Source organism: Ruegeria sp. C9 (assembly GCF_056537585.1).
Genome location: NZ_JBQFRU010000001.1, coordinates 1 through 57022, shown reverse-complemented (window position 1 = coordinate 57022; position 57022 = coordinate 1). Strand labels below are relative to the sequence as shown.

The 57022-nt window shown below is 57.5% G+C and carries 51 protein-coding genes, 1 other RNA gene and 1 riboswitch (1 of these 53 cut by a window edge); of the genes, 37 read left to right on the top strand and 15 right to left on the bottom strand.

Annotation, left to right across the window (positions count from 1 at the left end):
- The 3 genes from recR to ACR0NE_RS00250 all read right to left on the bottom strand — a co-directional run.
- Positions 1 to 589: the 5' portion of a recombination mediator RecR gene (gene recR / locus ACR0NE_RS00260; protein WP_170398696.1), read on the bottom strand. 5 nt of this gene lie to the left of the window's left edge; the window shows 589 of its 594 coding nt (coding positions 1-589); it begins with the start codon at positions 587 to 589; the stop codon falls past the left edge of the window.
- Positions 590 to 653: 64 nt separating this feature from the next.
- Positions 654 to 998 carry a YbaB/EbfC family nucleoid-associated protein gene (locus ACR0NE_RS00255; protein WP_170398693.1) on the bottom strand — a complete coding sequence of 115 codons (345 nt, stop codon included), beginning with the start codon at positions 996 to 998 and terminating at the stop codon, positions 654 to 656.
- Between the two features lie 231 nt (positions 999 to 1229).
- Positions 1230 to 2990 (bottom strand): DNA polymerase III subunit gamma/tau, encoded by a 1761-nt coding sequence (locus ACR0NE_RS00250; protein WP_170596833.1) that lies wholly within the window; start codon positions 2988 to 2990, stop codon positions 1230 to 1232.
- Positions 2991 to 3162: 172 nt separating this feature from the next.
- On the opposite strand from ACR0NE_RS00250, the gene ACR0NE_RS00245 reads away from it, so the two are divergent.
- Entirely contained in the window at positions 3163 to 3663 is a 501-nt protein-coding gene (locus tag ACR0NE_RS00245; RefSeq protein WP_170398687.1) for a phosphatase domain-containing protein, read from the top strand.
- Positions 3664 to 3667: 4 nt separating this feature from the next.
- Here ACR0NE_RS00245 and ACR0NE_RS00240 read toward each other — a convergent pair whose 3' ends face one another.
- The gene (locus ACR0NE_RS00240) at positions 3668 to 4075 is read right to left on the bottom strand and encodes a hypothetical protein (protein ID WP_170596834.1); all 408 of its coding nucleotides are present in this window, start codon (positions 4073 to 4075) and stop codon (positions 3668 to 3670) included.
- Positions 4076 to 4166: 91 nt separating this feature from the next.
- Positions 4167 to 4386: riboswitch (cobalamin riboswitch) on the bottom strand.
- A 122-nt stretch (positions 4387 to 4508) separates the two neighbouring features.
- On the opposite strand from ACR0NE_RS00240, the gene ACR0NE_RS00235 reads away from it, so the two are divergent.
- The gene (locus ACR0NE_RS00235; protein WP_170596835.1) at positions 4509 to 5366 is read left to right on the top strand and encodes an alpha/beta fold hydrolase; all 858 of its coding nucleotides are present in this window, start codon (positions 4509 to 4511) and stop codon (positions 5364 to 5366) included.
- A gap of 36 nt (positions 5367 to 5402) precedes the next feature.
- Here ACR0NE_RS00235 and rsgA read toward each other — a convergent pair whose 3' ends face one another.
- The 3 genes from rsgA to ACR0NE_RS00220 all read right to left on the bottom strand — a co-directional run bounded on the left by rsgA (position 5403) and on the right by ACR0NE_RS00220 (position 8590).
- Positions 5403 to 6431: a ribosome small subunit-dependent GTPase A gene (gene rsgA / locus ACR0NE_RS00230; protein WP_170596836.1), complete on the bottom strand. Its 1029-nt coding sequence runs from the start codon at positions 6429 to 6431 to the stop codon at positions 5403 to 5405.
- Positions 6432 to 6590: 159 nt separating this feature from the next.
- An RNA gene (ffs, locus tag ACR0NE_RS00225) (signal recognition particle sRNA small type) lies at positions 6591 to 6689 on the bottom strand.
- A gap of 38 nt (positions 6690 to 6727) precedes the next feature.
- Positions 6728 to 8590: a bifunctional 2',3'-cyclic-nucleotide 2'-phosphodiesterase/3'-nucleotidase gene (locus tag ACR0NE_RS00220; protein WP_170596837.1), complete on the bottom strand. Its 1863-nt coding sequence runs from the start codon at positions 8588 to 8590 to the stop codon at positions 6728 to 6730.
- A gap of 196 nt (positions 8591 to 8786) precedes the next feature.
- Here ACR0NE_RS00220 and nudC point away from each other — a divergent pair, with 196 nt between their 5' ends.
- The 3 genes from nudC to ACR0NE_RS00205 are packed head-to-tail and all read left to right on the top strand — an operon-like array spanning position 8787 to position 10789.
- A complete protein-coding gene (gene nudC / locus ACR0NE_RS00215; protein ID WP_170596838.1) occupies positions 8787 to 9770 on the top strand; it encodes an NAD(+) diphosphatase in 984 nt (327 codons plus the stop codon).
- A gap of 39 nt (positions 9771 to 9809) precedes the next feature.
- The gene (locus ACR0NE_RS00210; protein WP_170508814.1) at positions 9810 to 10277 is read left to right on the top strand and encodes an SRPBCC family protein; all 468 of its coding nucleotides are present in this window, start codon (positions 9810 to 9812) and stop codon (positions 10275 to 10277) included.
- A 14-nt stretch (positions 10278 to 10291) separates the two neighbouring features.
- Positions 10292 to 10789 (top strand): GNAT family N-acetyltransferase, encoded by a 498-nt coding sequence (locus ACR0NE_RS00205; RefSeq protein ID WP_170596839.1) that lies wholly within the window; start codon positions 10292 to 10294, stop codon positions 10787 to 10789.
- A 116-nt stretch (positions 10790 to 10905) separates the two neighbouring features.
- On the opposite strand, the gene ACR0NE_RS00200 is transcribed toward ACR0NE_RS00205, so the two are convergent.
- Positions 10906 to 11739 (bottom strand): prephenate dehydratase, encoded by an 834-nt coding sequence (locus tag ACR0NE_RS00200; protein ID WP_170596840.1) that lies wholly within the window; start codon positions 11737 to 11739, stop codon positions 10906 to 10908.
- Between the two features lie 121 nt (positions 11740 to 11860).
- On the opposite strand from ACR0NE_RS00200, the gene ACR0NE_RS00195 reads away from it, so the two are divergent.
- The 5 genes from ACR0NE_RS00195 to ACR0NE_RS00175 all read left to right on the top strand — a co-directional run bounded on the left by ACR0NE_RS00195 (position 11861) and on the right by ACR0NE_RS00175 (position 18232).
- Positions 11861 to 12370, top strand: a complete 510-nt coding sequence (locus ACR0NE_RS00195) for a c-type cytochrome (protein WP_170398660.1) — start codon at positions 11861 to 11863, stop codon at positions 12368 to 12370.
- A 174-nt stretch (positions 12371 to 12544) separates the two neighbouring features.
- Positions 12545 to 14455: an extracellular solute-binding protein gene (locus ACR0NE_RS00190; RefSeq protein ID WP_170514718.1), complete on the top strand. Its 1911-nt coding sequence runs from the start codon at positions 12545 to 12547 to the stop codon at positions 14453 to 14455.
- Between the two features lies 1 nt (position 14456).
- Positions 14457 to 15551, top strand: a complete 1095-nt coding sequence (locus tag ACR0NE_RS00185; RefSeq protein ID WP_170398655.1) for a microcin C ABC transporter permease YejB — start codon at positions 14457 to 14459, stop codon at positions 15549 to 15551.
- Positions 15552 to 16658 carry an ABC transporter permease gene (locus tag ACR0NE_RS00180; RefSeq protein WP_170398652.1) on the top strand — a complete coding sequence of 369 codons (1107 nt, stop codon included), beginning with the start codon at positions 15552 to 15554 and terminating at the stop codon, positions 16656 to 16658. It begins immediately after the preceding gene.
- Complete coding sequence (locus ACR0NE_RS00175; RefSeq protein ID WP_170398649.1) at positions 16655 to 18232, top strand: ABC transporter ATP-binding protein; 1578 nt, start codon at positions 16655 to 16657, stop codon at positions 18230 to 18232. The genes ACR0NE_RS00180 and ACR0NE_RS00175 overlap by 4 nt, the downstream gene beginning before the upstream one ends.
- A gap of 22 nt (positions 18233 to 18254) precedes the next feature.
- On the opposite strand, the gene ACR0NE_RS00170 is transcribed toward ACR0NE_RS00175, so the two are convergent.
- The gene (locus ACR0NE_RS00170) at positions 18255 to 20180 is read right to left on the bottom strand and encodes an elongation factor G (protein WP_170562441.1); all 1926 of its coding nucleotides are present in this window, start codon (positions 20178 to 20180) and stop codon (positions 18255 to 18257) included.
- Positions 20181 to 20393: 213 nt separating this feature from the next.
- Positions 20394 to 21749 (bottom strand): oxygen-independent coproporphyrinogen III oxidase, encoded by a 1356-nt coding sequence (gene hemN, locus ACR0NE_RS00165; RefSeq protein WP_170596841.1) that lies wholly within the window; start codon positions 21747 to 21749, stop codon positions 20394 to 20396.
- 61 nt (positions 21750 to 21810) lie between these two features.
- On the opposite strand from hemN, the gene fnrL reads away from it, so the two are divergent.
- Together fnrL and ACR0NE_RS00155 are read left to right on the top strand one after the other, a co-directional pair.
- Positions 21811 to 22554, top strand: coding sequence for a transcriptional regulator FnrL (gene fnrL, locus ACR0NE_RS00160; RefSeq protein WP_170406526.1), 744 nt, complete (start codon positions 21811 to 21813; stop codon positions 22552 to 22554).
- Between the two features lie 39 nt (positions 22555 to 22593).
- Positions 22594 to 22848 (top strand): GlsB/YeaQ/YmgE family stress response membrane protein, encoded by a 255-nt coding sequence (locus ACR0NE_RS00155; protein WP_170398637.1) that lies wholly within the window; start codon positions 22594 to 22596, stop codon positions 22846 to 22848.
- A gap of 42 nt (positions 22849 to 22890) precedes the next feature.
- Here ACR0NE_RS00155 and ACR0NE_RS00150 read toward each other — a convergent pair whose 3' ends face one another.
- Entirely contained in the window at positions 22891 to 23730 is an 840-nt protein-coding gene (locus tag ACR0NE_RS00150) for a universal stress protein (RefSeq protein ID WP_170398633.1), read from the bottom strand.
- Between the two features lie 192 nt (positions 23731 to 23922).
- On the opposite strand from ACR0NE_RS00150, the gene ccoN reads away from it, so the two are divergent.
- From ccoN to ccoP, 4 genes are read left to right on the top strand one after another with little or no spacing between them, the layout of a single operon-like run.
- Complete coding sequence (ccoN, locus tag ACR0NE_RS00145) at positions 23923 to 25530, top strand: cytochrome-c oxidase, cbb3-type subunit I (protein WP_170596842.1); 1608 nt, start codon at positions 23923 to 23925, stop codon at positions 25528 to 25530.
- Between the two features lie 14 nt (positions 25531 to 25544).
- Complete coding sequence (gene ccoO, locus ACR0NE_RS00140) at positions 25545 to 26273, top strand: cytochrome-c oxidase, cbb3-type subunit II (RefSeq protein WP_170398627.1); 729 nt, start codon at positions 25545 to 25547, stop codon at positions 26271 to 26273.
- Positions 26274 to 26284: 11 nt separating this feature from the next.
- Complete coding sequence (locus ACR0NE_RS00135; protein ID WP_170398624.1) at positions 26285 to 26497, top strand: cbb3-type cytochrome c oxidase subunit 3; 213 nt, start codon at positions 26285 to 26287, stop codon at positions 26495 to 26497.
- On the top strand, positions 26494 to 27357 hold the full coding sequence (gene ccoP / locus ACR0NE_RS00130; protein ID WP_170398621.1) for a cytochrome-c oxidase, cbb3-type subunit III: 864 nt from the start codon (positions 26494 to 26496) through the stop codon (positions 27355 to 27357). The genes ACR0NE_RS00135 and ccoP overlap by 4 nt, the downstream gene beginning before the upstream one ends.
- Positions 27358 to 27508: 151 nt before the next feature.
- Here ccoP and ACR0NE_RS00125 read toward each other — a convergent pair whose 3' ends face one another.
- Entirely contained in the window at positions 27509 to 27667 is a 159-nt protein-coding gene (locus ACR0NE_RS00125) for a hypothetical protein (protein ID WP_170398617.1), read from the bottom strand.
- 101 nt (positions 27668 to 27768) lie between these two features.
- On the opposite strand from ACR0NE_RS00125, the gene ACR0NE_RS00120 reads away from it, so the two are divergent.
- The 7 genes from ACR0NE_RS00120 to nusG all read left to right on the top strand — a co-directional run bounded on the left by ACR0NE_RS00120 (position 27769) and on the right by nusG (position 33995).
- Positions 27769 to 28647 (top strand): LysR family transcriptional regulator, encoded by an 879-nt coding sequence (locus ACR0NE_RS00120; protein ID WP_170562453.1) that lies wholly within the window; start codon positions 27769 to 27771, stop codon positions 28645 to 28647.
- Between the two features lie 111 nt (positions 28648 to 28758).
- A complete protein-coding gene (gene ccoG, locus ACR0NE_RS00115) occupies positions 28759 to 30186 on the top strand; it encodes a cytochrome c oxidase accessory protein CcoG (RefSeq protein ID WP_170398610.1) in 1428 nt (475 codons plus the stop codon).
- Between the two features lie 2 nt (positions 30187 to 30188).
- Positions 30189 to 30647 carry a FixH family protein gene (locus ACR0NE_RS00110; RefSeq protein WP_170398607.1) on the top strand — a complete coding sequence of 153 codons (459 nt, stop codon included), beginning with the start codon at positions 30189 to 30191 and terminating at the stop codon, positions 30645 to 30647.
- Positions 30648 to 30649: 2 nt separating this feature from the next.
- Entirely contained in the window at positions 30650 to 32827 is a 2178-nt protein-coding gene (locus ACR0NE_RS00105) for a heavy metal translocating P-type ATPase (RefSeq protein WP_170596843.1), read from the top strand.
- Positions 32828 to 32832: 5 nt separating this feature from the next.
- The gene (gene ccoS, locus ACR0NE_RS00100) at positions 32833 to 32991 is read left to right on the top strand and encodes a cbb3-type cytochrome oxidase assembly protein CcoS (protein WP_170596844.1); all 159 of its coding nucleotides are present in this window, start codon (positions 32833 to 32835) and stop codon (positions 32989 to 32991) included.
- A gap of 80 nt (positions 32992 to 33071) precedes the next feature.
- Positions 33072 to 33269 carry a preprotein translocase subunit SecE gene (secE, locus tag ACR0NE_RS00095; protein ID WP_170596845.1) on the top strand — a complete coding sequence of 66 codons (198 nt, stop codon included), beginning with the start codon at positions 33072 to 33074 and terminating at the stop codon, positions 33267 to 33269.
- A gap of 192 nt (positions 33270 to 33461) precedes the next feature.
- On the top strand, positions 33462 to 33995 hold the full coding sequence (gene nusG, locus ACR0NE_RS00090) for a transcription termination/antitermination protein NusG (RefSeq protein WP_152459924.1): 534 nt from the start codon (positions 33462 to 33464) through the stop codon (positions 33993 to 33995).
- A gap of 47 nt (positions 33996 to 34042) precedes the next feature.
- Here the strand turns inward: nusG and ACR0NE_RS00085 are convergent, their stop codons facing one another.
- Both ACR0NE_RS00085 and ACR0NE_RS00080 read right to left on the bottom strand, forming a co-directional pair.
- Entirely contained in the window at positions 34043 to 35230 is a 1188-nt protein-coding gene (locus ACR0NE_RS00085) for an adenylate/guanylate cyclase domain-containing protein (RefSeq protein WP_170596846.1), read from the bottom strand.
- Between the two features lie 95 nt (positions 35231 to 35325).
- The gene (locus ACR0NE_RS00080) at positions 35326 to 36567 is read right to left on the bottom strand and encodes a peptidoglycan-binding domain-containing protein (protein ID WP_170596847.1); all 1242 of its coding nucleotides are present in this window, start codon (positions 36565 to 36567) and stop codon (positions 35326 to 35328) included.
- 381 nt (positions 36568 to 36948) lie between these two features.
- On the opposite strand from ACR0NE_RS00080, the gene rplK reads away from it, so the two are divergent.
- The 10 genes from rplK (at position 36949) to ACR0NE_RS00030 (ending at position 52372) form a co-directional block, all read left to right on the top strand.
- Positions 36949 to 37398, top strand: coding sequence for a 50S ribosomal protein L11 (gene rplK / locus ACR0NE_RS00075; protein WP_010440985.1), 450 nt, complete (start codon positions 36949 to 36951; stop codon positions 37396 to 37398).
- Position 37399: 1 nt separating this feature from the next.
- Positions 37400 to 38098 (top strand): 50S ribosomal protein L1, encoded by a 699-nt coding sequence (gene rplA / locus ACR0NE_RS00070; RefSeq protein ID WP_010440987.1) that lies wholly within the window; start codon positions 37400 to 37402, stop codon positions 38096 to 38098.
- A gap of 304 nt (positions 38099 to 38402) precedes the next feature.
- The gene (locus ACR0NE_RS00065; protein ID WP_170625822.1) at positions 38403 to 39071 is read left to right on the top strand and encodes a class I SAM-dependent methyltransferase; all 669 of its coding nucleotides are present in this window, start codon (positions 38403 to 38405) and stop codon (positions 39069 to 39071) included.
- Positions 39068 to 39988, top strand: a complete 921-nt coding sequence (locus ACR0NE_RS00060) for a hypothetical protein (protein ID WP_170596849.1) — start codon at positions 39068 to 39070, stop codon at positions 39986 to 39988. The genes ACR0NE_RS00065 and ACR0NE_RS00060 overlap by 4 nt, the downstream gene beginning before the upstream one ends.
- A gap of 515 nt (positions 39989 to 40503) precedes the next feature.
- The gene (gene rplJ / locus ACR0NE_RS00055; RefSeq protein ID WP_010441181.1) at positions 40504 to 41022 is read left to right on the top strand and encodes a 50S ribosomal protein L10; all 519 of its coding nucleotides are present in this window, start codon (positions 40504 to 40506) and stop codon (positions 41020 to 41022) included.
- Between the two features lie 80 nt (positions 41023 to 41102).
- Positions 41103 to 41477, top strand: coding sequence for a 50S ribosomal protein L7/L12 (gene rplL, locus ACR0NE_RS00050; protein WP_010441182.1), 375 nt, complete (start codon positions 41103 to 41105; stop codon positions 41475 to 41477).
- A 250-nt stretch (positions 41478 to 41727) separates the two neighbouring features.
- On the top strand, positions 41728 to 45864 hold the full coding sequence (rpoB, locus tag ACR0NE_RS00045; RefSeq protein WP_170398571.1) for a DNA-directed RNA polymerase subunit beta: 4137 nt from the start codon (positions 41728 to 41730) through the stop codon (positions 45862 to 45864).
- Positions 45865 to 45916: 52 nt separating this feature from the next.
- Positions 45917 to 50158 (top strand): DNA-directed RNA polymerase subunit beta', encoded by a 4242-nt coding sequence (rpoC, locus tag ACR0NE_RS00040; protein WP_170596850.1) that lies wholly within the window; start codon positions 45917 to 45919, stop codon positions 50156 to 50158.
- Positions 50159 to 50299: 141 nt separating this feature from the next.
- Positions 50300 to 51373 carry a pyridoxal-phosphate dependent enzyme gene (locus ACR0NE_RS00035; protein WP_170596851.1) on the top strand — a complete coding sequence of 358 codons (1074 nt, stop codon included), beginning with the start codon at positions 50300 to 50302 and terminating at the stop codon, positions 51371 to 51373.
- A gap of 129 nt (positions 51374 to 51502) precedes the next feature.
- Positions 51503 to 52372: a DMT family transporter gene (locus ACR0NE_RS00030; RefSeq protein WP_170398562.1), complete on the top strand. Its 870-nt coding sequence runs from the start codon at positions 51503 to 51505 to the stop codon at positions 52370 to 52372.
- Here ACR0NE_RS00030 and ACR0NE_RS00025 read toward each other — a convergent pair.
- Entirely contained in the window at positions 52357 to 53172 is an 816-nt protein-coding gene (locus ACR0NE_RS00025; protein WP_170596852.1) for a glycosyltransferase, read from the bottom strand. The two genes, ACR0NE_RS00030 and ACR0NE_RS00025, sit on opposite strands and share 16 nt — an antisense overlap.
- Positions 53173 to 53570: 398 nt before the next feature.
- Here ACR0NE_RS00025 and rpsL point away from each other — a divergent pair, with 398 nt between their 5' ends.
- From rpsL to ACR0NE_RS00005, 4 genes are all read left to right on the top strand, one after another.
- Entirely contained in the window at positions 53571 to 53942 is a 372-nt protein-coding gene (gene rpsL, locus ACR0NE_RS00020) for a 30S ribosomal protein S12 (RefSeq protein ID WP_005621086.1), read from the top strand.
- Between the two features lie 15 nt (positions 53943 to 53957).
- Positions 53958 to 54428 (top strand): 30S ribosomal protein S7, encoded by a 471-nt coding sequence (gene rpsG / locus ACR0NE_RS00015; protein WP_010441203.1) that lies wholly within the window; start codon positions 53958 to 53960, stop codon positions 54426 to 54428.
- 18 nt (positions 54429 to 54446) lie between these two features.
- Positions 54447 to 56564: an elongation factor G gene (gene fusA / locus ACR0NE_RS00010; protein ID WP_170328783.1), complete on the top strand. Its 2118-nt coding sequence runs from the start codon at positions 54447 to 54449 to the stop codon at positions 56562 to 56564.
- Between the two features lie 60 nt (positions 56565 to 56624).
- Positions 56625 to 57022, top strand: a 398-nt coding sequence (locus ACR0NE_RS00005; RefSeq protein ID WP_480780083.1) for a GTP-binding protein, incomplete at its 3' end; no start/stop codon positions are given.

Genomic DNA, 57022 nt, shown 5'->3' with positions numbered 1-57022 from the left:
TTTCCTTCCTCGCCCGCAAAGCCGCCGTAATCGTCCCGTCATCCAGATAGTCCAACTCTCCCCCAATCGGTACACCTTGTGCCAGGGATGTCAGACGAACCTGCCCCTCCAACTGATCAGCGATGTAGTGGGCAGTGGTCTGGCCATCGACGGTGGCGTTCAGGGCGAGGATGATCTCGGTGATACTCTCGGCCACAACCCGGTCCTTCAACCGGGGGATACGCAATTCATCCGGGCCGACCCCGTCCAAAGCCGACAACGTGCCGCCCAAAACGTGATAGCGGCCCTTGAAGACCCCGGCGCGCTCCATCGCCCAAAGGTCGGCGACGTCTTCGACTACGCACAGTTCTCCGGTTGCGCGGGCCTCATCATTGCAGATGTCGCAGATATCGGTGGTGCCCACATTGCCGCAGTTCAGACATTCACGGGCGGTGACGGCCACCTGCTGCATCGCGTCTGAAAGCGGCGTCAGCAGCAGGGCGCGTTTGCGGATCAGGTGCAGGACTGCGCGGCGGGCCGAGCGAGGGCCGAGGCCGGGCAGCTTGGCCATAAGGTCAATCAGATTGTCGATGTCGCTATTCGAACTCACCGTGAGACCCTCGCAATTGGGCCAGGGAAACACGCCCCGGCCATAGATCCGTCAGGAGGGTGTATCAGAACGGCAGCTTGATGTCTGCGGGCAGGCCCATGCTTTCGGTCAGCTTGGCCATTTCTGCCTGCGAACGTTCCTGCGCCTTGGTTTGGGCGTCCTTGATCGCGGCGAGGATGAGGTCTTCGACTACTTCCTTATCGTCACCGTTAAAGATCGACGGGTCGATATCCAGACCTTTCAACTCGCCCTTGGCGGTCGCGGTGGCCTTGACCAGCCCGGCACCGGATTCGCCGACAACCATGATGGTGTTCAGCTCTTCCTGCATGTCAGTCATCTTGGTCTGCAGATCCTGCGCGGATTTCATCATCTTGGCCATGTCACCCAGGCCGCCTAAACCTTTTAGCATCGGTAATCTCCTGTCACTCGATTTGTGGCCTAGATACGAAGCGTAACCGCGCGGCACAAGAGGTCAGGATACTCCCGCCCGTCGTCAAGGTCTTTGGCAAGACCTTTCCTCCCGTTAGGCCCGGCAGTGCGTAAGGCGCGCTGCAGGGCCCATAGCCGCTCAGGTCGGCGCCAGCCGATGGCCCGTGGCGGGTGCGGGAGCATTTGGTTGAGGTGCGCTTATGCTCGAAGCTTAGTCTTCTTCGAACGGGTCCCATTCGTCTTCGACCTCGGGCAGGGCTTCGGTTTCGACTTGAGCGGCGCGTTGTTCTGCGGTTTCGATGCTCTTGATCCGCGCTTTCGGGAAATGAGTCAGCACTGCTTGCACCAGAGGATGCTGTTCAGCCTCGGCCTTCAGTGCCAAGTCTGCAGCGTCCCGTACCTCGGCAATGGTCGGTGCGTTGCCCTCAGCGACAATAGAAACGGCCCACCGGTTGCCCGTCCAACGCTGCAGCGACGCGCCCAATCGTTGTGACAGGTCGGTCGGGGCGTTGTCGGTTGGGGCGAACTCGATCCTGCCTGGTTGGTAGGATACCAGACGCACGCCGTTTTCAACCTCGACCAACAACTTCACGTCCCGGTTGGCTCGGATCAGTTCGACCACATGTTCAAATGTTGGATAGCGTGCCAGAGCTGCCTGCACATCTTGGGCTAGCGCGGCTGTTGGCCCGCCTGCGTTGCCGCCGATTCCCGATGCGGCATAGGCCGGTCGGGCCACAGCCTGTGGCGCGGCAGGAGCATGTCCCGGCGCACCGATTCCCTTGCCGGGGCCACCATTGGGCGGCGGAGGCGTATCTTGCAGACGCTTGATCAGCTCCTCCGGGCTAGGCAAGTCGGCCACATGGGTCAGGCGGATCACGGCCATTTCCGCAGCCATCATTGCGTTGGGTGCGGCGGAAACTTCCTCGAGCGCTTTCAGCAGCATTTGCCACATGCGTGTAAGGACTCGCATGGGCAGAGCCTCGGCCATTTGTTGACCTCGGGCGCGTTCGTCGGGGGAAACGGTGGGATCTTCGGCGGCATCCGGGGTGATCTTGACCACCGATACCCAATGCGTGATTTCAGCCAGATCGCGTAAGACGGCGAGTGGATCAGCCCCTTCGGCATATTGCCCGCTCAGCTCGGTCAACGCGCCTGCAGCATCGCCGCGCAGGATCATATCCATCAGATCCAGCACCCGGCCCCGATCAGCCAGCCCGAGCATGGCGCGCACCTGATCCGCGCTGGTTTCACCGGCCCCGTGCGAGATCGCCTGATCCAGCAGTGAGGTCGCATCCCGCGCTGATCCCTCGGCGGCCCGGGTGATCAACGATAACGCATCCTCGGCAATCTGCGCCCCTTCGGCATCTGCAATCTTGCGCAGCAGACCGATCATATCCTCCGGCTCGATCCGGCGCAGATCAAAGCGCTGGCAACGGGACAGGACGGTCACCGGGACCTTGCGAATCTCGGTGGTGGCAAAGATGAACTTCACGTGTTCGGGGGGTTCTTCCAGCGTCTTGAGCAGCGCGTTGAAAGCGCTGGTCGACAGCATGTGAACCTCGTCGATGATATAGATCTTGTAGCGCGCGGACGCAGCGCGATAGCGTACGCTGTCGATGATCTCGCGGATGTCATTGACACCGGTGCGGCTGGCGGCGTCCATCTCCATCACATCGACATGGCGGCCCTCCATGATGGCTACGCAGTGTTCACATTGACCGCAGGGTTCGGTGGTAGGGCCGCCGCTGCCATCGGGACCGATGCAGTTCATACCCTTGGCTATGATCCGAGCGGTCGTCGTCTTGCCGGTACCGCGGATACCGGTCATGATGAAGGCCTGCGCGATCCGGTCCGCCTCGAAGGCGTTTTTCAGAGTGCGCACCATGGCGTCCTGACCGACCAGATCGGCAAAGGTTTCGGGGCGGTATTTACGGGCAAGAACCTGGTAGGCGGGGCTGGGCGTCTCGGTCATGTCTGCTCTGTCGGATTCGCGTTACGCCGCAGCGTAGAGGCCCTCGCCGCCCGCGTCCACAGCCAGCCGGGACGATTTTCATTTTGGAATGCGTGGGTATGCGGCTAAAATCCACTCTATTCTATTTACTGGACCAGTATGTTGTTGGGTGAAGTTTGTTTGGGGGGAGATTATGTCGCAACTGGTGGTTTATGCGTTGCAGGTTGGCGGAGGCACCTTGGCCTTGTCCTCGATGCCTGGGCGTGGAGGAACGTATACAGAAGACCTTGATCTTATCGCAGACTGGAAGCCGGGACTTGTGATCTCGATGACCACTGAGGTCGAGATGATTCAGGATGGTGCGCGGAATTTTGGCGCTGATATTCAGGGGCGTGCCAGCAGATGGGTGCATTTGCCGATCGAAGATTTTGGCACGCCACCCAAAGAGATTTTGGACCGCTGGCCCCGCGTTGGCGCGACTGCCCGTCAGGCGTTGTCAGGTGGTGGCCGTGTGCTAGTGCATTGCCGTGGTGGCTGTGGCCGATCCGGGATGGTGGTTCTGCGTCTGATGGTTGAATGCGGTGAACGGCCTGAGGCGGCATTGAAGCGATTGCGTACGGTGCGTCCTTGCGCAGTCGAGACAAATGCCCAGATGCTTTGGGCCGTTGAACCGGCCCGTGTTCAAGCCGTTTGACGGCTCAGACACCAACATGTGGCGAGATTTCGCCACCGTTGTGCTGCACCAGAAGCGAAGCCTCAAGCATGGCGCAAGGAGGATTCCTTAGCAGGTCTGCGGGTAGGCTGCGGTACTCGGTTCCGAACATCATGTCTGCGTAGTCATCCAGCCGGCCGGTATCGATTTCAGGATCGGTTCCGCAGAATACACGTATCTGGTCGCATTGGGCGCGAAAGCGGGCGGTGCATCCTTCCGGGCAGTGCGACAGATCTATGGTGCCTTCAATCTCAAACTCAGTTTTCGTGACCGGTTTTGTGGCGGACATGGCCTGCGTCAGAGCCCGCGCCATCTGTGCCAATGCGGGGCAGGGTGCGCCAGTACGTTGGCACACGGTCGCCGCGAATTCGTGTGTTTTGGTCTTCCAGATCATCAATGCGCCCTCCGCGCGCAAGGCGAGGGCGTGGCACAGGTTGGTCGTTGCGGAGCACGATCAAACCCGTCCCGGACACCCCGCCCGAGTTTCGGTTCTACATCTGATGGCAGGTCTCCTGACTTGCGGGTCATCGCTTTGCCGACCTTCCCAGCCTTCAAGGCCAGTGGTATCTCGGCATTGCTCTCCGCTTACAGTTGCGGGGGCAGTCTCGGACTAGGTTCTTTCCGGATTTATCCGGGCAGAACCGCACCGTGTTCCCTTTTCATCCCGGCCCGATTGGGCGCGAGAACCATCGCGACATGGCTAGCGGCTGCGCCGTGCCCGAGTCAAGAAGATTGCGTCAGGCAAGTGACGTACGGTCCAGCCACGTCAACCTTGACTTGAGGCGCTTCGGGTGAACTGATCAGTTCAGTCGGTATTGGAGGGCACCATGTTGGACACGCAGCTGGCGGTTGTGACCGAGGATTTTCAAATCCCGTCCGGCCCGGCAATGCTGTCGGCGCGTCTTTACCGTCCGGTAGCCGACCCCGAAAAGGTGGTCGTCATAAACGGTGCGACTGGGGTGCCAAGGGATTACTATCAGCACTTCGCCCGGTGGCTCGCCGAAGAACAGGGCATGGCCTGCCTGACTTACGATTACCGGGATTTTGGTCACTCTTTGGTGGGTTCGCAAAAGCGGTCAAATGTCACCATGGCCGATTGGGCGTTGATCGACATTCCAGCCGCCCGGGCCGAGATGCGCCGACGATTTCCGCAGGCCAAGCTATGGAGCATCGGTCATTCCTTGGGCGGAATGTTTGGCCCGATCCAACCCGATATCGATCAGATCGACAGGATGATCTGTGTCTGTTCGGGTCTGGTAACGCTGGCGGATCACCCTTGGCCTTATCGCGCTTTGGCGGCGTTGTTCTGGTATGGTCACGCGCCGCTGGTGGTCAAGGCGCTTGGCTACCTGCCCGGGCGGTTGGTCGGGTTTGGATCGGACCTGCCTGCCCAAGTCTATTGGCAATGGCGCAAATGGTGCACCGCCCCCAAAAGCTATGTGCCAGAGATCGGCACGACACTGCCCGCCGCCCGCTGGAAAGACTTGGGCAAACGTGTCGATCTGTTTACCTTCGCAGATGATGAAATGGTGCCGCCGGATGCTGTCTGGCGTCTTGCCGATCTCTATGGACCCAAAGCCGGGCGCCATCTGCTTGCACCAAGCGAATTAGGAGTGTCCAAGATCGGCCATATCGGTGCATTCGCAAGACGGAATGCGGCAGTCTGGCCTAGACTGATCGCCTGATAGCGCTGGGCACCGGTAGGTCGGTGCCCGGCTTCGTTATAGCCCTTTACGGGATTTTTTCTCGTGCATCACGCTGCGCACCATCTTGCCGAACGCCTTGTCGCGGGCGCGGGCCTGCGCCACCGAAGCGGAATTGTGTTGGTCTTCGCGCCGCAGCTTGCGCCAGCGGTCCAGCCGCGCGGGATCAAGCGTACCAGCGTCGATTGCCGCCTGCACCGCACATCCGGGCTCGGTCTCGTGCTGACAATCCGAGAAGCGGCAATTCAGGCTGAGGTCTGAGATGTCCGAGAACACCTCATCCAACCCCTCTTGCGCATCTAGCAGACGTAACGCGCGCAGGCCGGGCGTATCGATCAGCCAGCCGCCATTGTGCATGCGATGCAAGGCGCGTGAGGTTGTTGTGTGCCTGCCGCGCGCATCGTCTTCGCGAATACCTGCGGTGGCCTGATCCTGCCCCGTCATCCCGTTGGCGAGCGTCGTTTTCCCAACGCCGGATGATCCAAGCAAGGCGCTGGTTTGTCCTTTCGGACACCACGACAGAACTTGTTCGAGATCGCCGTGATCCAGCGCGTTGACCGCAAGTACCGTCAGAAACGGGGCGAGCGATTGGGCTTGATCTACATAAAGGCTCGGATCATCGCACATGTCCGATTTGGTCAGAACGACCACCGGATAGCAGCCTGCCTGATGTGCCAGCGCAAGATACCGCTCCAATCGTGGCATATTGAAATCGGCGTTGCAGGAACTAACGATGAACAGCACATCAACATTTGCAGCAATCAGCTGCGCCGCTGCCCCTGTACCTGCGGCCCGGCGCTGCAGCAGGCTGCGCCGGTCCAGCACTCGGCGTATGCGTTTGTTTTCATCCGCCAGAACCCAATCCCCAACGGCATATGCGCCGGTTGATTGATCCAGAGATAACAAAGGCGATTCACCTTCAGGGCTCAGCCCGATCAGTCGATCCCGGTGTACGGCCGAGATGCGATACGGTAGAAGTGACGGATCAGCCGCATGCTGAGCCGCGAAATGAGAGGACCATCCGAGGTCCGATAAGGAAAGTAACATTGGTCTGCCTGTGATCAGAAACAGCAATCCCGCCGGATGGCAATCGCGCATCCGCTGGTGATGTGTTCAGGCAGTCAGTTGATCGGAAAGGATCAGAACCGGTCTGCCCGAAGGGAATTTGCTACAATCATAAACGCCCTCCTGCGGCTGATGGGTTCTAAGTGAGAGGTTGGACATCGACCCAAGCGGGGCTCGTTGTGGCTGCTTCCTTCCGGACCTGACCAGGTTGGCGAGGCGCTCGCCCGCGCCAACCTCTCAAAGCCGATATAGGTGCATCCCCTGAAAATGGCAACCCGTCAGAAGGTCAGATGAATACGCATGAAACCATCCGCATCGTCGGGCAGAATGCGTGGATGATACTCAGCAAGCTCTGTAACATGGTGTAGCGCGCGCGGCCCCGTTGTCAGGATCGCGCCCTGCCTTTGGTTTGGTACAAAAGAAAAGGGGCGCGGTGCATGCGCAAGTGGGTCGGCGGGCAATGTGCCCGCGACGTATTTGCATAGAATATCCTGTATGCTGATCTGAGGCAGGTCAATCATACGGGCTTGTCGCGCAATTGGAAAATGACCACCGCCATTGGCGCGGTAGTTATTGGTGGCGACAAGGAAACTCTGGTCAGGCGCAATCGGCTGCCCATCGAATTCCAGGTTGCGTATGCGGGAAAATGCCGGATCAATCACTCGACCGAGCGTATCGAACCGCGCCGGTTGCGAAAGATCGATCTGGTAGGTGACGCCATGCAGGACATCGAAGTTGAAGCCCGTGCGCTGAGGATCGGCAAGATCGATCGGGGCGTCTGAGCCAAGTTGATGGAACAGCCCGGCTGACATCTCAAGCCAGTCCCGAATCTGAGAACCTGAGGCCAGCACCGCGCGCAATTCATTAGGAAAGACACTGAGATCGGCGATATGTCGAACTGAAATCTCGCCTGAGGGGATATCCGTGTAGTACTTGCTTCCTGCGCGCCCGCCGAACTTTGCCGGGGCGGCTGACGATATGATAGGCAAATCTGCCCAGTCGGTATCGACCAAATGCGGGCGTAGGGCAGCGGCCTGAGCCGCCGCAACCAAGGCCAGACCGCGATCCGGTAAGCAATATGAGAAGTAGCTGTGCAGCGTGTGTGGGATTGTGCCCACTGGCCTGGTCACCCTTTTGCGCGTCGCAGCGTGGCCGGTCGCAAACAGCTCTGTGATCCTTTGGCATTCGGGTATTTCTGTGCCCGATTGAGCGATTGCCCGCGCTTCGACATGGCTGCCTGTAATGCGCCAATTGCCGGTGGTATCTTTTTGCAGTGTCAGATCAATGATCCCAAGATGAGACCCGGCCCAACCCTGCATGACAACCGGCGTTCCATGGACAAGCCCCCGCGTACTGTCGACGAATGAATAACCATCATGCGCCTTTCCGGGCAGTGTCAGATGGGTGTGGCCTGCGACGACGGCATCAATCAGCGGCATCTCGGCCAGCGGGATGATCGCGTTTTCCATATCCGGCTCGGCCATTGCCGATCCCAGTCCGGTATGCGCAAGGGCGACAATCAGGTCGCAACCTTGCACGCTGAGATCTTCAGCAGCGCGCCGCGCAGCGGCCAGAATGTCTGTTACCACGACCCGGTCCGTTAGCAGATGTGCTTCCCACTGTGCGGTTTGAGAGGGCAAAACAGAAAGAACCCCGATCCGGATTGCGGTGTCCTGTCCATTGAGTCTGACAACCCGATGCAGAATCGTGTGTGCATCCCAACCTTGTTCGGTCTGAGTGGTTTGCATATTGCTGCAAATCATTGGGCAGGCGGTTTGGCGAGCGATGCGATTGACGAGTTCCAGCCCAAATCCGAAATCGTGATTGCCCAATCCGATCGCGTCATAGTTCAACGTGTTGAACGCGCGTGGCAGGGGATGGGCGTCTGGCACGTTTTCAGCTGCCCAGTTGCCAAATGGCGTTCCCTGCAGGCTATCACCATTGTCAAACAACAGCACAAGGGCGTCATCGCGTTCAGCCTGTCCGCGCGCCTCGTGAATCAGGCTGGCGGTACGGGTCAAACCAATCGCAGGTTCGGGGCGATCCGAATAGTAATCATATGACGTCAGGTGCATGTGTAGATCGGATGTAGCAAGGATTCGAATCCATGCGCCATCATCTGCATCTCTTCGTTGTCGCATTAAATGCTTTGATTTCAATATCTTCAACTTCTATCTGTCAGTGTGCCAACGTTTCCACCATGAGGTCGATTTAATGCAATTTCCGAGGCGATGCTGCGGTCATTCCGCGGCAGGGTCGAAAAATGTTTGGTAGATACCCGTTGCACGATCAGGTAAGACGTGGCAGCCCTTTGCGCGGCAGTCAGGAACGGCAGGCATGAAACGCGCAGAACAGGTGACATTTGGCGGCTCGGCACTGGATCGGGCGGGTTTGCTGCGTGGCGACGCGGACAAACTGGCACAGGTTTATCGTGACCCTTTGGCAACATGTGTGTTGCTGTGGCGCGGCAAACTGTTGGTTGAGGGTGAGGCACTGGACCGGCTCGTCCGGCTTCCGATGAAGCACAAGATTCTCGATCAGGGCCCGGGCGGTGTGATCGAGCAACCGATTTTCCTCGGAAAATCCGAGGATGGATCGCCGCTTTTTGCCATGGATATCTCGGGTTGGGCGGCTGAAGGGCTGGATTTATCCGGTGTCGGAGATTTTGTCGACCGCTGCGAACAGCAGCACCCTGACCTGCCCGAGGGGTATGTTTTTGCCGAACTGCGCCGCATCATGACGCGCCTCAACCCACGAGACGCAGAGATTGCGGCAACCGCCAAGGCGGTGATCGGCTGGCACGAAACGCATCAATTCTGTGCCCGATGTGGTGCCCGCAGCGAGATGTCTCAGGGTGGATGGCAGCGCAGTTGCCCGGCCTGCGGCGGCCAGCATTTCCCGCGCACCGATCCTGTGGTCATCATGTTGATTACCCATGGCAATTCGGTGCTGATGGGGCGCTCTCCGGGCTGGCCTGAAGGCATGTATTCGCTTTTGGCTGGTTTTGTTGAGCCCGGTGAAACGCTGGAAGCCGCTGTGCGGCGCGAAGTGATGGAAGAGGCCGGCGTGCCCGTGGGCGCGGTGAGCTATCTCGCAAGCCAACCCTGGCCATTTCCCGCATCCCTGATGTTTGGATGCGCAGGCGAGGCGTTATCGCGCGATATCCAGATCGATCCGGTCGAGATCGAGGATGCGATCTGGGTCACACGGACAGAGATGATGCAGGCCTTCGCTGGGGATCACCCTAAGCTGTTGCCTGCCCGAAAAGGTGCGATTGCGCACTTTTTGTTGCAACACTGGCTTGCAGACACGTTGGACTGACGAGAAACTGAACCCAATCTAGGGCAGAGAAAAGCAAACATGCAGTTTTCAGCGCAGGAAGATATCGATGTCCCAATCGAGACGGTCTTCACCATGGTCTCTGATTTTGAGCGCTTCGAACGCAAAGCCTTGCGGCGCGGAGTTGATGTGCGTCGGGTCACGGGGTCGGTTGTGCCGCAGGCCGGAATAACCTGGGAGACCGAATTCAAGATACGTGGCAAGCCACGTCATATCATTATCGAGATGACTGAATGCGACCGCCCGTCCTTGATGCGGTTCCAGTCCAGCAGCAAGGGAATGAACGGCGACACGGTGATCGAGCTTTTGGCGCTTTCCCAACGTCGGACACGGCTGCGCGTTGAAACATCGCTGGGTGCGAAAACGCTGCCCGCCCGCCTATTGCTTCAATCCCTGAAGTTAGGGCAATCCCGATTCAGGCGGCAGTTCCAGACCCGTCTCAGCGAATTCGCGCGCGATATGGAGGAACGACACCTCCATGGTGTCTGACAACCGAGAAGTAGATGAGCAGTTTAACGAGACCGATCATACGCGACGCTGTCGAAGCCGATGCGGATGGCTTGTCCGGTGTGCTAACAGCGCTTGTAGCGGCCGGAAAGCGGACCAAGCCCGCCGAAAGCGCCTTTGCACTGACGCATTACATCTGCGACCCTGAGCGGATTCAGTGTAGCCTTGCCGTTGCGCCGGACGGACAGATACTGGGTTTCCAGTCGTTGAAGCTTGCCACCCGAAACAACCCGTATGGCGTTGCGGTCGGGTGGGGCATCATTGGGACGCATATCAAACCGTCCGCTGCGCGATGTGGTATCGGTCGGGCGTTGTTCAAACGTTCTCTTCAAGCCGCTCGGCAGCAGGGATTGCCCGCTATCGATGCTACGATCGGGGCCAATAATTTCGACGGCCTTGGCTATTATGAGGCGATGGGATTCAGAGAGTACCGGCAGATGGATGGCGCGATTTGCAAGGTCTATCGCATGGGGACCGGAGTGACCAACCCGTAGTCCGCCGCACTTTCAGGATGTCGCACCGAAGGACTCTAATCACTGTTCTAAGGTGCAAGCGTAGCTGCCCCGCCTATCCAGGCCGTTCCTTTGAAGGGGCGAGCCGATTGCCTGCACTAACCACGAGGTTGCGCAGCCGGATAAACGCCGAGGACTTCTACGTTGGTGGTAAAATGCTCAAGCTCATCCATCGCCAGTTGCACATTTCGATCGCCTGGATGACCCACGATATCGGCATAGAACTGGGTCGCGGTGAAGGACCCGTCGACCATATAGCTTTCCAGCTTGGTCATGTTGATTCCGTTGGTGGCAAATCCGCCCATCGCTTTGTACAGCGCCGCCGGGATGTTACGCACCTGAAAGACAAAACTTGTGATCATGCCGTGATCACCACGGCGCGATTCGTCGGCCTCACGAGACATCACCAGAAAACGGGTCGTGTTGTCGCCCTGATCTTCAATGTGACGGGCCAAAACGTTGAGGCCGTAAATCTCACCTGCCAGCTCACTGGCTAACGCTGCGGAGTGTTTGTCGCCGATCTCGGCGACCTCGCGTGCGGCACGAGCATTATCCGGGCTGACCCTGCCACGAATTCCGTGTTGCTTCAGGAAACCTGCGCATTGTGGTAGCAAGACGAGGTGGGAATGCGCCTCATTGATATCCTCCAGAGTCGCGCCCGGTACGCCCAACAGGTTGATGTGCACGCGCACAAATGCTTCGTCGATGATGTGCAGCCCGCTATGCGGAAGCAGGCGGTGAATATCGGCTACACGACCATAGGTGGTATTTTCCACCGGTAGCATGGCCAGATCAGCCTCACCTGAGCGCACTGATTCGATCACATCTTCGAAAGTGCGGCAGGGCAGGGCGTCCATATCCGGTCGCGCGTTCCGGCAGGCTTCGTGACTGTATGCGCCGGGTTCTCCCTGAAATGCTATGCGATTGGTCATTTGGTCGTTTCCGTGCAACAAGTTCTTGAATTGGGCGTTTAGTCGCGGTGTCTATACCTTGCGTCTTCTCAGGGGAAGCCTTAGACACCCCGCAGACAGCTGAAATGGACACGCGATCAAAATGTTCGACACGATGACAGTTACCAAAGCCGCAGCCGGCTTGTTTGGCACCTTCCTGGTGTTGCTTCTGGCAAAATGGGGGGCGGATGTCCTCTATAGCTCTGACAGCCATCTTGCCGAAGCTGCTTACATTATCGAAACCGAAAGCTCGGGCGAAAGCGCGGACGGCGAAGAAGTAGTCTTTGAAGATATGTTGGCTGCAGCCGATCCGGAAAAAGGCGCGCGCGTATTCCGCAAGTGCACCGCTTGCCACAAACTGGAAGACGGCGCCAATGGTACAGGTCCTTACCTTTACGGTGTCGTAGATCGCCCGGTTGCCTCAGCAAAAGGCTTCACCGGTTATTCGGCCTCGATGCAGGCCCATGGCGGCAACTGGACACCCGAAGCCCTGGACGCGTTCCTGGAACGCCCAAGCGCCTATATCTCGGGCACTTCGATGAGCTTTGCTGGCCTGAAAAAACCACAAGAACGCGCCGATCTGATTGCGTATCTGCAGACCATCGGCAACTGATCTGTTGATCAGATTTGCAGGATTTAAAGCCGCTGCCTTGCGCAGCGGCTTTATTTTTTGTCTGAGAAGAACTTCACAAAGCGTTCACGCATTCTAAACTTGCAACTGACAGTGCTGGACCTTTAGCTGGCGGGCACGACAATGAAGATGACAGAAATTCAGAGGACGAGCCTGATGAAACCCCTTCTGCCCCAGATGCGCTTTACCGGAATTCACGCTTGGGCTGCGGCTTTGGGGATTTCGGCGACACTGGTTCTGGGCAGCAGCGATCCTGCCCGTGCCAATGAAGAGGGCGTCACGCGCAGCCACGGGTATTCCTATTTCGGAAATCTGGATTATCCGGCCGACTATCCGTACTTGAACTACGTCAACCCAGACGCACCAAAGGGCGGAGAGCTGTCTTTATCGGGCTCAGGTACGTTTGATTCCCTGAACCCTTATTCGCGCAAGGGGCGGGCAGGCGCTTTGACCACGCTTCAATATGACCCGCTGATCGAAAGTACCGCGGACAGTGTCGGGCAGTATTATGGGGTTGTTGCGGAAAGTATGGAATATGACGAAGGGCGCAATTATGTGATCTTCAATCTGCGCCCCGAAGCTATGTTCTGGGATGGCACCCCGGTGACTGCCGAAGACGTCGTCTATAGTCATCGTTTGTTCATTGAGCAGGGTTTGCCGTCTTATGCGCAAGCCGTCGGGCGCATGGTTACAGGGGCTGAAGCTCTGGACGACCACACTGTAAAATTTACTTTTAGTCCGGATGTCACCCGGCGCGGGTTGATCGAAACCGTCGGGTCGACCCCGGTATTTTCAAAAGCCTGGTTCGAGGCCGATGAAAGCCGTCGTCTGGACGAACCGCGGCTGGAGGTCGCCGTTGGTTCAGGTCCTTACAAACTGGACAGCTATGACATCAACCGTCGTATCGTCTACAAGCGTCGCGACGATTATTGGGGCAAGGATCTGCCGATCAACATAGGCCGCAACAATTACGACACTATCCGGATCGAGTATTTCGCGGATCAAACCGCCGCCTTCGAAGGGTTCAAGGCGGGCGAATACACGATGCGTATCGAAAGTGACCCCAAGCTCTGGGCCTCTAGTTACGATTTCCCGAAACTCAGCGAAGGGTTTGTCGTGCAGGACGAGATCGTGGATGGTAGCCCACCAACGCCGTCGGGTTTCGTTTTCAATCTGGGCAAGCCTCAATTTGCCGACAAGAATGTGCGTAAAGCGCTGGCGCTGGCGTTCAATTTCGAATGGGCAAATGAATCGCTGATGTTCGGTCTGAACGCACCGCGCAGTTCATTTGTGCAGGGGACACATCTTGAAGCGACAGGCGTGCCGGAGGGTGCCGAACTGGCGTTTCTGGAAACGCTGGGTGACGTGGTTCCGGCCGAGGTGTTCAGCGAGCCTGCGCTTGTCGTCCACGAATCCAATCCAGCTCGGTTGAACGACCGTCGCAATTTGCGGCAAGCCTCGAAACTGCTGGACGAGGCTGGTTGGCCCGTCGGCGACGGCAATCTGCGCCGCAATGCCGATGGGCAGACGCTGAAGGTCAATATTCCGTATGCGTCGAGCATTCCAACCTCGACCGCCACCATGATCGAGACCTATGTGCAGAACCTGCAGTCGATCGGTGTGGATGCTTCGGCCGAGAAAGTAGATCCTTCTCAATTCACCCTGCGGCGGCGTGAGCGTGATTATGATATGGTATATTCGAACCGCTATGGCTCGTTCCTGTCGACCGGTGGTGGTCTCAGTCAGATGTACGGTTCGGAAGAAGCCGCGTTTAGCTTGTTCAACCCTGCCGGTCTTGCCAGCCCGCTTGTTGACGCTGTGATCGAAGCGTCATTCGACACGACAAATCAGGCAGAACAGGATGCTGCGCTGATGGCGTTGGATCGTGTCTTGCGTTATGAGTTCTTCGTCATTCCCGATGGGTATGTGGCGGATTACTGGACGGCTTATTACGACATGTACGAATACCCTGAAAACCTGCCTCCATTCTCGCTTGGGTATCTCGATCTGTGGTGGATCAACCCCGAGAAAGAGGCTGACCTGAAAGCCAAAGGCGCACTGCGATAACATGGGCGCCTATATCCTAAGACGCCTGTTGCTGGTCATTCCGACTCTTCTGGGCATCATGATCGTCAACTTCACGCTGGTGCAGTTCGTGCCCGGTGGTCCCATTGAACAGATCATCGCGCAGATCGAAGGGCAGGGCGACGTCTTTGCTGGGTTCGCCGGTGGTGGCGACGCCGGAGCCGGGGCCGAGCCCGCAGGTGGTGCCTTTGATGACAAATACGTCGGTGCGCGTGGCCTTCCGCCCGAATTCATCGCTGAACTGGAAAAAGAGTTTGGCTTCGACAAACCGCCACTGGAACGCTTTCTGGGCATGATGGGCAACTACCTGACGCTGGATTTTGGCGAGAGCTATTTCCGCTCGATCAGTGTGATTGATCTGGTTCTGGAAAAGATGCCGGTGTCTATTTCGCTGGGTCTGTGGTCGACGCTGATCGCCTATCTGGTCTCGATCCCGCTAGGTATCCGCAAGGCGATCAAGGACGGGTCGAGCTTTGATACTTGGACCAGCGGTGCGATCATCGTGGCCTATGCTATCCCCGGTTTCCTGTTTGCCATTCTGCTGCTGGTGTTGTTCGCCGGTGGCTCTTACTGGCAGATTTTCCCGCTACGGGGTTTGACTTCGGACAACTGGGACAGCCTCAGCCTGTTTGGAAAGATTACTGACTATTTCTGGCACATCGCTTTGCCGATAATCGCGCTGACCATCTCGGCCTTTGCGACGCTGACGCTGCTGACCAAGAACTCGTTTCTGGATGAGATCAAGAAGCAGTACGTGATGACCGCTCGCGCCAAGGGTTTGAGTGAAAGCAAGGTGCTGTATGGTCATGTCTTCCGCAACGCGATGCTGATCGTGATTGCAGGTTTCCCTGCTGTATTCATTGGTGTGTTCTTCGGTGGATCGATCATCATCGAGACTATTTTCTCGCTCGATGGTCTTGGGCGTCTGGGCTTTGAGGCCGCAGTGGCGCGCGACTATCCGGTGATTTTTGGTACGCTTTTCATATTTGGCCTGATGGGGCTGGTCGTCGGCATAATCAGCGATCTGATGTATGTGCTCGTTGACCCGCGTATCGATTTCGAAAAGCGGGAGGGGTAAATGGCACTCTCCCCTCTCAATCAGCGCCGTTGGCGCAACTTCCGGCGCAATGGCAGGGCGTTCTGGTCGCTGATCATCTTCTCGGTGTTGTTCGGCCTATCGCTGTTTGCCGAGTTCATCGCCAACGACAAACCGATCCTGGTAAAGTACCGGGGTGAAATCTACACGCCTGTCTTCAACTTTTACGCCGAGACTGAGTTCGGCGGTGATTTCCAGACCGAGGCGATCTATCGCGACCCCGAGGTCATGTGCCTGATCGATAGCGGCGGATTGGATCAGTGCTTCGACGACCCCGAAGGTATTATCGACGAAATCAAGGCGGGCACGTTCGAAGCGGATGGGTTTGAGCGAGGCTGGGCCATCTGGCCTCCAATCCCGTATTCCTTCAACACCAGCGTGGACCGCCCAGGCGCTGCACCGCTGCCGCCTAATGGTCAGAATCTGCTCGGCACTGACGACACCAAGCGAGATGTGCTAGCTCGTGTCATCTATGGCTTCCGCCTGTCGATCCTGTTCACTTTATTGGTCACCGGTGTCGCCAGTCTGATCGGCATTTTTGCCGGGGCCATTCAGGGGTTCTTTGGCGGTTGGCTGGATCTGATCTTCCAACGTATTATCGAGATCTGGTCTGCGACACCCTCGCTTTATGTCATTATCATCATGTTCGCGATTCTTGGGCGAAGTTTCTGGCTCTTGGTGATTCTGATGATCCTGTTCAGTTGGACCGGATTGGTGGGCGTCGTGCGCGCTGAATTCCTGCGGGCACGAAATTTGGAGTATGTCCGTGCCGCGCGGGCGCTGGGCGTGGGTAACATGACGATCATGTTTCGCCACATGCTGCCTAATGCGATGGTCGCCACGCTGACCTTCATGCCGTTCATCGTGACCGGAACCATCGGTGGGCTGGCTTCGCTGGACTTCCTTGGCTTCGGTTTGCCGTCTTCAGCCCCGTCGCTTGGAGAGTTGACTTTGCAGGCGAAACAGAACCTTCAGGCACCGTGGCTGGCCTTCACTGCCTTCTTCACCTTTGCCATCATGCTGTCGCTGTTGGTCTTCATTTTTGAAGGCGTCCGCGATGCGTTTGATCCCAGAAAGACCTTCTCATGAGCCTTTTGGATGTGAACAACCTCAAGGTCTCGTTCCGGCAGGACGGGCAGGTGAGTGCGGCAGTCAAAGGCGTGTCCTTTACCGTCGACCGGGGTGAAACGGTGGCTTTGGTGGGCGAATCCGGCTCGGGCAAATCCGTGACGGCGTTGAGCACTGTGTCGCTGCTGGGTGATAGCGCAATTGTCGAAGGCTCGGTCACTTATGAAGGGCAAGAGATGATCGGCGCGTCCGAAGACAGGTTGATGGACGTGCGCGGCAACGACATTAGTTTCATCTTTCAGGAGCCGATGACCTCGCTCAATCCATTGCACACGATCCAGAAACAGATGGCGGAATCGCTGGCTCTGCATCAGGGCGTTACCGGCGATGAGGCGCGGGAACGGATTGTAGAACTGCTGACCAAGGTCGGCATCCGAGACCCCGAGGAACGACTGGACAGCTATCCGCACCAGTTGTCCGGCGGGCAGCGTCAACGCGTGATGATCGCGATGGCGTTGGCGAACAAGCCGGACATTTTGATCGCGGATGAGCCGACAACGGCGCTGGACGTCACCATCCAGGCGCAGATTCTGGAGTTGCTGGCCGAACTGCAAAAGTCCGAGAACATGGGGATGTTGTTCATCACCCATGACCTTGGCATCGTCCGCCGCATCGCCGACCGGGTTTGCGTGATGAAGGACGGTGAAATTGTCGAAGCCGGAGTGACAACGGAGATTTTCGACAACCCGCAACACCCCTATACTCGCAAGCTTCTGGAGGCCGAGCCGTCCGGGCACCCTGACCCGGTGGCCCCGGATGCCGAAGAGGTAGCCCGCACTGATCACCTGAAAGTCTGGTTCCCGATCCAGCGCGGTTTCCTGAAACGGACCGTAGGCTATGTGAAGGCCGTCAACGACGCGACCCTCAGCGTTCGTGCCGGGGAAACGCTTGGGATCGTGGGGGAGAGCGGCTCGGGCAAGACGACGCTTGCGTTGGCCATCATGCGTCTGATCGCGTCCGAGGGCGGGATCACTTTCCGCGACCAGAATGTGCGCCGCTGGTCAACGCGCGAGTTGCGGCGGTTGCGCAAGGATATGCAGATCGTATTTCAGGATCCGTTCGGCAGCCTCAGCCCGCGGATGACCTGCATGCAGATCATCGCCGAGGGGCTGGCCATCCATAAGGTCGATCCTCATCGCGCCCCGCGCGATCTGGTGGCCGAAGTGATGAACGAGGTCGGATTGGACCCCTCTGCGATGGACCGTTATCCGCATGAGTTTTCCGGCGGGCAACGCCAGCGGATCGCCATCGCCCGCGCCATGGTGTTGCGGCCCAAGCTGCTGGTTCTGGACGAGCCTACAAGTGCGCTGGACATGACCGTGCAGGTGCAGATCGTTGACCTGCTGCGTGACCTGCAAAGGAAATACGGGCTGGCCTACCTGTTCATCAGTCACGATCTGAAGGTCGTGCGCGCGATGTCCCACAACGTGATCGTCATGCGAAACGGCGATGTGGTCGAGATGGGCGCTGCCGAAGATTTGTTCGAACACGCCCAGACCGACTATACCCGCGAGCTGATCGCGGCGGCGGGCTGACACGCAGCCCGCGCCTTTGATGTCAGGCTATTTCCTTATTTTTGGCTGACGCGGGAACGGGGCCGCGCAGCTCTTCATAGTGATCGAATTGTAGTTTGACCCAACCGGTCCCGCGGGTAGCACTGGCAAGTGTGCGGTGCAGTTCATCCTCGGCCACGGCGGGGAGTGTCGCATTGAAGATTTCCCAGCCTGAGGCGTTGGGATTGCCTTCGAAACCTAGCACCTGACCCTGCAAGGAACTGATCGTGGGGACCAGGTCACCGACGAAGGTTGAAGGCAGATGGATCTCGGCATTCAGGATCGGTTGCAAGACGACGGGTTTCGCCTCGGGCAGCGCTTCACGTACCGCGTTCTTGCCAGCGGTGCGGAAGGCATAATCCGAACTGTCCACGTTATGGTGCTTGCCGTCGCTGAGCGTCACCTTGACGTCCACCACAGGGAAACCTTCAGGCCCCTCAACCAGTGCGTCCTTGGCCCCATGTTCAACCGAAGGAATGTAGTTCCGGGGTACGGCCCCGCCTTTGACCACTTCTTCGAACTGAAACCCCGAGCCGCGCGGCAGCGGCGCGATTGAGATCACCACATCAGCGAATTGACCTGCACCGCCGGATTGCTTGCGGTGGCGGTGGCGATGATCGACCTTCGTGCGGATGGTCTCGCGATAGGCGGTTCCGGCGGCTTCGGCCTCAATCTCGATGCCGAAATCTTCGGCGAGTTTGGCGGTCACGCGGCGCATGTGCTGCGGGCCTTGTGAGCCCAGAATAGAATGACCGCTCAACTCGTCTTGCTCCAGGTGCAGGCCGGGGTCGATCTCAACCAACCGGGTCAATGCGTTCGACAGTCGCACGTCGTCTCGCTCATGCGCGGGCGATACGACCTGACGATGCGCGGCTGGATGGGATGAGGCCCATTCCGGCAACGGCGTTGCCGCCGCGCTGTCATAGATAAAGCCAGGATTAAGGTGGTCGGATTTGACAGCAAGGCCGATCTGCCCGGCCTCAAGCGCGCTGATTTGGGTCTTGGCGTCCAGGGTTGTCAGGTTTCCCACAGTTTCGCCACCAAGGGATTCATGTGCTTTCACACCGTCGCCCAGACCACGCAATACGGTGATCTTACCGATATGCTTCTTCACATCTGCAAAGCCTGCGATGGCACGTGCGTTTTCTTCGGCCTCATCCCGATCAGCTGCAATGTTGAATTCCGGTGCCTCATGGCGCAGCGCCTTCATCAAGCGGGTCAGACCGTTGCCATGGCTCGCGGCACCCAGACAAGCCGGGATCAGCTGATGGTTCTGCAAGACCTGTGCAGCCAGCTCGTAGACCTCCTCGCTGGGGGGCTGTTTGTCCTCGATCAGTTGCTCCAGCAGATTGTCATCGAAATCCGATAGGGTCTCCAACAACTCGGTGCGTGCTTCCTGTTCGCGGTCTTCCACTGATTGCGGTAGCTCGATCAGGGCCGAGGGCTGCCCCTCCTGATACTTCCAGGCGCGTTCCGAGATCAGATCGACTGCGCCGATAATGGTGTCTCCGTCGCGGATCGGCACCTGCCGCAGAGCGATGTGGTGGGTGCAATAGGTCTGCAGTGCAGCAACGATGTCGCGGATGCGACCGTTGGGGCTGTCCATGCGGTTGATGAATAAAAAACAGGGAATGCCTGCTTCTTCGACCAACCTCAGATACGGGGCACACAGAACGGCAGCATCGGGGTCAGGTGGGACAACCACAACTGCTGCGTCCGAGATCGCCATGGCCGGGCCGACATAGGCCAGCGCATCGCCGCCTCCGTCTACGTCCACCGCGCACCACGGTTCGTTTAAATAAGAAAAACCGTGCAGATGCACGGTTCCGGCAACATCGAATGTGGTGGGCCGCCCGTCGAGGCGGCTGATCGCTTCGACCAAGGTGGATTTGCCCGATTGGCTGGGGCCGAGGACGGTGAAAACGCGCATGAGTGCTGTCCCTCTTTCAGGTTGCAGTATGGCTGCACGAAAAGGGCTGTCGAACGCATGCGCGTCGGCAAGAACTGTCTGCGTTTGCCTGCCTCAGGCTGTGAAGAGGTGGGTCTCTCCACCCCTTGAGTGTGGAGAAAACCGAAGGCATGCGTCAAGCCCCCGTGCCGGTTTGTAAGGGAAGGTCGCAAAAAACGACCTGCCGAAGAGTGTTCAGATCGCGGAACTATGCCCAGCCTTACTCAGGTCATACGCGTCAAAGCTGCGCGCGATCATGCGGGTCAGCGCACGTGCTTCGGGCGGTATGAACAATCCGTTTTCATCCACGCGTAGCAACCCGTCGAAGGCCGCGTTTGCTGTTGCGTACATTTGCTGCAGTTCCGCAGTTGAAATGTCATAATCGCGCAGAATCTCGGCCGAGTTGATTTGGAAATCGCACATCAATGCTTCGATCAGACGCGACCGTAGAACATCCTGACCTTTGAACAAATGCCCGCGCGACGTCGAGAACCGCCCTTCGCGTATGGCCTTCGTATGAGCCGAGGTTGCCGGTGCGTTTTGCGCATATCCTTGCGGGAAGCGTGAGATCGAGCTGGCACCCAAGCCAATCAGAATAGGAGCTTGATCGTCTGTATAGCCCTGGAAATTCCGTTTCAATCGACTAGCGCGCAGCGCATGGGTCAGCCCATCGTCCTGCGTTGCAAAGTGGTCGATCCCGATCTCGGCATAATTGTCCCATAGGAACAGTCGCCGGGCGGTTTCAAAAAGTTCCAGTCGCTGTTCCGGTGTGGGCAGGGCATCTGATGGAATCAACTGCTGGCGCTTGGCCATCCACGGCACATGCGCGTAGCCATAGAGTGCGACCCGGTCAGGGTTCAGCGACAACAGCTTTTGCACACTTTCGGTCATGCGTGCCTTGGTCTGGTGGGGCAGGCCATAAAGGATGTCCGCATTCAGGCTGGATATACCACGCGCGCGGATCATCTCGGCAGCTTCGCGGGTGGTGTCATAGCTTTGAATGCGACCGATGGTTTTCTGGATTTCGTCGTCAAAATCCTGAACGCCGATCGATGCGCGGTTCATCCCGGCTTCGGCCAGTGCATCCAGCCGGGCTTCGTCGATCTCATTCGGATCGATCTCGACGGAAAACTCGGCGTCTGGGCCTAAAGGCACAATCTCAAGGATTCGCGCGGCCAGATCCCGCATCAGGTCTGCATTCAACAGCGTCGGCGTACCGCCGCCCCAGTGTAGCCGCGACAATTTAACACCCTCTGGCAGGCGTGCCGCCAGCAGGTCCAGCTCGGCCTTTAGCACGTCGACATAGGCAATGACCGGGTTATCAGTCTGGGTGCCTTGTGTCCGGCAGGCGCAAAACCAGCACAGCCGACGGCAGAAGGGTACGTGGATGTAAAGCGAGATTGAACTGCCCGGAGCAATCCCGGAAATCCAGTCGCTAAACAGATCAGCCCCGACGTCATTGCTGAAGTGGGGTGCGGTGGGATAGCTTGTGTAACGCGGTACTTTCGCGTCAAAAAGTCCAAGCCGTGCCAGTTGAGGTTTCAGTGTCATAAAGATATGACTATAGCTGGAGGGCCCAGGGTACTTTGACCGAAATCAAATGGAAGCGCGAATGACACTCAAGGCCCAATTCGACCACACCAATTGCGCAGAATGCCCGATCCGGCATCGTGCGGTGTGCGCGCATTGCGAAAAGGACGAGCTGGAAGAGCTTGAGAACATCAAGTACTACCGCAGCTTTGAGGCGGGGCAGACGATCATCTGGTCCGGCGATCCGATGAATTTTGTCGGCTCGGTCGTGTCGGGAATCGCGTCTTTGACACAGACGATGGAGGATGGGCGCAGGCAAATGGTCGGCCTGCTGCTGCCTAGTGATTTCGTGGGTCGCCCTGGACGAGACAACGCGCCTTATGACGTGGTTGCAACCACCGATCTGATGATGTGCTGTTTCCGCAAAAAGCCGTTCGAAGACATGATGATCACAACGCCGCACATCTCGCAGCGTCTGCTGGAAATGACGCTGGACGAATTGGATGCGGCCCGTGAGTGGATGCTGGTGCTTGGGCGCAAGACGGCGCGGGAAAAGATTGCCAGCCTGCTTTCGATCATCGCGCGCCGGGACGCATCGATTCATCAAGCCGGAATGGTAGCTCCGATTGTCTTTGACCTGCCACTGACGCGCGAGGCGATGGCCGACTATCTTGGGCTGACCCTGGAAACTGTCAGCCGGCAGATTTCCGCCTTGAAGAAAGATCAGGTCATTACTCTGGAAGGTAAACGCCATGTAACAATCCCCGATATGGGGCGCCTAATGGAAGAGGCGGGCGACGATACCGATGGCGGATTTCTGGTCTGATGCCTCAGCCCGCCGCCCTCGAACAATTGGGAGTCCCTTATGGAATTTAGCGGTTTACTCGCCATGCTGTTCATCGGCGCGATAGCTGGCTGGCTGTCGGGAAAAATCATGGAAGGGCGTGGGTTCGGCCTGATCGGGAATATTATAGTCGGGATTGTCGGTGCGTTTCTGGCGGGCACGATCTTTCCCGCCCTGGGCTTTGCGGTTGGCGGAGGGCTCATCTCTTCGATCTTCTTTGCCACTATCGGCGCGGTGATCCTGCTGTTCCTGATCGGCCTGATCCGCAAGACATAAAGCCGCACCAGAGACGGACGGCTTTTGCGTTTGTTGGCGTCGTCAGTGAGCCAGAAACACGGGGATTTCTGATTGCTCCAGCATATTGCGGGTCGCACCGCCCAAAATGGCCTCGCGAAAGCGCGAATGGCCATAGGCCCCCATAACGATCATATCGGCCTCGGTATCGGCAGCGTGGCGATTGAGGATGTCCGAGACGCGCGTCATGGTCTTGCTGAGCACGTCGATTTCGCACTTCACCCCATGTCGCGCCAGCATCTGAGATAGCAGACCGCCCGGGTCCGATCGATCCGGCCCATGACGCGGTGGATCAATCACAACAATCCGTGTGAGTTCGGCCTGCTTCAAGAATGGCAACGCGCGACGGATGGCGCGCATCGCTTCGACGCTTTCGTTCCAGCCCACCATGACGGTTTTTGGGGCCGAAATCGGTTTGTTATCATCGGGCACCAATAGCACCGGCGAATGGCCTTCGAACATGGCGGCTTCGACGATGGGTTCCGCTTCTGCGTCGCGGTCTTTTCCATAAGGTCGGGGCAATACAACGAGATCCGAAAAGCGTGCGCGGCGTGCGACATGTCGCCCGAGATCAGCGATCTGAGCTACCCCGTTTTCAGCGGACCAGCGCACGCCCGACTTACCCAGATAATCCTGAGCGTAGGCGAGTATCTCGTCCGCCTCGGCATTGGCGCGGCTCAGGGTCTCCTGCAGGATCAAAGCGTTTGCACCGGCATAATAATAACCGGTCTGACTGCGATCGACGCCAAGACACAACGCTTCGACATGGGCGTCCTGCCCTTCTGCCAATGCCACCATTTGTGCCAGTGCGTTCTGAGAAAGCTTGGTTTCCGTCATGACCGTAAGAAGAGATTTAAATGCCATGTCGACCTCATGTTTCCGGCGCTGTCCGTTGCCAGCGCGTGTCTGTTTCTGCAAAATACCTCTCACAGAAAACAGGGGCTTGTCTTGATGCAGATCAAAGCGTCAAAGGCGACCTCGCTGCATTACAGCATGCAGTCAAAAAGGTTTCGCGTGACACGAAGAATCGCGCGAGGCATGGCAAAGGGACGCAATATGTCAAATTACATCAAGCTGATCGTGCTTGGGCTGGTGGTGCTGTTCGCAGCCATCGGCTCTAACTACGCACGGGATTTGGCGTATCAGGTGCACGCAATTCTGGTGATGTTGATCGCCGGCGGTCTGTTCATCTGGACGCTTAGAAACACGGAAGAGCCAGATATCCTCGTCGACCGCTCTGGTGAGTATATGGATGACGTGATCCGCTACGGCGTGATCGCAACCGCATTCTGGGGGGTAGTCGGGTTCCTGGCGGGGACTTTTATTGCATTCCAGCTAGCTTTTCCGGCGCTAAACTTCGAATGGGCGCAGGGCTATCTTAATTTCGGGCGTCTGCGGCCTTTGCATACATCGGCGGTTATCTTTGCCTTTGGCGGTAACGCGTTGATCGCAACTTCGTTCTATGTCGTACAGCGCACCAGCGCTGCGCGACTTTGGGGTGGAAACCTGGCATGGTTCGTGTTCTGGGGCTATCAGCTGTTCATCGTGCTTGCGGCAACCGGTTATATACTTGGTGGAACGCAGTCGAAAGAATATGCCGAACCTGAATGGTACGTTGACCTGTGGCTGACTATTGTCTGGGTTGCCTATCTGGCTGTTTATCTGGGCACGATCATCAAGCGGAAAGAGCCGCACATCTACGTGGCAAACTGGTTCTATCTGGCCTTTATCGTGACTGTCGCCATGCTGCACCTGGTCAACAACATGACCATCCCGGTTAGCATCTGGGGATCGAAATCGGTCATCGTCTGGTCTGGTGTTCAGGATGCCATGATCCAGTGGTGGTATGGCCACAACGCCGTGGGCTTCTTCCTGACTGCCGGTTTCCTGGGTATGATGTACTACTTCATCCCGAAACAGGCTGAGCGTCCGGTATTCAGCTACAAGCTGTCGATCATCCACTTCTGGGCGCTGATCTTCCTGTATATCTGGGCTGGTCCGCACCACCTGCACTATACTGCGCTGCCTGATTGGGCCTCGACCCTTGGCATGGTGTTCTCGGTGATCCTATGGATGCCTTCGTGGGGTGGTATGATCAACGGTCTGATGACCCTGTCGGGTGCATGGGACAAACTACGCACTGACCCAGTGATCCGGATGATGGTGATTTCGGTCGGCTTCTACGGCATGTCCACGTTCGAGGGTCCGATGATGTCGATCCGCGCTGTGAACAGCCTCAGCCACTATACCGACTGGACTATCGGTCACGTACACTCGGGCGCGCTGGGCTGGAACGGTATGATCACCTTTGGTGCTCTTTACTTCCTAGTCCCTGTTTTGTGGAAGCGTGAGCGTCTGTACTCGCTGCAGCTGGTCAGCTGGCACTTCTGGCTCGCCACCATTGGCATCGTTCTCTACGCGGCGTCGATGTGGGTCACCGGTATCATGGAAGGCCTGATGTGGCGTGAAGTGGACGCCAATGGCTTCTTGGTGAATTCGTTCGCTGACACCGTTGCCGCGAAGTTCCCGATGTATGTGGTGCGTGCGCTGGGTGGCGTGATGTTCGTCGCTGGCTCGCTGATCATGTGCTACAACCTGTGGATGACTGTACGGAAAGCGCCGGCCAAAGAGGCCAGCCTGACCGTCGCGGTCCCGGCTGAATAAGGAGGGCCGGAGCAATGGCAATTCTCGACAAACACAAGATCCTCGAGACCAACGCGACCCTCCTGCTGATCTTCAGCTTTCTGGTCGTAACTATCGGTGGCATCGTACAGATCGCGCCCCTGTTCTATCTTGAGAACACCATCGAGAAGGTGGAGGGCATGCGCCCTTACACCCCTCTCGAACTGGCGGGGCGTGAGGTTTATCTGCGCGAAGGCTGCTATGTTTGCCACAGCCAGATGATCCGCCCGATGCGGGATGAGGTTGAACGTTATGGCCACTACTCGCTGGCGGCTGAATCCATGTATGATCATCCGTTCCAATGGGGGTCCAAACGCACCGGGCCGGATATTGCCCGCGTCGGTGGCCGGTATTCGGATCAATGGCAGGTGGACCACCTGCGCGATCCACAATCGGTGGTGCCGGAATCGGTGATGCCGAAATACGGCTTCCTTGAGGATCGTAAGCTAGACGGCAAGTATATCGGTGACATCATGGCGGCAAATGCCGTGGTCGGCACCCCGTATACCGACGAGATGCTTGAACAGGCGCAGGCCGATTTTCGGGCGCAGGCCGATCCGGACAGCGATTATGATGGATTGTTGGAACGCTATGGCGACAAGGTCAATGTGCGTAACTTTGACGGTCAGCCCGAGCTGACTGAAATGGATGCGTTGGTTGCTTACCTCCAGATGCTGGGCACGCTGGTCGATTTCTCGACCTTCACCCCGGACGCAAGCCGTTAAAGGAGGGTGTGATGGAACTATACACAATTCTAAGGCAGTTCGCGGATAGCTGGATGTTGCTGCTCCTGTTCTCGTTTTTTATTGGCATCATCATCTGGGTTTTCCGCCCTGGTGCCAGCAAGGAATACAAGGACACCGCCAACATCCCGTTCCGGCACGCTGATGCCCCAGCGCCCCGTCGGGGCGACGACAAACCCGCCACATCCAAGGAGGCGCGGCAATGAGTAAGACACCTGAAAAACAGCCGGGCGATCCTAACACCACGGGTCACAGCTGGGACGGAATCGAGGAATTCGATAATCCGATGCCACGCTGGTGGCTTTGGACCTTTTACGCGACCATCATTTGGGGCGTGATCTACACGATCATGTACCCCGCATGGCCCTTGGTTCAATCGGCAACCGCCGGTGTGCTGGGTTGGTCCTCGCGCGAGCTGGTGCAGCAGGAAATGGTCGCGTTTGAAGAAGCGAATGCGCCGTGGAATGCCAAGTTGGTGGAAACACCGCTGGAAGAAATCTCGGCCGACGCGGAGCTGCAACAATACGCAGTTAACTCTGGTGGCGCTGTGTTCCGAACCTGGTGCGCGCAGTGCCACGGATCGGGCGCGCAGGGTGCGCCGGGTTTCCCGAACCTGCTGGATGACGCCTGGCTGTGGGGCGGCTCGCTTGAGGATATCGAGTACACCATCGCCTATGGCATCCGGAACGAGGAAAGCGACGACGCGCGCTATTCCGAGATGCCGGCCTTTGGTGAGATCCTCGAAAAGGATGAGATCACTCAAGTGGTTCAATACGTCATGTCCCTGACCAACGCCCAGACCGATGACGCGGCGGCGCAGGCAGGCAAGGTTGTGTTCGAAGACAACTGCGCGGCTTGCCACGGTGATGACGGCAAAGGCGACGTTTCCCAGGGTGCGCCGAATCTGACCGATGCGATCTGGCTTTACGGCGGCAGCCAAGAGGCCCTGACCGAGACGGTCACCTACAGCCGCTTTGGTGTGATGCCCCCGTGGGAGAATCGCCTGACCGACGCGCAGATTCGCGCTGTCACGGCCTATGTCCACCAGTTGGGTGGCGGTCAGTAAGACATAAAAGAACACCTCCGGGCGGTCTCCCGCCCGAAGGTCTAGGCACCGGCTGTTCCATCTGTTCGCGCGTTTCCAGAACAGCCGGTGCCGATTTTCAAATAATAGGGCTGCAATCTCTGCCGGTCCAGATACGGCATTCAAACCAGTATCAAAGATCGTTCAGATTTACATCGCGCGGGTTTTCTCTCCACCAATGATGTTCGGGCAGCCAGCGCCGCTTGCGACGGCCCGGCTTTGGCGCATCGTAGATGTGAGGCGTATTGATGCGTGTCGCGTTCAAAAAAGATCTGGCGAATACGGTCAGCATGGTTTCCCTCCTGTGCAGAGTTGTTTCTGAGCTTTAAGATTGACCTTTCGCACGCCGAATGCGACTCAATTACCATTTCAATGTGTAAGTAGGGTTTACATATGGACTGGCTATCACTGCCGCCGTTGGCCTCTCTCAGGGCCTTTGCAGCCTTCGCTGAGAAGCGAAGTGTTGTCGAGGCCGGTGCTGCGCTCAATGTTAGCCACGCTGCAATCAGCCAGCAGCTTCGCGCGCTCGAGAAACATCTGGGCGCGGCTCTGCTGGACCGAACGGGCAAAGCGCTGACACTTACCGCGGAAGGTGAGCATCTGGCCCGTGCCCTGCAGCTTGGATTTGGTGCGATCGAGGCTGCTGTGGGTGATCTGGCTCGCTCGGCTCAGGACCGCCCGGTTCATGTGTCGCTGACGTCTTCCTTCGCTGCATCTTGGCTGATGCCGCGACTGCCGAGTTTCCGCGCGACGCATCCCGACGTAAACCTGATCCTAGATCCAACCTTTGAGGTGGTCGAGCTGCAACCGGGTGGCGTGGATGTAGCGATCCGTTATGGCGCCGGCGGTTGGCCGGGGGTGGAGTGTGAGATGTTGTTGCAGACGCCGATGGTCATCGTCGCCTCACCCACACTATTGGGTAACAAGACCGATTGGTCCCCGGCAGAACTTGCGCAGTTGCCGTGGCTTGAGGAAATTGGCACGACTGAGGGGACAAAATGGCTGACTGAGCGAGGTGTCGGACCCGAACGCGGCGCGGGGCGTACGCAGCTTCCCGGTAACCTGCTGCTGGATGGTTTGCGGTCTGGGCAAGGGGTCACCGTCACTGTGCGACAATTCGTCGAAGCGGACATCAATGCGGGCCGCGTCGTCGAACTCTTCGCCGAGCCGGATACGCGCGGGTATCATATAGTTACGCAAAAACAAGCTCTTAGGCGATCCGTGAAAATCTTCATCAACTGGCTGAGGCGCGAAGCGCGAAGCCAGCAGTAATTCACGCGTCTAAAGGTGTCTGCACGATGCGCGTTTTGACCCATGTCAAAGTCCCTTGCCTCGTGATCTGGAAGAACACACACTCAGAATAGCCAGTTGCGGAGCCAGCCTGTGAGCGATTCCAATCCCACCCCCAGTCTCTACGCCGCCAGAGAGCCGATTTTCCCGAGACGTGTGTCCGGCCCGTTTCGCAATCTGAAATGGATCATCATGGCGGTGACGCTGGGCATTTACTATGTGACGCCTTGGATCAGGTGGGATCGCGGTCCAAGCCTTCCGGATCAGGCCGTTCTTCTGGATCTGGCGAACCGCCGCTTCTATTTCTTCTGGATCGAGATTTGGCCGCACGAGTTCTATTTTGTCGCTGGGCTGCTGATCATGGCAGGATTGGGTCTGTTCCTGTTCACCTCGGCGCTTGGGCGGGTCTGGTGCGGATATGCCTGCCCGCAGACGGTTTGGACGGACCTGTATATCCTTGTCGAGCGCTGGATCGAGGGCGACCGTAATGCGCGCCTGCGTCTGCACAGGCAGAAAAAGCTGGATTTCCGCAAGGCGCGGCTGCGCCTGACCAAGTGGGTCGCTTGGTTCTTCATCGGGCTCGCAACTGGTGGCGCCTGGGTTTTCTATTTTGCGGATGCACCAACTCTGGCGCGTGATCTGGTCACCGGAAACGCGCATCCAGTGGCCTATACGACGATGCTGATTCTGACCGGCACCACATTTTTCTTCGGTGGCTTTGCACGCGAACAAATCTGCATCTATGCCTGCCCATGGCCGCGCATTCAGGCCGCGATGATGGACGAGGATACCCTGGTCGTCGGATATCGCGAATGGAGGGGTGAACCACGCGGCAAAGGCAAACGTACGGCTGACAGCGAGCTGGGCGATTGCATCGATTGTATGGCTTGCGTCAATGTCTGCCCGGTAGGGATCGACATCCGAGACGGTCAGCAACTGGAATGCATTACCTGTGCGCTTTGCATCGACGCCTGCGATGACATGATGGCCAAGATAGGCAAGCCCCGTGGTCTGATCGATTATATGGCGCTGAGTGATGAAGCCCGCGAACGCGAAGGTCAGCCACCCAAAAACGTTTGGAAACACATCCTGCGTCCGCGCACGATCCTGTACACGGCGCTATGGTCACTGGTCGGATTTGCACTGCTCTTTGCGTTGTTCATTCGTTCGGATATCGATTTGACGGTTGCGCCGGTGCGGAACCCGACTTTCGTTACCCTTTCAGATGGCACGATCCGTAACACCTATGATGTACGCCTGCGCAACAAACATGGCGAGGATCGGCCATTCAAACTGACGATTGCGGGCGATCCATCGCTGCAGATTGAAATCGAAGGTGTTGAAGGCGAGACTGTTAATGTCACTGCAGATACGGCACAATTGACCCGCGTCTATATCACCGCTCCGCAGGGTACTGCCCCTGCGGCGGCTGACAGCACCTCGGTTCGCATCTGGGTCGAAGATCTGGAAAGTGGTGAGCGGGCCTACAAGGATACCAGTTTCAACGGACGAGGAAGCTGAGAATGGCAGAACGTCAATTCACAGGCAAACACGCATTGGCGGTATTTGTCGCGGCCTTTGGCGTGATCATCACGGTGAACCTCGTCTTGGCTTATAGTGCAATCAAGACCTTTCCGGGGCTTGAGGTGAAGAACTCCTATGTAGCCAGCCAGGAGTTCAATGAACGTTTGAAGGAACAGCAGGCCTTGGGTTGGAACATCAAGGCCGAGCTGACCGGAGGGCTGCTGGTGCTATACATAACCGATCAGACCGGTTCCCCTGTTGAAGTGGCAGATCTGCAGGCCGTGGTGGGGCGCGCCACCCATGTGAAGGAAGACTTCTCGCCGGACTTTACTTTTGATGGCATCGCCTATGCCGCTCCGGCTGCCCTGGGCAAAGGGAACTGGAACATTCGCCTTGTGGCCAAAGCAAAAGATGGTGCCGAGTTCGCGCAACGTGTGCCCCTGTATGTGAAAGGTTAGAGATGGTTGCGCAAGCCACCCCATCTCGGGCAGCCTGTCCTGGCTGCATCGCAGCCCCGGCAGAAGCGGCGCGGCCAATCCCAGAGGATGTGCAGATCGCGCTGTCGCTGCCGGGCATCCACTGCTCGGCCTGCATCTCTACGGTCGAGCGTGAGTTGAATGCCCATCCCGGCGTTGAAGACGCGCGGGTCAATCTCACGCTGAAACGCGCGATGATCAAGGCGGCACCGGATACGCGCGCCGCCGATCTGATCCCGGTGCTGGAGCGCGCTGGCTTTGATGCCCACGAACTGGATCCGGGTGCGCTTTCGGCTACGCAAACCGATAAGGCCGGGCGCGATCTGCTGATGCGGCTGGCAGTGGCGGGTTTTGCTTCGATGAACGTGATGCTGTTATCGGTGTCGGTCTGGTCCGGCGCCACCGATGCGACGCGCGACATGTTCCACTGGATATCGGCGGCGATTGCGCTGCCTGCAATTGCATTCTCGGCCCAGCCTTTCTTTTCCAACGCCTGGAGCGCGCTGCGCGTACGCCGGTTGAATATGGATGTGCCGATTGTTTTGGCGATCCTGCTGGCTCTGGTCACGTCGCTTTGGGAAACTGCACTCAGCGGTGAACATGCTTATTTCGACGCGGCTTTGACCCTGACGTTCTTCCTGCTAGCGGGCAGGTATTTGGACTATCGCACCCGTGCCGCGGCACGTTCGGCTGCCGAAGAACTAACCGCGCTGGAGGTCCCGCGCGCCATCCGGCTAGTGGATGGGACCGAAGCGGAAGTGGCGGTGGCGAGCCTTAACGTAGGTGATCTGATTCTGGTTCGCCCCGGAGGGCGTATGCCCGTGGATGGCGAAATCATCTCGGGCCAGTCCGAGTTGGACCGGTCGCTGCTGACCGGGGAAACCCTCCCGGTCTTTGCCGAGGCCGGGCTGAACGTCAGTGCAGGTGAGGTTAACCTGACCGGCCCTCTGACCATCCGTGCGACGGCAGTCGGGGAAGATACCTCGCTGCACCGTATGGCGGATCTGGTAGCCATCGCTGAATCGGGCCGATCACGGTATACCTCGCTGGCAGACAAGGCGGCCAAGCTTTATGCGCCGGGGGTGCATATACTGTCCGCGCTCAGCTTCTTAGGATGGTATATTTATTCGGGCGATATCCGGACGGCGCTGAATATCGCTGCGGCGGTTTTGATCATCACATGTCCCTGCGCGCTGGGCTTGGCAGTGCCGGCGGTAACCACTGCAGCATCAGGCCGATTGTTCCGCAGTGGCATGCTGATCAAACACGCGACCGCGTTAGAACGGCTGGCCGAAGTGGATACTGTGGTATTTGACAAGACCGGCACCCTAACATCCGGTGCGCCTGAGTTGACCAATCTTGGTGATCATTCGCGTACCGATTTGCAAGTGGCTCTGGCATTGGCCGAAGCGTCTTCGCACCCCTTGTCTCTTGCCCTTGCAAAGGCTGCGCGTGAAGCCGGGATCAAGCCTGCCAAGTTGCACGATGTTGTTGAGGTGCCGGGATATGGCACTGAGGGCGTTTACCGTGATCAGCAGGTCCGGCTGGGTCGAGCGGCCTGGGTCGGCGGCGAAGATGGTGAGCAGACCGCAGCCTGGCTCGCAATCGGATCGCGGACGCCATCGCGCTTTACTTTTACCGACAGTCTGCGCGCAGGCGCTGCCGAGGCGGTCGCGGCTTTCCGTGCGGCAGGCAATGACGTCATCCTGATTTCCGGCGATACGGAAGGCGCGGTTCAGGCCTTGGCGGGCAAGCTTGGCATTGAGAACTGGATCGCCCAGGCCTTGCCTCAAGACAAAGCTGCCAAAGTGCAGGAACTAAGCGATCAGGGTCGGCACGTTCTGATGGTCGGAGATGGGCTGAACGACACAGCGGCCTTGGCGGCGGCGCATGTATCGATCTCTCCAGCCAGCGCCTTGGATGCCGCGCGGGTGGCGTCGGATATCGTGCTGCTGGGCAATGATCTGTCCCCAATAGCCGAGGCCTGCGATACTGCCGTTAAAGCGACACGTCGGATTCGCGAGAATTTCCGCATCGCCACCGTCTATAACATCATCGCGGTCCCACTTGCTGTGGCCGGGTTGGCGACCCCGCTGATCGCGGCCTTGGCGATGTCGACCTCCTCGATTACGGTATCCCTGAACGCCCTGCGGCTGAGGTAACTCTGATGGAAGTGCTTGCCTATCTGATCCCGATTTCCCTGCTTTTAGGTGGGGTTGGCTTGGTTGCCTTTGTCTACACGGTCCGCTCGAACCAGTATGAGGATCCCGAAGGCGACGCGCGCCGTATCCTCAGTGACGAATGGGATGACAAGCCCAAGCCCTGACAGGGGCGTCAACAGCCCTTGAAATTGCCGCAATGCCCGGCTATGTCCGGCCCATCCGCTAGCAGAGAGATTGAAGCCTCATGGCCACCATAAACCCGATCCAGTTCATTCAGCAGGTCCGCGCCGAAGTCGCAAAGGTCGTCTGGCCGACCCGTCGTGAGGTTCTGTTGACCACGGTCATGGTGTTTATCATGGCGGCACTGACGGCTGTGTTCTTTGCGCTGGTCGATCTGGGCATTCGCGGTGGTCTGCAACTGGTGCTTGGCGCGTTCAGCTAAGCTGGTTTGTGCAGTCGGAAACGCGACTGCCCCCTTGCACAGCACGGCGTGTCAGAGTAGGTGACATGACTATTCGGAATGGGCGTGCGGCGAATCGGGCTGCGCGCCGCTTTTTATTCCGGGTGACGCAATAGGATTTCAACGAAGGGCGCGATGCGTCGCAGCCCAAAGGCAAACAAGGACGACAGGTTCATGGCGAAACGGTGGTATTCGGTCAGCGTTCTTTCGAATTTCGAAAAGAAGATCGCAGAGCAGATCCGCACGTCGGTGGCTGAGCAGGGCCTTGAAGACGATATCGACGAGGTACTGGTGCCCACCGAAGAGGTGATCGAAGTGCGCCGGGGCAAGAAGGTCACCACCGAACGTCGCTTTATGCCGGGTTACGTGCTGGTACACATGGAAATGTCGGATCAGGGCTATCACCTGATCAACTCGATCAATCGCGTTACCGGCTTCCTGGGCCCTCAGGGCCGCCCGATGCCGATGCGCGACGCCGAGGTGAACCAGATCCTCAACCGCGTTCAGGAAGGTGAAGAAGCGCCCAAGCTGATGATCAGCTTCGAGGTCGGCGAGAAGGTCAAGGTCAACGACGGCCCGTTCGAGGATTTCGACGGCATGGTCGAAGGTGTGGACGACGAGAACCAGAAACTGAAAGTTTCGGTTTCGATCTTTGGCCGCGAAACACCGGTCGAGCTGGACTTTACGCAGGTCACAAAGCAGAGCTGATTGGTTTCCATCGAACCACCGTTTGGGGTGCCTTATGGGCACCCTTTTTACGTTTGGGGCGTGCTTATCTGCCAGACAGTTTGATCCGCACCAAAACCTTTAAGTGATACAGTTCCGACCGGTTCGCAGAGTGTCGGGAGAAATGCTGCGGCTGTATCCGAAAGGACATGGTCGCAATCCAAGTCTGTGGCCGCCGCTACAAGTCTAGCCGCCAAATTGACGTCTGGACCGATGGCCGTGAAATCCAGCCGATCCCCGCCACCTACATTGCCATAGTGGAAACGACCGTGATGAATTGCAGTGCGCACGTCAAGCTTATGCTGGAAATCGGCCTCGGCCAGCGACGCCACACCCTCGCGCACCGCTGCGATGGCGGCCTGAATCTGCACCTTTCGCGGAAGATCCGTGCTGGTTGGGAAGATGGCAAAAAAGCCGTCGCCCATGAACTTCAGAATCTCTCCGCCGTGGTCCATGATCGACGGGACAAGGCAATCAAACGTGTCATTCAGCAGCCGGACCAGCGTATCGCCGGAAACCGAATTCGAAAGGCGGGTAAATCCCTTGAGATCCGCAAACAGGATAACGGCCTCGATTTTGCTGCCATCACCGCGATGTACTTTGCCGTCCAGAATGTGGGCGCCACTGTTACGGCCGACATAGGTCGACAGCAGGTAGGTCGCGTCGAGCCGCAGCATATAGGTTTCGGTCAGGCGGGCGAGCGGACCGCGAACCCGGTTCAGGATCGCCAGATCACTCTCTGAAAACCCACCGGGCGTGGCACTTGACCAGGTGCAGACATGGGTATCGCCGTTGAGATAGATCAGCGGTTGCGCCAGGTAATCGGTGAAGCCCTGCTCGAGCAATTCGCCAACAATGATGTAATCCTCGGGGCAGTTGGGATCTTCCAGATGGCGGCGGATGGGTTGCTGACGCTCAATCACATGCGGAAGGGGGTTATCGGTGTAGATCGCCTCGGTGAACAATTGAGACGGCGCGTCGACACGATCAACGCCAGCGCCCGCTTTCCACAGGAAACGTCGACCCATCAGATTGGGATGCAGCGTCCAGATGAACAAACCGAACCGGTCGATGGCGACACCGGCATCCAGCAGACGGGTACAGATACCTTCGATGATATCGACCGCATTTCCAGCTGGGCGGGCACCGTCAACCATCCACTCGATCAGAGCGTCGATCTTGTCATGTTTTGAGATCGGTTCCGGTGGGGTCGGCATAGTGGCACCCTCAAGATAGAACGCCGCGATGCAAACAGACACCGCGGCGTTATTTGTATCAGCCTCGCAGTGGCTGAAACGACTGAGTGCGCGACTTACTGCGCTTGAACCATAGCCGCACGCAACAGTTGCGGGCGGTCGGTCTGGGATGGCAGGAAGACGGCCTGCGAACCGGCATCCAGCGCCGAAAGGCTCGCATCGTACCACTGCATCGCAAGATCGCGACGCTGTTGCACACCAAAGCCTTCGCGCAGGTGGTGGCCGATCAACTCTCCATAGGCAGGCTCACCCATCGCGACTAGCATCAATGCAGAACCGACTGCCGTGTCCATGTTGTCCTGACGGTAGCCCATCGACAGACAAACCTTGCTTGTCGCTGCAAGATCAGCGGGGCTAAGGCCCGAGTCCAGCGCAAGCTTGCGTACCTGGGTTTCAGCTTCTGCCTTCGAGCTGATCGACAGCGCATCAACTTGCGATGCCAACATTTCGCCGTACGAGTCGCATTGTGCGCTCACCTGATCCGGCGTCAGCCCCTGGATATCAGCCATCAGATCTTCGCCACGCGCCATTGCATAGCTGCGAGCAAGGCAGAACTGTTCGCTGAGGGCAAAATCGGCATCCGTCATATTTGACAGTGTCGTGTAGCCCCCGTTGGTCGAGGTCTGCAGCATCACCCCGCTACACCGATTGGCCAGCGATGGGCCGCCGGTCCCGCCGGAAAACAGGCTTGGCAGGCTGGCAGAGGCTGTTTCAGTTGTATTGGCCTCGGGCTCTGGTTCCTGAGCTTGAGGGACCACAACCGGAATCGTAGTTGCTGGGGCTTGTGCTGGTGCCTGAGGGGCAGCAGCCAGGGCAGAGCCGGTTTGTATCTGCCGGCGGTATTCCATCAAAAGCGGTTGGCCTGCGAGTTGAGTTGTCGTCTGACCGCCGCTTGTCGCCCAGTAATAGGCCTGCATCAGGAAGTCGCGCTGATAGGGCTGGAAGTCATAGCCATTCACGGGGTAGCCCATCGAGACCTGATAGCGTTCGATCGCAGACCGCGTGCCACGACCGACCTGACCATCAACGCGACCGGCGTTGTAGCCAAAATAGTTGAGCGCGGTTTGGGTTTGCGCCCCTTGTGTGGTCGACGGAATTCCGGGGCGATAGGTGCGTGTTGTTGTTGACCGCGTCCGGGCCTGCTGTTTTCTCTGCTGATCCCGGCCGATAGCGTAGCCGATGACGCCACCAACCACAGCACCGCCCAGTATCTCGCCAGCATCGGCCCGCGCGGTCTGAGGAGAAGACGCCGCAAATGATAGCGCGATGCCAACTGTTATTAATAAACGAATGATCATAATTAACCTCCACCAAAAATACTAATTTCGTCGAGTATAGCACAGCTGCGAGTATTGAGGTGAGGGGGGTGGCGGAAACCCGACCATCCCGCAACCACCGCCTAGATTCTGCATTGATATTAATTTCTTAAGAGTTGTCAGTCGCACCTTGTTAGTAACGATCTGTACGCCGTGAGCGTATGAGACCCACTTGGGGGCTTGATTCGATGTGTGAGAGCAGGGCAGGCCACTTGCCAACCCCGCCGTTCCGCTGTAAGTGCCGCCCCTATCGTCTTCGGGCGAGATTCTCTCGTGGGAGGTTGCTGGGATCGCGATCCCGGATCGGACCACGCAACATAGTCTGGGTGAAACGCGTTTCACCTAAGTTGAAAGGAAAACCAAATGGCCAAGAAGCTTGCTGGTACAATGAAGCTGCAGGTTCCTGCAGGTCAGGCGAACCCGTCGCCGCCAGTTGGTCCGGCGCTGGGTCAGCGCGGCATCAACATCATGGAATTCTGCAAGGCGTTCAACGCCAAGACCGCAGACATGGAGCCCGGCGCTCCGTGCCCGACCGTGATCACCTACTATCAGGACAAGTCCTTCACCATGGACATCAAGACGCCGCCCGCGTCTTACTACCTGAAAAAAGCGGCTGGTCTGAAGCCGGTTGGCAAGCGGAACCGTCCTCGTGGTGCGGAAAACCCAGGTCGTGAGACCGTGGCAACCGTAACCTCGAAGCAGGTTCGTGAAATCGCCGAAGCCAAAATGAAAGATCTGAACGCCAACGACGTCGAAGGCGCAATGCAGATCATCCTGGGCTCGGCCCGCTCAATGGGCATCGAGGTGAAGTAAAATGGCAAAACTCGGTAAACGTACCCGCGCTGCGCGCGAAGCTGTCGCTGGCAAGGAAAACCTGTCGGTCGAAGAAGCCGTTTCCCTGGTCAAAGGCAATGCGACCTCGAAATTCGACGAGACCATCGAGATCGCTCTGAACCTTGGCGTTGACACTCGTCACGCAGACCAGATGGTTCGCGGCGTTGTTGGCCTGCCGAACGGTACCGGCAAAGCGATGCGCGTTGCTGTATTTGCTCGTGGCCCCAAGGCAGACGAAGCGAAAGAAGCGGGCGCAGATATCGTTGGCGCGGAAGACCTGATGGAAACCATTCAGGGCGGCACCATCGAATTTGATCGCTGCATTGCAACCCCGGACATGATGCCGATCGTCGGTCGTCTGGGTAAAGTGCTCGGCCCCCGCAACCTGATGCCGAACCCCAAAGTTGGCACCGTGACCATGGACGTGAAAGCGGCTGTGGAAGCAGCAAAAGGTGGTGAAGTTCAGTTCAAGGCGGAAAAAGGCGGCGTTGTGCACGCCGGCGTTGGCAAAGCGTCCTTCGACGAAGCCAAGCTGGTCGAAAACGTCCGTGCCTTCATCTCGGCTGTTGCGAAGGCCAAACCGTCGGGTGCCAAAGGCACCTATATGAAGAAAATCGCGCTGAGCTCGACCATGGGCCCGGGTGTGACTCTGGACGTGGCGGCTGCTGCGGGCGAATAAGCCTTAGCGTTTAGCTGTGAGAACTTGATCCCGGGTGGTGCGAACTGCCCGGGATTTTTATTGCGTGCCACATGAGAAACAGGCTGTAGCTGTGTGATAGCGTGGTTGCTTGCACATCAACTGAAATCTTGAAGTTTTGCCAATTTCAAACCCGGTTACAGCTACGCTGACTAAAAAGCAGCGATACGCACAAACATAGATTCAATGCCTCAGCAGCGGTGGCTAAAGAAGCGATTGAACTGGGGGTTGCGGTCTGACACAGTTCCCCCATTGTCGTGTAGTAGCTGTTAGAGAATACCCATCAATGAACCAAAATATTCGTCAGAAATCACTTCCTGAAGATCGACGCGCCTTTTGGGACCAATTTTATGCGAAATCGGCAGGGTCATGGGAGCTTACCTTGCCGTCGCAATTCGCAGCGTTTGTGGCAAATGAGATTGATCGGCAGTCACATGTCATTGACGTAGGGTGTGGGAATGCCCGTGACAGTTTTTTCTTTTCGCGACACGGGTTCAAAGTGACCGGCATGGATGCGTCTGAGGCAGCGATTGCGTCAGCGCAAAAGCATGCACAAAAGCAGGGCGGAGACGATCTTGAATTTGTTCGGACCAATCTCAAAGATGGATTGGTTGAACGGGTGTTGTCCGAGCGACGATCTGAAACCGTTTGCGTTTACGCTCGGTTCTTTTTGCATGCGATCACAGATGATGAAGAGGATGCTCTGATCCGGGCGCTGCGGAGCGGGTGCAGGCCTGGCGATGTCGTGGCGTTCGAATATCGAACGTTGGCGGACCGAGCCACAACGAAAATTGCGGCGCCGCATTTCCGGCGTTACGTAAGTGCGACGGATCTGGATTCAAAAATGGAAGCCTCAGAATTCCGAAAGTGTTATGGCGTCGAAGGCAGTGGTTTCGCAAAATATAAAACAGAAGATGCGATCGTCGCCCGCGCGATCTATGAAAAAACACAATGACAGAAGCAGAATTGATCAAGGAGCTCGCGTCGCTTCGCGAGCATGTTTTTACGCATGCTGCGGCCCAAACGGCACTACCACGACCTCGCAAAACGCGCCTTGCGGTTGAGGCGCTAAAGGATCCCATAATGCGCTTGGAGAACCAGTCGCTCTATGATGATTGGGAAGAGACTTTTCTTCTTTTGTGCTGCCACAGAAGATTAAAGCCTGCCCGGACGCACGGTAGGCTGAAGCATATGGAAATTCGATATGCAGAACAGGGTATGGAGGCGCGCTTTGCCTCGTTTTTTGAGCGCGTGAAGCAGACGCTACACCCCGATTACATTACACCACATGGCTATAACAGAACATTCGGAGAAAAGGCTGGCGATGATATCTTTTCAAAACTTGACGCCGAGCTTGAACCCGTAATTCGTTTAGGGAAGCCGATCATTCTATACGCTGGCGCGTTGTTGGGTCTCGTTCGAGAGGGTGGATTGATTGGTCACGACGACGATGTCGATTTTGCAGTGCATCTGGGTGAGTCTACGCTTGAAGGCGTCGCTGAAAAATGGATTGATTATCAGCGAGAGTTGCTCGCCAATGAGTGCCTGGATACCAATTCGTTGAAGCGTAATATACCAATCTTCAAAGTTAAAAATAATTTGGGTATTGATATAGATCTATTTCCGGCGTGGACGGAAAACGGGCGCTTTAGCGTGTACCCGTACTCACTCAACGACTTGCCGGAAAGCGCGATTTTCCCGCTAAAATCACTTAACGGTGGGGAAATCATGCTGCCGCAGGACGCGCCAGCATTGCTGGCTCAGAGTTACGGTGAAAACTGGCGAATACCGGACCCGCTTTTTCATTTCCGTTGGCGGACTGCGCGCCGCAAGTTTGCACCTATGCTTCGGCACGACTTTACCGGCGGTTGAAAGCGCCCCGCCGCCGTGCCCTCAAGCAGCGACCGCATTTGCACGATAGCGGTTAGTTGGCAGAATGCTTGGCTAGCTCTGCGCACAGATATTGAGCGATGTCTTAGCAGGCGTGTAGCTATGGTGCGCGCAGCGAAATCCGCAAGCCTCAGTGTCGGCTCGTTTTCTGGAAACCGAGATGCCTCAGAACAGTTTCAACTATGTCGCAGCTCCTGCGCGGGAGGTGCAAGTCGCCTAAATTTACCTCTTGGAAACCCGGCCTATCTGTCCTAAGTAGACCTGCGGAATAAAGCGTGCGATTCGTCGTGCGCTTTATTTTGTTTCGTCCAAGACGGTGGGTGGGTCCATCTGGCCCCTTAATTCCCTGCCTGAGACGGGTAAGACCAAAGAATTCTGAGGGTCACGATCCTCGGGCGCATTTTGGCCAATCCCGTAACAACGGACCTGAACGCCGGAGCGAAAGCTGCGGCAAATATGAGCCGGGGTGAGATATCGCCCCTAACTTGGAGAGAACTGTGGATAGAGCCCAGAAAGAGAAAGTGGTCGAGGAACTCGGCCAAATCTTCGAAAGCTCTGGCGTTGTAGTGGTTTCGCACTATGCCGGTCTGACAGTTGCCGAGATGCAGGACCTTCGCGCACGTGCTCGTGACGCGGGTGGTGCCGTGCGTGTTGCCAAGAACAGGCTCGCCAAAATCGCCCTTGAGGGTAAGCCGTGTGAAAGCATGGCCGACCTGCTGACAGGGATGACCGTTCTGACCTATTCCGAGGACCCCGTGGCAGCTGCCAAGGTGGCCGAGGACTTCGCCAAGGATAACAAGAATTTTGAGATCCTCGGCGGTGCAATGGGCGAGAACGCTCTGGACCGCAAAGGCGTCGAAACAGTTTCGAAAATGCCGTCTCGTGAAGAGCTTATTGCTTCGATCGTTGGCTGCATTGGCGCACCTGCTTCGAACATCGCCGGCGCGATTGGCGCACCTGCAAGCAACATCGCAAGCATCCTTTCCACCATCGAAGAGAAGGCGGAAGCTGCGTAAGCGGTTGGCACTGAATGATCTGCGTAGGGGAACCACCCTGACGTTGGAACACACACTGTAAAACGGAAAGAGCTAATACAATGGCTGATCTGAAAGCACTCGCAGAAAGCATCGTGGGTCTGACCCTGCTGGAAGCACAAGAACTGAAAACCATCCTCAAAGACGAATACGGCATCGAGCCCGCAGCTGGCGGCGCCGTAATGGTTGCAGCTGGTGGCGACGCCGGTGGCGCAGCTGAGGAAGAAAAAACCGAATTCGACGTCGTTCTGAAGAACGCCGGCGCTTCGAAAATCAACGTGATCAAAGAAGTTCGCGGCATCACCGGTCTGGGCCTGAAAGAAGCCAAAGAGCTGGTCGAAGCTGGCGGCAAGATCAAAGAAGGCGTGTCGAAAGACGAAGCCGAGGAAGTCAAAGGCAAGCTGGAAGCAGCTGGCGCCGAAGTCGAGCTGGCCTAAGCCAACCGACAGGTGCATCGCCGATGCGCCGCAAAATTTGGCTGGGTCCGGAGAAATCCGGGTCCAGCCGAACCTGTCTTAGAAAGGGCCTCATTGTCTGGGGCGTTTTCTAAGACACGGTTTTCGGATCGGGAGGCCACCTTCGGGACGGTGGTCACGAATTGATCCGGACGTGTCGTCTCGATTGTGCAAGATGCCGGGGCCCGACGGTGTCTTTGCCCGCTGAGAACATCGAAAGGTGACATCTGACATGGCTCAAACGTTCCTTGGCCAGAAACGTCTTCGTAAATATTACGGCAAAATCCGCGAAGTTTTGGAAATGCCGAACCTCATTGAGGTGCAGAAATCTTCTTATGATCTTTTCCTGCGCTCCGGCGATGCAGAACAGCCCACAGACGGCGAAGGCATCAAAGGCGTGTTCCAGTCGGTTTTCCCGATCAAGGATTTCAACGAAACTTCCGTTCTGGAGTTCGTGAAATACGATCTGGAAAAACCCAAATACGACGTCGAAGAGTGCATGCAGCGCGACATGACCTACAGCGCGCCGCTGAAGGTCACGCTGCGTCTGATCGTGTTTGATGTAGATGAGGACACCGGCGCCAAATCGGTCAAAGATATCAAAGAACAGGACGTGTTCATGGGCGATATGCCCCTGATGACACCGAACGGCACCTTCATCGTGAACGGTACCGAGCGCGTGATCGTCAGCCAGATGCACCGTTCGCCCGGTGTGTTCTTTGATCACGACAAGGGCAAGACCCATTCCTCGGGCAAGCTGCTGTTTGCCTGCCGCATCATCCCGTATCGCGGCAGCTGGCTGGACTTTGAGTTCGACGCCAAGGACATCGTGTTCGCCCGTATCGACCGTCGTCGCAAACTGCCTGTGACAACCCTGCTTTATGCGCTGGGTCTGGATCAGGAAGCGATCATGGACGCGTATTACAACACCGTGTCCTACAAGCTGGACAAGAAGAAAGGCTGGGTTACGCCCTTCTTCCCCGAGCGTGTGCGCGGCACCCGTCCGACATATGATCTGATCGACGCGAAGTCGGGCGAAGTGATTGCCGAAGCGGGCAAGAAAGTCACCCCGCGCGCGGTCAAGAAGCTGATCGACGAAGGTGCTGTTACCGACCTGCTGGTGCCCTTCGACAACATCGTCGGCAAGTATGTCGCCAAGGACATCATCAACGAAGAAAACGGCGCGATCTATGTCGAAGCCGGTGATGAGCTGACCCTGGAGTATGACAAAGACGGCGACCTGATCGGCGGCACCGTCAAGGACCTGATGGATGCGGGCATCACCGACATCCCGGTTCTGGACATCGACAACGTCAACGTTGGCCCCTACATGCGCAACACCATGGCTCAGGACAAGAATCTGAACCGTGAAAGCGCGCTGATGGACATCTACCGCGTCATGCGTCCGGGCGAGCCTCCCACCGTCGAGGCTGCGTCGGCTCTGTTCGACACCCTGTTCTTCGACAGCGAGCGCTATGACCTGTCCGCCGTTGGTCGTGTGAAGATGAACATGCGTCTGGCTCTGGACGCGCCGGACACCCTGCGCACGCTGCGCCGCGAAGACATCGTGGCCTGCATCAAGGCGCTGGTGGAACTGCGTGACGGTAAAGGCGACGTGGACGATATCGACCACCTCGGCAACCGTCGTGTCCGTTCGGTCGGCGAACTGATGGAAAACCAGTATCGCGTTGGCCTGCTGCGTATGGAGCGCGCGATCAAAGAGCGCATGTCGTCGGTCGAAATCGACACCGTCATGCCGCAGGACCTGATCAACGCGAAACCCGCTGCGGCTGCTGTTCGTGAATTCTTTGGCTCGTCGCAGCTGTCGCAGTTCATGGACCAGACCAACCCGCTTTCGGAAGTCACCCACAAACGCCGTCTCTCGGCGCTTGGCCCGGGTGGTCTGACGCGTGAGCGTGCGGGCTTTGAGGTGCGCGACGTACACCCGACCCACTATGGTCGGATGTGCCCGATTGAAACGCCCGAAGGTCCGAACATTGGTCTGATCAACTCGCTGGCCACCTTTGCCCGCGTGAACAAGTATGGCTTCATCGAAACACCCTACCGCGTCGTCAAAGACGCCGAGGTGACCGATGAGGTACACTACATGTCCGCGACCGAAGAAATGCGTCACACCGTGGCGCAGGCGAACGCGACGCTGGATGCCGATGGCAAGTTCATCAACGATCTGGTTTCGACCCGTCAGGCCGGTGACTACACCCTCGCCCCGCGCGAGAATGTGGACCTGATCGACGTGTCGCCGAAACAGCTGGTCTCGGTTGCTGCATCGCTGATCCCGTTCCTTGAAAATGACGACGCCAACCGCGCTCTGATGGGCTCGAACATGCAACGTCAGGCGGTTCCACTGCTGCGCGCCGAAGCGCCGCTGGTCGGTACCGGGATCGAGGAAAAGGTCGCGATCGACTCAGGCGCTGCGATTCAGGCGAAACGCGCCGGTATCATCGACCAGGTCGATGCCCAGCGTATCGTTATTCGCGCCACCGAGGATTTGGAACTGGGCGACGCTGGCGTTGACATCTATCGTCTGCGCAAATTCCAGCGGTCGAACCAGAACACCTGCATCAACCAGCGTCCGCTGATCAAGGTGGGTGACACCGTCCAGAAGGGCGAAGTTATTGCCGACGGTCCGTCGACCGATATGGGTGAACTGGCGCTTGGTAAGAACGTGGTCGTCGCGTTCATGCCGTGGAACGGTTACAACTACGAAGACTCGATCCTGATCTCGGAACGTATCGCGCGTGACGACGTCTTCACCTCGGTCCATATCGAGGAGTTCGAAGTCGCCGCCCGTGACACCAAGCTGGGCCCGGAAGAGATCACCCGCGACATTCCGAACGTCGGTGAAGAAGCGCTGCGCAACCTCGACGAGGCTGGCATCGTTTACATCGGCGCGGATGTTGAGCCGGGCGATATTCTGGTCGGCAAGATCACTCCGAAGGGCGAAAGCCCGATGACCCCGGAAGAAAAGCTGCTGCGCGCCATCTTTGGTGAGAAAGCATCTGACGTGCGCGACACCTCGCTACGCGTGAAGCCGGGTGACTACGGTACGGTCGTTGAGGTCCGCGTCTTCAACCGTCACGGCGTCGAGAAAGACGAGCGTGCGCTGCAGATCGAGCGTGAGGAAGTCGAACGTCTGGCCCGTGACCGGGACGACGAGCTGGCGATTCTTGACCGCAACATCTACGCGCGTCTGCAAGGTCTGATCCTGGGTAAAACCGCTGTCAAAGGCCCGAAAGGCGTCAAGGCAGGGTCGGTGATCACCGAGGATCTGCTGGAAACCCTGACCCGCGGTCAGTGGTGGCAGTTGGCGCTGGAAGGCGAGCAGGATGCACAGATCGTTGAAGCTCTGAACGAGCAATACGAAGTGCAAAAGCGTGCTTTGGACGCCCGTTTCGAGGACAAGGTCGAGAAAGTCCGTCGTGGCGACGACCTGCCGCCGGGTGTGATGAAGATGGTCAAAGTCTTCATCGCCGTGAAGCGTAAGCTGCAGCCGGGCGACAAGATGGCCGGTCGTCACGGGAACAAAGGTGTTATCTCCAAGGTTGTTCCGATGGAAGACATGCCGTTCCTGGCCGATGGTACTCCGGTTGACTTCTGTCTGAACCCGCTGGGTGTGCCTTCGCGTATGAACGTCGGTCAGATCCTTGAAACCCACATGGGTTGGGCCGCACGCGGTCTGGGTCTGAACATCGATGAGGCTCTGGGTGAGTACCGCCGTTCCGGCGATCTGACCCCGGTGCGCGAAGCGATGAAGCTGGCTTATGGCGAGGATGTCTACGAAGAAGGCATCACCGGTCTGGACGAGGATGGCCTGATCGAGGCTGCGGGCAACGTGACCCGTGGTGTTCCGATCGCTACTCCGGTCTTCGACGGTGCCAAAGAAGCAGACGTCAACGACGCGCTGGTGCGTGCGGGCTTCTCGGAAAGCGGTCAGTCGGTTCTGTTCGACGGTCGCACCGGTGAGCAATTCGCGCGCCCGGTCACCGTGGGCATCAAGTACCTGCTGAAATTGCACCACCTGGTGGACGACAAGATCCACGCGCGTTCGACCGGGCCGTACAGCCTGGTTACCCAGCAGCCGCTGGGTGGTAAGGCGCAGTTCGGTGGTCAGCGCTTTGGTGAGATGGAGGTCTGGGCTCTGGAAGCTTACGGCGCCGCCTACACCCTGCAGGAGATGCTCACCGTGAAATCGGATGACGTCGCCGGTCGGACCAAGGTCTATGAGTCGATCGTCAAGGGCGAGGATAACTTTGAAGCGGGCGTACCGGAATCGTTCAACGTTCTGGTTAAAGAAGTCCGTGGCCTCGGCCTGAATATGGAACTCCTGGATGCGGAGGTTGAGGAGTAAGGGCCTCGGCCCTTCCTCCCGTCCCCCCTTCCGCAAAATTTGAGGTATCAAAATGAACCAGGAAATCACCAACAACCCGTTCAACCCGCTGACACCGCCGAAAGTCTTTGACGAGATCAAGGTTTCGCTGGCCAGCCCTGAACGGATCCTGTCTTGGTCCTATGGTGAGATCAAGAAACCCGAAACCATCAACTACCGCACGTTCAAGCCCGAGCGTGACGGTCTGTTCTGTGCGCGTATCTTTGGCCCGATCAAAGACTACGAATGTCTGTGCGGCAAATATAAGCGGATGAAGTATCGCGGCGTAGTCTGCGAAAAATGCGGTGTGGAAGTCACCCTGCAGAAAGTCCGCCGCGAGCGTATGGGCCACATCGAACTGGCTGCGCCCGTCGCACATATCTGGTTCCTGAAATCGCTGCCGTCCCGCATCGGTCTGATGCTGGACATGACGCTGCGCGATCTGGAACGCGTTCTGTACTTTGAAAACTATGTCGTCATCGAGCCCGGTCTGACCGACCTGACCTACGGCCAGATGCTGACTGAAGAAGAGTACATGGACGCGCAGGATGCCTATGGCATGGACGCGTTCACCGCGAACATTGGTGCCGAAGCTATCCGTGAGATGCTGGCCCAGATCGATCTGGAAGCCGAAGCCGAGCAGCTGCGCGCTGATCTGGCCGAAGCAACCGGCGAGTTGAAGCCCAAAAAGATCATCAAGCGTCTGAAGGTTGTCGAATCCTTCCTCGAGTCGGGCAACCGGCCTGAGTGGATGGTCATGACCGTGATCCCGGTCATTCCGCCGGAACTGCGTCCGCTGGTTCCGCTGGATGGTGGCCGGTTCGCGACCTCGGATCTGAACGATCTGTATCGCCGCGTCATCAACCGGAACAACCGTCTGAAGCGTCTGATCGAGCTGCGCGCGCCTGACATCATCGTCCGCAACGAAAAGCGGATGCTGCAGGAATCCGTGGACGCTCTGTTCGACAACGGCCGTCGTGGCCGCGTGATCACCGGCGCCAACAAGCGTCCGCTGAAATCGCTGTCGGACATGCTGAAAGGCAAGCAGGGCCGCTTCCGTCAGAACCTTCTGGGTAAGCGCGTCGACTTCTCGGGTCGTTCGGTCATTGTGACCGGTCCAGAGCTTAAGCTGCACCAGTGTGGCCTGCCCAAGAAGATGGCGCTGGAACTGTTCAAGCCGTTCATCTACTCGCGCTTGGAAGCAAAGGGTCTGTCTTCGACCGTGAAACAGGCGAAGAAACTGGTCGAGAAAGAACGTCCCGAAGTTTGGGATATCCTCGACGAGGTGATCCGCGAACACCCTGTCATGCTGAACCGTGCGCCGACGCTGCACCGTCTTGGCATTCAGGCGTTCGAGCCGGTCCTGATCGAAGGTAAAGCCATCCAGTTGCACCCGCTGGTCTGTTCGGCCTTTAACGCCGACTTCGACGGTGACCAGATGGCCGTTCACGTCCCGCTAAGCCTTGAGGCGCAGCTGGAAGCCCGTGTTCTGATGATGTCGACGAACAACGTTCTTTCGCCGGCAAACGGCGCGCCTATCATCGTTCCGTCGCAGGATATGATCTTGGGTCTGTACTATGTGACCCTCGAACGCGAAGGCATGCCGGGCGAAGGCAAGGTCTTCGGTTCGATCGAAGAAGTTCAGCACGCGCTGGACGCCGGTGAGGTGCATCTGCACTCGAAAATCACCGCGCGGATCACGCAGATCGACGACGAAGGCAACGAAGTTCAGAAGCGCTATGAAACCACTCCGGGCCGTCTGCGTCTGGGTGCATTGCTGCCGATGAACAACAAAGCCCCGTTCGAGCTGGTCAACCGCCTGCTGCGGAAGAAAGAAGTGCAGCAGGTGATCGACACCGTCTACCGTTACTGCGGTCAGAAAGAGTCGGTTATCTTCTGTGACCAGATCATGTCGATGGGCTTCAAAGAAGCGTTCAAGGCGGGCATCTCGTTCGGTAAGGACGACATGGTCATCCCGGATGACAAGTGGGGCATCGTTGATGACACCCGCGGTCAGGTGAAGGACTTTGAACAGCAGTACATGGACGGCCTGATCACTCAGGGCGAAAAGTACAACAAAGTTGTTGATGCCTGGTCGAAGTGTAACGACCGCGTCACCGAAGCGATGATGAGCACCATCTCTGACGTTGCCAAGGCCGAAGACGGGTCAGATCAAGAGCCGAACTCGGTCTACATGATGGCCCACTCCGGTGCGCGTGGCTCGGTCACTCAGATGAAACAGCTGGGCGGTATGCGTGGCCTGATGGCCAAGCCGAACGGTGACATCATCGAGACGCCGATTATCTCGAACTTTAAAGAAGGTCTGACCGTTCTCGAGTACTTCAACTCGACCCACGGTGCCCGTAAGGGTCTGTCGGATACCGCTCTGAAGACGGCGAACTCGGGTTACCTGACCCGTCGTCTGGTGGACGTCGCACAGGACTGCATCGTTCGCGAGATCGACTGTGGTACTGAGCGTGCGATCACAGCCGAAGCCGCCGTGAATGACGGTGAGGTTGTTGCCTCGCTGGCCGAACGTGTGCTGGGTCGTGTGGCGGCTGACGATGTTCTGCGTCCGGGCACGGATGAGGTGATCGTGGCCGCTGGTCAGTTGATCGACGAACGCATGGCGGACACCATTGACGAAGCTGGTGTTGCGTCGATGCGCATCCGCTCGCCTCTGACCTGTGAGTCCGAGGAAGGCGTCTGCGCCACCTGCTACGGTCGTGACCTTGCACGCGGCACGATGGTGAACACAGGTGAGGCTGTCGGCATCATCGCCGCGCAGTCCATTGGTGAACCCGGTACGCAGCTGACGATGCGTACTTTCCACATCGGTGGTGTTGCGCAAGGTGGTCAGCAGTCGTTCCAGGAAGCCAGCCAGGAAGGCGTCGTTTCCTTCGAGAACCCGCAGATTCTGGTCAATGCCGCAGGCGAAAGCCTCGTTATGGGCCGGAACATGAAGCTGGTGATCAGCGACGAACACGGCGAAGAGCGTGCCAGCCACAAGCTGGGCTATGGCTCCAAGCTGTTCGTCAGGGACGGCACCAAGGTTGCTCGTGGCGACAAGCTGTTCGAATGGGATCCCTACACCCTGCCGATCATCGCCGAGAAAGCCGGTACCGCAAAATATGTCGACCTTGTTTCGGGCCTTGCGGTCCGGGATGAGACCGACGATGCAACCGGCATGACCCAGAAGATCGTGATCGACTGGCGCGCGGCCCCCAAAGGCAGCGACCTCAAGCCCGAGATCATTCTGGTTGGTGAAGATGGCGAGCCGGTCCGCAACGATGCGGGCAACCCGGTTCACTATCCGATGTCGGTGGATGCGATCCTGTCCGTCGAAGATGGTCAGACCATCGAAGCCGGTGACGTTGTTGCGCGTATCCCGCGTGAAGGCGCCAAGACCAAGGACATCACCGGTGGTCTGCCACGTGTGGCCGAACTGTTCGAAGCCCGTCGTCCGAAAGATCACGCGATCATCGCAGAAGCCGATGGTTACGTGCGCTTTGGCCGCGACTACAAGAACAAGCGCCGCATCAGCATCGAACCGGCTGACGAGTCCATGGAGACCATCGAATACATGGTACCCAAGGGCAAGCACATCCCGGTCGCCGAAGGGGACTTCATCCAGAAGGGTGAATACCTGATGGACGGTAACCCGGCTCCGCATGACATCCTGTCCATCATGGGTGTCGAAGCGCTGGCGGATTACATGATCGACGAGGTGCAGGACGTCTACCGCTTGCAGGGCGTGAAGATCAACGACAAGCACATCGAAGTCATCGTGCGCCAGATGCTGCAGAAGTGGGAGATCCTGGATTCAGGTGACACCACCCTGCTGAAAGGCGAACATGTCGACAAGCAAGAGTTCGACGCAGCCAACGAGAAGACTATCTCGCGTGGCGGTCGTCCGGCTCAGGGTGAGCCGATCCTTCTGGGGATCACCAAAGCTTCGCTGCAGACGCGTTCGTTCATCTCGGCGGCGTCGTTCCAGGAAACCACCCGCGTGCTGACCGAAGCCTCGGTTCAGGGCAAGAAAGACAAGCTGGTTGGCCTGAAAGAGAACGTAATCGTTGGTCGTCTGATCCCCGCCGGGACCGGTGGGGCCACTCAGGCCGTCCGCCACATCGCGCAGTCGCGTGACAACGTGGTTATCGAAGCGCGCCGGGAAGAGGCCGAAGCAGCCGCTGCTCTGGCCGCTCCGACCTTCGACGACGACATGGTCGGTGATGAGCTGGACGTTCTGGTGGAAACACCGGAAAGCCGCGAATAGGCACCCTCAATAACTAAGAAAGGCCCCGCGATTTCGCGGGGCCTTTCTTGTTGTGAGCGCTCCGAGGCGAACTCTCACAAAGATAGTTACTAATGTGACCCGGTTTGTGGCATGCTTTCGTCAACAGAGGAGGGGGCCGCAATGACAACTCGTCAAACGCATGGGCGAAAGCGTCTGTATGACAGTATTTTGGACACCGTCGGAGACACGCCAAGCATACGAATAAACAGGATCGCGCCCTCAAACGTGACGGTCTATGTGAAGTTCGAAGCATTTAACCCGGCCAGTTCTGTCAAGGATCGCCTTGCCCTCAACATCATCGAAGCGGCAGAACGCGACGGTAGCTTAAAACCCGGTCAGACAGTAGTTGAGGCGACCTCGGGGAATACCGGTATCGGGCTGGCGATGGTCTGTGCGGCCAAAGGCTATCCCTTGGTTGTGACGATGGCCGACAGTTTCTCGGTCGAGCGACGCAAGCTGATGAGGTTTTTGGGGGCAAAAGTTGTCCTGACACCGCGCGCGCAAAAGGGGTTCGGCATGTATACAAAAGCTAAAGAACTGGCCGAGCAGAACGGTTGGTTCCTGGCCAGCCAGTTTGAAACCGCTGCCAACGCCGATATTCACGAAAATACCACCGCGCAGGAAATCTTGGGTGACTTTGATGGGCAGAATCTCGACTATTGGGTTACGGGCTATGGCACTGGCGGGACCGTCTCGGGCGTGGCCCGGGCTCTTAGAAAAGCGCGCCCTGAGACCAAGATCATCCTGACAGAGCCTGCCAACGCAGCCATTGTGTCGTCAGGATATGTGAACACGCGCAATGAAATACACCAGCCGACCGAGAGCCATCCGAACTTCGAGCCGCATCCGATCCAAGGCTGGACGCCTGATTTTATTCCGTGGGTTCTGCAGGAGGCCATTGATAACTCGTACTATGATGAGTTGATTCCCGTTCCCGGTAGCGACGGTATTGCATGGTCGCGCCGTTTGGCCGCGGAAGAGGGGATTTTTACCGGTATTTCTGGTGGCTCGACCTTTGCGGTCGCGATGAAACTGGCCGAGACTGCGCCGGAAGGTTCCGTCATGTTGGTAATGTTGCCAGATACGGGCGAGCGTTACCTTTCGACCCCATTGTTTGATGGCGTAGAAGAGGAGATGACGGATGATGAGATCGAGATCTCGAAATCTACGCCTTCCGCCCAGATGACAGATTGAAACGACTGAAAAGTCGACAGTTTGTGTAGCTCGTCGGAACTATTACTGCAGGATTGTCCGGCGCATATTGACTTCGTGATCGATTGAACAGTGAGTACGGCGATATATTGAAGACCGGGTGTTGATTAAATGAGTCCTAACGTTAAAGGCGCGCTGCTGATGATGGGCAGCATGGCGGCCTTTACCGTCAATGATGCGTTGGTGAAAGTGGTGGGGCAAGATCTGCCTCTGTTCCAACTTGTGACCATGCGCGGAGTTTTGGCGACAGTTCTTGTGTTGATAATGGCCCGTTATCTTGGGGCGCTTCACCTGAATTTTCCCCTCCATGACAAATGGCTTATCGCATTACGTTGCCTGGCAGAGTTGGCGGCGACCATCTTCTTTTTAACGGCTCTGATGCACATGCCGCTTGCCAACGTTACGGCAGTTCTACAGGCGTTGCCGCTGACCGTGACTTTGGGTGCTGCCTTATTCTTCGGTGAAGTAATTGGATGGAGACGTATTGCTGCAATTGCGCTTGGGTTCGTCGGTATGTTGTTGATCGTTCGGCCCGGTCCTGAAGGGTTCAGCATCTATGCGATTTACGCATTGATTGCGGTTGCTTCCGTAACAGTTCGCGATTTGATCACCCGCCGAATGTCAGCTGAAGTACCTTCTATGGTGGTAACACTGGCGACATCCCTCACTATCACATTGGCAGCGATCATCGTCTCCACGTTTGAAGGATGGGTGCCGGTCTCGACCGCATCTGGAGCGATGATCGCCAGCGCTGCGGTCTTTGTTCTGATAGGCTATCTGTTCAGTGTCATGGTGATGCGCGTGGGCGAGGTCGGTTTTGTTGCGCCATTTCGCTATTCCAGCCTGCTTTGGGCACTGGGACTTGGGTGGGCTGTGTTTGGTGACTGGCCGGACGCGATCACAATGCTGGGTGGTGCATTGGTAGTTGGGGCAGGGATGTTCACTCTGTTTCGCGAACGGTCGCGTCAGGCGGAGAAGTGAGGCAAACGTACGAAACCGGGATTTAGCGCGAAACGCGTGGCAAAATCGGTCTCGATTTCGGGCGTGATCGGCGCAAGCTGCGCCTTCTGCTTTTCAGCGCGCGGCGAGTCGTTGGAGTTGTTCAATGTCCTGATCCACATCGGGCGATCAGGATAACTGACCACTGGCATGAAACGCCCGATCCGGTTGTGGGTAAAACTTATGATCGTGTGGTCGCACCCGCCCGCGATAAGCATGCCCAAGCCCACCCCAAGCAGAGATTTGTAGACTTGTGCCGCCCGAACCCCATTCGGCCCAAAGCTGGCCTGGTATCCGTTGTTGAAATCGAGGCCTATGGCATGATTTTTTTCAATCAGCCCGGCAACATCATCGGCGGACTCGCGCAGTCTTTCGATGAAATCAATCGAAATGCTGTCGTCGTCATCATGGCGAAATTGAAGACAGGGCCGGTCCGGGTTTGAACGCGTTTCCTGAAGGATTCGTTTCATGACCTGCCGGTGTTTATGGCTTGGTTCGACGGGTCTTTGGACAATTCGTACCTGCTTGATGTCAGCGGTGAGGTCCTTGAGTCGGTCGAGCGCCTTTTTCGGCAGACAGTCCCCAACAACGACCAGAAGCTGATAGTCCCCATCTGTCTGCGCGCGAAAGCTGGGCAACGTCACAGATCCGAACAGGCGGAACCGCTCTTCCAGACGAGCAGGGTTGTAGAGATGGGCGCGCCGATCTGCGACCGTGTCATGTTCGATCTGGAAATCGCCCAGAGCAGGGAATGAAAATCGGCACAGGCCAAAGACTTGCATGGGGCATCCAATGGTTTGCAGGGCATGCTCACTATGCATCCGGTGCCGAAGTGCTGCAATGCGTCGGCGCAGTGGGAATCTCCATTAGTTCCTGATAGACGGCCGGAGCTCTTATGTACAACACGCCTTTCCCGCTGGGCTGTTGACACTCGGGCCGACTCCCCTTAATACGCGCGACATCTCGGTACCGGGGGCCGCCCCATAACCGATTTCAGTAATGAACTGGTCAAGGCCCGGACACTTTTATCGTTCGCGCCCTCTGATAACAAACCGCGACGTTCACCTCGGAATGGGAACGCTCGCGGGTTTTGCGCTTGTGGACGCATGAGTGCAGCGAATTTAACCGCACGCAACGCGCGTGCATGTCATGTGTGTTGCAAAACGGGGAAGAAACCGGAATGCCAACTATTCAACAGCTGATCCGCAAACCGCGGCAGCCCAAAGTAAAACGCTCGAAGTCCATGCACCTGGAGCAGTGCCCGCAGAAGCGCGGCGTTTGCACCCGCGTGTACACCACCACACCGAAGAAACCGAACTCGGCTATGCGTAAGGTTGCCAAGGTGCGCCTGACCAACGGGTTCGAGGTCATCTCGTACATCCCCGGTGAAAGCCACAACCTGCAGGAACACTCGGTTGTTCTGATCCGTGGCGGCCGTGTAAAAGACCTTCCCGGTGTGCGTTACCACATCCTGCGCGGTGTTCTGGATACTCAGGGCGTCAAAGACCGTAAGCAGCGTCGTTCGAAATACGGCGCGAAGCGTCCCAAGTAAGAAGGAGAGGCTGATATGTCACGTCGTCACGCCGCCGAAAAACGCGAAGTTCTGCCTGACGCCAAATTTGGCGACAAGGTTCTGACCAAATTCATGAACAACCTGATGATCGACGGCAAGAAGTCGGTCGCAGAGCGCATCGTTTACAACGCGTTTGACCGCGTTGAGAACAAGGTAAAGCGCGCTCCTGTCGAAGTGTTCCACGAAGCGCTCGACAACATCAAACCGTCGGTCGAGGTTCGCTCGCGCCGGGTTGGTGGTGCAACCTATCAGGTTCCGGTCGAAGTGCGCCCTGAGCGCCGCGAAGCACTGGCCATCCGCTGGCTGATCACTGCTGCGCGCGGCCGCAACGAAAACACCATGGAAGAGCGCCTTGCAGGCGAGCTGCTGGACGCCGTTCAGTCCCGCGGTACTGCCGTCAAGAAACGCGAAGACACCCACAAGATGGCCGAGGCGAACAAAGCCTTCAGCCATTATCGTTGGTAATCCGAGAGGCTTAGACCAATGGCACGCGAATATCCGCTCGAACTGTACCGTAACTTCGGTATCATGGCGCACATCGACGCAGGTAAGACCACCTGCTCGGAGCGTATCCTGTATTACACTGGTAAATCCCACAACATCGGTGAGGTGCACGATGGTGCAGCCACCATGGACTGGATGGAGCAGGAGCAGGAACGCGGCATCACCATCACTTCGGCTGCGACCACCACTTTCTGGGAACGCACCGAGGACGGTCAGACCGCAGAAACTCCTAAGCACCGCCTGAACATCATCGACACCCCCGGCCACGTTGACTTCACCATCGAAGTTGAGCGTTCGCTGGCGGTTCTCGACGGTGCCGTCTGCGTTCTGGACGCAAACGCCGGTGTTGAGCCCCAGACCGAAACCGTGTGGCGTCAGGCTGACCGCTACAAGGTTCCGCGTATGGTTTTCGTCAACAAGATGGACAAGATCGGCGCTGACTTCTTCAACTGCGTCAACATGATCGAAGACCGTACCGGCGCACGTGCTGTTCCGGTTGGTATTCCGATCGGTGCCGAGTCCGAGCTGGAAGGCCTGATCGACCTGGTCACCATGGAAGAGTGGCTGTGGCAGGGCGAAGATCTGGGCGCAAGCTGGATCAAAGCTCCTATCCGCGACAGCCTGAAAGACATGGCTGACGAATGGCGCGGCAAGATGATCGAAGCGGCCGTCGAAATGGACGACGACGCGATGATGGAATACCTGGAAGGCAATGAGCCCGACGTTCCAACCCTGCGCGCCCTGCTGCGCAAAGGTACTCTGGAAATTGCGTTCGTTCCGGTTCTGGGTGGTTCGGCGTTCAAGAACAAAGGCGTTCAGCCGCTCCTCAACGCTGTGATCGACTATCTGCCCAGCCCGCTGGACGTTGTTGATTACATGGGCTTCAAACCCGGCGACGAGGAAGAAGTTCGTGACATCGCCCGTCGTGCAGACGACGACATGGCCTTCTCGGGTCTGGCGTTCAAAATCATGAACGACCCCTTCGTTGGCTCGCTGACCTTCACCCGGATCTACTCGGGCACCATGAACAAGGGTGACTCGATCCTGAACTCGACCAAAGGTAAGAAAGAGCGCATCGGTCGTATGATGATGATGCACTCGAACAACCGGGAAGAGATCGAAGAAGCGTTTGCAGGTGACATCATCGCGCTGGCGGGTCTGAAAGACACCACCACCGGTGACACCCTGTGTGACGCGAAGGATCCGGTGGTTCTTGAAACCATGACCTTCCCCGATCCGGTGATCGAGATCGCGGTTGAGCCCAAAACCAAGGGCGACCAAGAGAAGATGTCTCAGGGTCTGGCCCGTCTGGCCGCCGAAGACCCGTCCTTCCGTGTGGAAACTGATCTGGAATCCGGTCAGACCATCATGAAGGGCATGGGCGAACTTCACCTGGACATCCTGGTTGACCGTCTGAAGCGCGAGTTCAAGGTTGAAGCGAACATCGGTGCACCTCAGGTGGCCTATCGTGAAACCATCTCGATGCCGGTTGAGCACACCTACACCCACAAGAAACAGTCGGGTGGTTCGGGTCAGTTCGCGGAAGTCAAGCTGGAGATCCAGCCGACCGAGGCAGGCGAAGGCTATTCGTTCGAAAGTCGCATCGTTGGCGGCGCCGTTCCGAAGGAATACATCCCGGGTGTTGAAAAAGGCATCAACTCGGTCATGGATAGCGGCCCGCTGGCTGGCTTCCCCGTGATCGACTTCAAGGTTGCCCTGCTGGACGGTAAGTTTCACGACGTTGACTCGAGCGTTCTGGCGTTCGAAATCGCATCGCGGATGTGTATGCGCGAAGGCATGCGCAAAGCTGGCGCGAAACTGCTGGAACCGATCATGAAGGTCGAAGTGATCACCCCGGAAGAATATACCGGCGGTATCATCGGCGACCTGACCTCGCGTCGTGGCCAGGTCTCGGGTCAGGAGCCGCGCGGCAACGCAATTGCGATTGATGCGTTCGTTCCGCTGGCCAACATGTTCGGCTACATCAACACTCTGCGTTCGATGTCGTCGGGCCGTGCCCAGTTCACCATGCAGTTCGATCACTACGATCCGGTTCCGCAGAACATCTCGGACGAGATTCAGGCGAAATACGCATAAGCGAAGATTTGAGGGAGCGCGGCTAACGCGCTCCCTTCATTACCGAAAAAGGAGGCCATCATGGCAAAGGAAAAGTTTGAGCGTAATAAGCCGCACGTCAACATCGGCACGATTGGGCACGTTGACCACGGCAAGACCACGCTGACCGCAGCAATCACCAAGTATTTCGGTGACTTCAAAGCGTATGACCAGATTGACGGCGCGCCAGAAGAAAAGGCACGCGGCATCACCATCTCGACCGCCCACGTGGAATACGAGACCGACAACCGCCACTATGCGCATGTCGACTGCCCCGGCCACGCCGACTACGTCAAGAACATGATCACCGGTGCCGCTCAGATGGACGGCGCGATCCTGGTTGTGAACGCAGCTGACGGCCCGATGCCGCAGACCCGCGAGCACATCCTGCTGGGCCGCCAGGTTGGCATCCCGAAGATGGTCGTGTTCATGAACAAAGT

What these genes read in the sequence shown, in the direction of transcription:
- rpoC (WP_170596850.1), top strand. Translation starts at nt 45,917, where the DNA reads ATGAACCAGGAAATCACCAACAACCCGTTCAACCCGCTGACACCGCCG.
- ACR0NE_RS00195 (WP_170398660.1), top strand. Translation starts at nt 11,861, where the DNA reads ATGTTCGACACGATGACAGTTACCAAAGCCGCAGCCGGCTTGTTTGGC.
- ACR0NE_RS00255 (WP_170398693.1), bottom strand. Translation starts at nt 998, where the DNA reads ATGCTAAAAGGTTTAGGCGGCCTGGGTGACATGGCCAAGATGATGAAA.
- rplA (WP_010440987.1), top strand. Translation starts at nt 37,400, where the DNA reads ATGGCAAAACTCGGTAAACGTACCCGCGCTGCGCGCGAAGCTGTCGCT.
- ACR0NE_RS00085 (WP_170596846.1), bottom strand. Translation starts at nt 35,230, where the DNA reads ATGCCGACCCCACCGGAACCGATCTCAAAACATGACAAGATCGACGCT.
- ACR0NE_RS00190 (WP_170514718.1), top strand. Translation starts at nt 12,545, where the DNA reads ATGAAACCCCTTCTGCCCCAGATGCGCTTTACCGGAATTCACGCTTGG.
- ACR0NE_RS00110 (WP_170398607.1), top strand. Translation starts at nt 30,189, where the DNA reads ATGGCAGAACGTCAATTCACAGGCAAACACGCATTGGCGGTATTTGTC.
- rplK (WP_010440985.1), top strand. Translation starts at nt 36,949, where the DNA reads ATGGCCAAGAAGCTTGCTGGTACAATGAAGCTGCAGGTTCCTGCAGGT.
- ACR0NE_RS00030 (WP_170398562.1), top strand. Translation starts at nt 51,503, where the DNA reads ATGAGTCCTAACGTTAAAGGCGCGCTGCTGATGATGGGCAGCATGGCG.
- rpsG (WP_010441203.1), top strand. Translation starts at nt 53,958, where the DNA reads ATGTCACGTCGTCACGCCGCCGAAAAACGCGAAGTTCTGCCTGACGCC.
- rpoB (WP_170398571.1), top strand. Translation starts at nt 41,728, where the DNA reads ATGGCTCAAACGTTCCTTGGCCAGAAACGTCTTCGTAAATATTACGGC.
- ACR0NE_RS00210 (WP_170508814.1), top strand. Translation starts at nt 9,810, where the DNA reads ATGCAGTTTTCAGCGCAGGAAGATATCGATGTCCCAATCGAGACGGTC.
- ACR0NE_RS00120 (WP_170562453.1), top strand. Translation starts at nt 27,769, where the DNA reads ATGGACTGGCTATCACTGCCGCCGTTGGCCTCTCTCAGGGCCTTTGCA.
- nusG (WP_152459924.1), top strand. Translation starts at nt 33,462, where the DNA reads ATGGCGAAACGGTGGTATTCGGTCAGCGTTCTTTCGAATTTCGAAAAG.
- ACR0NE_RS00080 (WP_170596847.1), bottom strand. Translation starts at nt 36,567, where the DNA reads ATGATCATTCGTTTATTAATAACAGTTGGCATCGCGCTATCATTTGCG.
- hemN (WP_170596841.1), bottom strand. Translation starts at nt 21,749, where the DNA reads ATGACACTGAAACCTCAACTGGCACGGCTTGGACTTTTTGACGCGAAA.
- ACR0NE_RS00180 (WP_170398652.1), top strand. Translation starts at nt 15,552, where the DNA reads ATGGCACTCTCCCCTCTCAATCAGCGCCGTTGGCGCAACTTCCGGCGC.
- ACR0NE_RS00240 (WP_170596834.1), bottom strand. Translation starts at nt 4,075, where the DNA reads ATGATCTGGAAGACCAAAACACACGAATTCGCGGCGACCGTGTGCCAA.
- ACR0NE_RS00235 (WP_170596835.1), top strand. Translation starts at nt 4,509, where the DNA reads ATGTTGGACACGCAGCTGGCGGTTGTGACCGAGGATTTTCAAATCCCG.
- ACR0NE_RS00060 (WP_170596849.1), top strand. Translation starts at nt 39,068, where the DNA reads ATGACAGAAGCAGAATTGATCAAGGAGCTCGCGTCGCTTCGCGAGCAT.
- ccoO (WP_170398627.1), top strand. Translation starts at nt 25,545, where the DNA reads ATGGCAATTCTCGACAAACACAAGATCCTCGAGACCAACGCGACCCTC.
- fusA (WP_170328783.1), top strand. Translation starts at nt 54,447, where the DNA reads ATGGCACGCGAATATCCGCTCGAACTGTACCGTAACTTCGGTATCATG.
- nudC (WP_170596838.1), top strand. Translation starts at nt 8,787, where the DNA reads ATGAAACGCGCAGAACAGGTGACATTTGGCGGCTCGGCACTGGATCGG.
- ACR0NE_RS00220 (WP_170596837.1), bottom strand. Translation starts at nt 8,590, where the DNA reads ATGCGACAACGAAGAGATGCAGATGATGGCGCATGGATTCGAATCCTT.
- fnrL (WP_170406526.1), top strand. Translation starts at nt 21,811, where the DNA reads ATGACACTCAAGGCCCAATTCGACCACACCAATTGCGCAGAATGCCCG.
- ACR0NE_RS00170 (WP_170562441.1), bottom strand. Translation starts at nt 20,180, where the DNA reads ATGCGCGTTTTCACCGTCCTCGGCCCCAGCCAATCGGGCAAATCCACC.
- ACR0NE_RS00185 (WP_170398655.1), top strand. Translation starts at nt 14,457, where the DNA reads ATGGGCGCCTATATCCTAAGACGCCTGTTGCTGGTCATTCCGACTCTT.
- ACR0NE_RS00250 (WP_170596833.1), bottom strand. Translation starts at nt 2,990, where the DNA reads ATGACCGAGACGCCCAGCCCCGCCTACCAGGTTCTTGCCCGTAAATAC.
- ACR0NE_RS00155 (WP_170398637.1), top strand. Translation starts at nt 22,594, where the DNA reads ATGGAATTTAGCGGTTTACTCGCCATGCTGTTCATCGGCGCGATAGCT.
- ACR0NE_RS00150 (WP_170398633.1), bottom strand. Translation starts at nt 23,730, where the DNA reads ATGGCATTTAAATCTCTTCTTACGGTCATGACGGAAACCAAGCTTTCT.
- ccoN (WP_170596842.1), top strand. Translation starts at nt 23,923, where the DNA reads ATGTCAAATTACATCAAGCTGATCGTGCTTGGGCTGGTGGTGCTGTTC.
- rsgA (WP_170596836.1), bottom strand. Translation starts at nt 6,431, where the DNA reads ATGTTACTTTCCTTATCGGACCTCGGATGGTCCTCTCATTTCGCGGCT.
- ACR0NE_RS00245 (WP_170398687.1), top strand. Translation starts at nt 3,163, where the DNA reads ATGTCGCAACTGGTGGTTTATGCGTTGCAGGTTGGCGGAGGCACCTTG.
- ACR0NE_RS00065 (WP_170625822.1), top strand. Translation starts at nt 38,403, where the DNA reads ATGAACCAAAATATTCGTCAGAAATCACTTCCTGAAGATCGACGCGCC.
- secE (WP_170596845.1), top strand. Translation starts at nt 33,072, where the DNA reads ATGGCCACCATAAACCCGATCCAGTTCATTCAGCAGGTCCGCGCCGAA.
- ACR0NE_RS00025 (WP_170596852.1), bottom strand. Translation starts at nt 53,172, where the DNA reads ATGCAAGTCTTTGGCCTGTGCCGATTTTCATTCCCTGCTCTGGGCGAT.
- ACR0NE_RS00035 (WP_170596851.1), top strand. Translation starts at nt 50,300, where the DNA reads ATGACAACTCGTCAAACGCATGGGCGAAAGCGTCTGTATGACAGTATT.
- rpsL (WP_005621086.1), top strand. Translation starts at nt 53,571, where the DNA reads ATGCCAACTATTCAACAGCTGATCCGCAAACCGCGGCAGCCCAAAGTA.
- rplL (WP_010441182.1), top strand. Translation starts at nt 41,103, where the DNA reads ATGGCTGATCTGAAAGCACTCGCAGAAAGCATCGTGGGTCTGACCCTG.
- ACR0NE_RS00105 (WP_170596843.1), top strand. Translation starts at nt 30,650, where the DNA reads ATGGTTGCGCAAGCCACCCCATCTCGGGCAGCCTGTCCTGGCTGCATC.
- ccoS (WP_170596844.1), top strand. Translation starts at nt 32,833, where the DNA reads ATGGAAGTGCTTGCCTATCTGATCCCGATTTCCCTGCTTTTAGGTGGG.
- ACR0NE_RS00205 (WP_170596839.1), top strand. Translation starts at nt 10,292, where the DNA reads ATGAGCAGTTTAACGAGACCGATCATACGCGACGCTGTCGAAGCCGAT.
- ACR0NE_RS00125 (WP_170398617.1), bottom strand. Translation starts at nt 27,667, where the DNA reads ATGCTGACCGTATTCGCCAGATCTTTTTTGAACGCGACACGCATCAAT.
- ACR0NE_RS00135 (WP_170398624.1), top strand. Translation starts at nt 26,285, where the DNA reads ATGGAACTATACACAATTCTAAGGCAGTTCGCGGATAGCTGGATGTTG.
- ACR0NE_RS00200 (WP_170596840.1), bottom strand. Translation starts at nt 11,739, where the DNA reads ATGACCAATCGCATAGCATTTCAGGGAGAACCCGGCGCATACAGTCAC.
- ACR0NE_RS00175 (WP_170398649.1), top strand. Translation starts at nt 16,655, where the DNA reads ATGAGCCTTTTGGATGTGAACAACCTCAAGGTCTCGTTCCGGCAGGAC.
- ccoP (WP_170398621.1), top strand. Translation starts at nt 26,494, where the DNA reads ATGAGTAAGACACCTGAAAAACAGCCGGGCGATCCTAACACCACGGGT.